This window comes from Neobacillus sp. Soil_C_43, from assembly GCF_057656715.1.
The window spans coordinates 1-43,520 of record NZ_JBDGJV010000029.1 but is presented as its reverse complement, the minus strand read 5'-3'; the positions used below and the strand labels follow the sequence as shown (position 1 = coordinate 43,520).

Here is a 43,520-nt window from a genome sequence, read left to right as displayed (position 1 = left end):
GCGGAAGTAGTTCAGTGGTAGAACACCACCTTGCCAAGGTGGGGGTCGCGGGTTCGAATCCCGTCTTCCGCTCCATAGATGGGGCCTTAGCTCAGCTGGGAGAGCGCCTGCTTTGCACGCAGGAGGTCAGCGGTTCGATCCCGCTAGGCTCCACCATCACACTACATACTTTGCCTTAAATCAGACGATGATTTAAGGCTTTTTTTTATGACCTGTTTATATTTTTTATGAGCTTGAATTCTAGCTTATAATAATAGAAAGGTCGCATAGAGGAGTGCAATGAGCGCTTTATCATGACTTTTAAGAAAGAAAAGTCGCGTAGAGAGGTGCTATGAGCCCTAAATCTAGAATATTAAGAAAAAAGGTCGCGTAGAGAGGTTCTATGAGCCCTTAATCATGACTTTTAAGAAAGAAAGGTCGCGTAGAGAGATTCTATGAGCCCTTAATCATGACTTTAAAGAAAAAAAGGTCGCATAGAGGGGTCCTATGAGCCCTTAATCATGACTTTAAAGAAAAAAAGGTCGCGTAGAGAGATTCTATGAGTCCTTAATCATGCCTTTAAAGAAAAAAAGGTCGCGTAGAGAGGTGCTATGAGCCCTTAATCATGACTTTAAAGAAAAAAAGGTCGCGTAGAGAGGTGCTATGAGCCCTTAATCATGACTTTAAAGAAAAAAAGGTCGCATAGAGGGGTCCTATGAGCCCTTAATCATGACTTTTAAGAAAAAAAGGTCGCGTAGAGAGGTGCTATGAGCCCTTAATCATGACTTTTAAGAAAAAAAGGTCGCGTAGAGAGGTGCTATGAGCCCTTAATCATGACTTTTAAGAAAGAAAGGTCGCGTAGAGAGGTGCTATGAGCCCTTGATCATGACTTTAAAGAAAAAAAGGTCGCATAGAGGGATGCTACGAGCCCGTAATCAGGATTAATAAGAAAAAAAGTCGCGTAGAGTAGAGAAGTCCTATGAACTTTTTAAGTGAAAAACCGTCCTCAGCCTCACATAAGAGCTTCTTCTCATCGATATCAGAACCTGCAAAGTCGTATAGAGTACCATATTCCCAAACCCACACCTTTCCACCGCATATATATACAAAATTCTGTCGAGTTGAGTCATATGGATGAAAGCGGTTAAAATAGTATTGATAAAGGGCTAGGGAGGAATTGTTTTGACTAAGAAACTATCGATTATTGGGATGCCTATGGACTTAGGCCAAATGCGGCGTGGAGTGGATATGGGACCTAGTGCCATCCGCTATGCAGGAATATACGAGCGGTTAAAACCGCTGTTCGACGAAATTCACGATTTGGGTGATATCCCAGTTGGAAGACCTGAAGTTGTCGTAGATAAAGAGTCAAACTTACGAAATCTAGACCTAGTGGCAGAAAAAAGTACGCTGCTAGCTGAAAAAGTAGACGAAGTCATTCAATCAGGAGCATTTCCACTTGTATTGGGTGGAGATCATAGCATTGCAATTGGTACATTAGCTGGCGTTTCCAAGCATTATAAAAACCTAGGTGTCATTTGGTATGATGCACATGGTGATTTGAATACAGCGGAGACAAGCCCTACAGGAAACATCCATGGGATGCCTTTAGCAGTCAGCCTTGGATGGGGGCACTCTTTATTAACCCAAATCTTAAACTACTCTCCAAAAGTAAAGCCTGAGAATGTTGTCATCATAGGAGCAAGGGCACTAGATGACGGCGAAAAAGAATTAATAAAGGAAAAAGGTATAAAAGTCTATACTATGCATGAAATTGACCGCTTAGGTATGACGAAAGTAATGGAAGAAACGATTGGCTATCTAAAGGAAAAAACAGATGGCGTTCACTTATCACTAGATTTAGATGGTCTAGATCCTAGTGATGCACCAGGGGTAGGTACACCAGTTATGGGTGGAATAAGCTACCGAGAAAGTCATCTTGCTATGGAAATGCTAGAAGAAGCAAAAATTATTACTTCTGTAGAATTTGTAGAAGTGAACCCAATTCTAGATGAAAAAAATAAAACTGCGGTATGCGCAGTTGAGTTAATGGGTTCATTATTTGGTGAAAAACTTTTATAAATAACGAAGGCAGCTGGGAAAAACACAGCTGCTTTTTGTATTTATGGCCATGTTAAACTTCCTGTTGATTTCCGCTCCAATCAACAGGGTGAAAAAATCAACAATGTTCTTTAACAAGCTTATTTATAAGTCATCTAATGTATGATACTGATAGAGCAACACATCAAGCTGTTTACTCACTGCAATGACATGGGGATGTAATAAAGAAGTCTCAGATGCAAGTCGTACCATTTCATCTCGGCATATTTCTATTTCCTTTATTAACTTAGGACGTTGAAGACCCACTTTGCACATGACCTCTCTTCTTTTCAATTGTTAATATCTTTTTACCCCCAAGGAAAAAACTTTAAACTATTTTCTTAACGGTATTAGTAAATTTTTGTTAATATTATAGGTATTGAAAGTTATTTCGTTTTAAAGCGAAACTTTTTTGCTAGCGATTCGTATTATCGTATAGCAGCATTGGAGCTGAGGTAATTTAATGGAAGCTATAATTAAAAAAAGAATAAAACAAGTCATTAAAGGCGACCAGGATGCCTTTGGTGAAATCGTCGAGATATATAAAAATAGTGTCTACCAGCTTTGTTTTAGAATGCTGGGGAACCGACATGAAGCGGAAGACGTGGCACAGGAAGCTTTTATCCGAGCATATGTAAATATTAAATCGTTTAATCAAGACTTAAAGTTCTCTACCTGGTTGTTTCGGATAGCCACTAATTTATGTATTGACCGCATGAGGAAAAAGAAACCTGATTATTATTTAGATGCGGAAGTGGCAGGAACAGAAGGATTAACTATGTATGCACAGGTCCCATCTAATACTCCACTGCCTGAAAATGAGGTCGAAAGTTTGGAGCTGCATGAGACCGTTCAACAGGAAATCTTAAAACTACCTGAAAAATATCGTTCTGCAATTGTACTAAAATACATTGAAGAGCTGTCATTAAATGAAATTAGTGAAATTCTTGATTTGCCGCTTGGAACGGTTAAAACAAGAATTCACCGAGGTCGAGAAGCGTTAAGACAACAATTAAGATATGTGTGATAAGAGGTGAAACGTTAAATGTGTCCAGAACATATCATTGAACTAATGCACGAATATTTAGATGAAGAAATAGAACCAGAAAAAGAACAAGTACTACGAGAGCATCTCAAAAGCTGTTCAGAATGTGATGCTATTTTTAATGAATTGAAAAGGACTATTGCTTTTGTACAAAGCATTTCACATATGCAAGCTCCGGACGATTTTACAGCAAATGTGTTAGCTCGTCTTCCTAAAGAAAAGAAAAAGATAGGAATGCAACGGTGGTTGAAAAATCATCCTATCCTTGCTGCAGCATCCGTATTCGTTGTTTTAATGTTGGGAAGCTTATTTTCCACGTGGAATCAGGACAAGGAATTTGCCGTAACCAAGCAAAAGAACTTAGTGGTGAAAAATAATACCGTCATCGTTCCAGAAGGAGAAGTGGTAAAGGGCGATGTGGTGGTTCGTAACGGAAAACTTAAAATAGAAGGTGAAGTTCAAGGAAACGTTACTGTTATTCATGGGGAGCAGTACTTGGCTTCAGCGGGACATGTAACCGGACAAATTGAAGAGGTTAATGAGGTCTTTGACTGGATATGGTATCATATGAAAAAAGCAGGACAAGATGCTGTCCAACTTTTTGAGCAACCTGAAACCGAATAAAAACAAATCACTCTATGCATGAGTGATTTGTTTTTTTAACCAAGAAGATTTTACTTGAAATATCCTTGAAGTCCATGGTTGAAGGGAGTTATCGCATAAAGATATACATATAATAAGTGTATGTTGAATTTATGGTATAATAATTAAGTTGTGATGAATAAGGTCTTTATAAAATTACGGAGGAAAAACAATGCAGTTTGCTGATTTCACTGTATGGAAGTATTTAGCTAGTATTGTTGATATTGTCCTCGTATGGTATGTCATTTATAAACTGATTAATGTGATAAAAGGAACAAAAGCCGTTCAGTTATTAAAAGGGATATTGGTTATCCTTCTAGTCAGAGTTGTCAGTGAGTACCTTGGCTTAGTCACATTAAGCTGGATGATGCAACAGGCCATAAATTGGGGATTTCTTGCTATAATCATTATCTTTCAGCCTGAACTCAGAAGAGCACTTGAGCAATTAGGGAGAGGGCGCTTCTTTTCAAGAAGCAGTAACTCAGATGATGATGATCAAGAAAAAACAGTTGAAGCGATTATTAAGGCCACAGACTATATGGCGAAACGCCGTATCGGTGCTTTGATATCGATTGAGAAAGAAACGGGTATGGGTGATTACATAGAAACAGGTATTCCTTTAAATTCCACGATTTCTTCGGAATTGCTCATTAATATTTTTATTCCAAACACCCCACTCCATGATGGGGCTGTAATTATTCAAAAGAATACTGTTGCAGCGGCTGCCTGCTATCTTCCTTTGTCTGAGAGTCCATTTATTTCAAAGGAACTAGGCACAAGGCATAGGGCTGCACTAGGAATTAGTGAAGTTACGGATAGTATTACCGTCGTTGTTTCGGAAGAGACGGGTAGTATCTCTCTTACAAGGAATGGAGAACTACATCGTGATTTAAAAGCAGATGGCTTAAAGGAATTACTTACGAGTGAATTAATCATTCATAATAAAGCAAAACAAGCTTCTTCCGCTCGTTGGAACTGGAGGGGGAAGAATAATGGATAAATTGATGGATAACCCATGGTTTATAAAAATTCTTGCGTTATTATTGGCTGTTCTATTGTATTCCTCCATCCCAAACTCAGGTGATGTGAATGTTCCAGGAAAGCAATCGTCAGTTACCATTAAGGATTTTCCTGTAAAAGTGTATTATGATACAGAAAATTTAGTGGTGTCTGGTATCCCAGAGACAGTGGATATTACCTTAAAAGGTCCAATGACACATGTTCAGTCTGCCAATACTTTAAGAAATTTTGAAGTATTCGTGGATTTAACGAATGCAAAAATTGGGAAACAAAAAGTGAAACTAGAGGTAAAAGACCTTTCCGATAAACTAAAGGCAACCTTGAAACCAGATACGGTAACAGTATCTGTGCAAGAAAAAATCACCAAGGAATTTAAAGTCGAAGCAGAATTTAACAAGGGACAAATTGAGGATGGCTATTCTGCCGGACAACCTATTGTAGAACCAAATAAAGTAAAAATCACAGGTGCAAAGAGTGCCATTGATCAAATCACTTATGTAAAAGCGACTGTAGAGGCAAAAGAGAAATGGAAGGAAACCGTTACGAAAGAAGCCACGGTTCAAGTTTTAGATAAGGATTTAAATAAGTTGGATGTAACGGTGGAGCCAGGTACAGTAAAAGTCACCATTCCAATTAAAGATAATAGTAAGACGGTCCCGATTACGGTGCAAAAGAAGGGAACACCGCCAACGGGAGTAACAATAGAATCCATAGATTTAGATGTAAAAGAGGCGACCATTATCGGTCCGGAGGATATTCTCAAGGATACCGAAAGTGTACGTGTAGAAGTTGACATTAGCAAAATTACGGAGAATACCACGCTCGACTTACCTGTCATCATTTCGAATGGAATTACGAAGGTTACACCGCAGATGGTAAAGGCAACAGTTGTCGTTAAAAAGATGGAAGAAAAAACAGTTTCGGAAATCCCTTTAAAAATTCGAGGATTATCCGAAAATTATGATGCGGAGATTAATGACCCGGTGAATCAGATGATCAGTTTATTGGTTACTGGTCCTAGTGCTGCTGTAATTGGGTTAAAGCCTGAGGATTTTTCCGTGTATGTTGACCTCTCCAGCCTTTCTGAAGGGGATTACGATGTGAATATCCGTATAGAAGGCCCTAAAGATCTCAACTGGAAACCGGATAAAGCAAAGGCGAAAATCAAAATTACAAATAACAATGCATAAGATCCAGCTTATATATTGAAGGAGCGATTTTTGAAATGGGAAAATATTTTGGTACCGATGGGGTACGCGGAGTAGCAAATAGTGAATTAACACCTGAATTAGCTTTTAAATTAGGCCGATTTGGCGGGTATGTTTTAACGAAGGATAAAGATCGTCCAAAGGTACTAATTGGGCGTGATACACGTATATCTGGTCATATGCTTGAAGGTGCCCTCGTAGCAGGATTATTGTCTACTGGTGCTGAGGTTATGCGTTTAGGTGTCATTTCTACACCAGGTGTATCTTATTTAACAAAAGCATTAGGAGCTCAGGCGGGTGTAATGATTTCTGCCTCACATAACCCTGTAGCGGATAACGGAATTAAATTTTTCGGTCCAGACGGTTTTAAACTTTCGGATGAGCAGGAAAATGAAATTGAAGAATTAATGGACTTATCTGAAGATCAACTACCGCGTCCAACGGGTGGTGACCTTGGACAGGTCATGGATTATTTTGAAGGCGGACAAAAGTATCTGCAATACTTAAAAAATAGTGTAGATGAAGATTTCGCCGGTATCCATATTGCGTTGGATTGCGCGCATGGGGCAACGTCTTCATTGGCATCTCACCTATTTGCTGATTTGGATGCAGACCTTTCAACCATGGGGGCATCTCCTAATGGATTAAATATCAATGCGGGAGTGGGTTCTACTCACCCCGAAGCCCTTGCTGCTTTAGTAAAAGAAAAAGGTGCCGATGTTGGTTTGTCGTTTGATGGGGATGGCGACCGTTTAATTGCGATTGATGAAAAAGGGAATATTGTCGATGGCGATCAAATTCTCTATATTTGTGGAAAGTATATGAAGGAACATGGACGCTTAAAGCATGGAACGATTGTGTCTACAGTCATGAGTAACCTTGGTTTTTATAAGGCCTTAGAGAGCCACGGAATTAACAGCGTACCGACTGCTGTTGGTGACCGCTACGTGGTAGAAGAAATGAAGAAAAATGGATTTAATCTAGGTGGAGAACAATCCGGTCATATTATTTTCTTGGATTACAACACAACAGGTGACGGTCTATTAACAGGATTACAATTAGTAAACATTATGAAGGCAACACAAAAGCCATTATCTGAGCTTGCAAGCGAAATGAAAAAATTCCCTCAAAAGCTCGTGAATGTTCGCGTAACGGATAAGCACCATGTAACAGATAATGTGAGAGTGAAGGAAGTTATTGATCAGGTAGAAGCAGAAATGGCTGGGGACGGAAGAATCCTTGTTCGTCCATCAGGAACAGAGCCGCTAGTTCGCGTAATGGCAGAAGCGCCAACACAGGAACTATGTGATGCTTATGTAGATCGTATTGTTGCCGTTGTGAAAGAAGAAATGGAATTAAAAGAATAAATGAATGAAGCTCCGGCACAAGTGGCTGGAGCTTTTCCAATTTAAAGGAACGGGTAGAATCTCCGATGCATACTTTATTATGTATTATCGGTTAAATTTGGAAAATATTAATAATTTTAGGTTATTAGTTGACGGACTCTGCCAATCATAGTAGTATTAACATGCTTTGTTTTTTAAAGCAAGTTGACCATTCTAATATAGAAAGGTGGATAGGTGTTAAGAGTGAACAATAAAAGCGCCTGAACTAATCTTCAGTGGATAGATTAGTTGACGAGGAGGAGGTTTATCGAATGATCGGCGGATACCTCCCGGTTGGGACGCACAACCGAAAAAATTCTTCTTTAAAACATAGGGGCAACTCTGTGCACAAAGAGAAGAATATGCGCATACTAATTGTAATGTTTAAAACGGTATAGACAGATACCTAAAACAGAGATAAGGGGGCAAGTACGCCTCCAAAGAGCCTTGCCCCCTGTATCAGGGAGGAAATAGAAAATGTGTGGAATTGTTGGATATATTGGAAATAACGACTCGAAAGAAATTTTATTAAAAGGGTTAGAAAAACTTGAATATAGAGGATACGACTCAGCAGGTATTGCTGTTAAGAACGCAAATGGCATTCACGTGTTCAAAGAAAAGGGCCGCATTGCTGATTTACGTAACATTGTAGACCAGGACGTTTCGGCTAACATCGGGATTGGTCATACTCGCTGGGCAACACATGGTGTTCCAAGCAAAGTGAACTCTCACCCACACCAAAGTGCATCTAGTCGTTTTACGTTAGTTCATAATGGTGTCATTGAAAACTATGACCTGTTAAAGAGCGAATACCTAACAGACGTAACCTTTGTTAGTGAAACAGACACAGAAGTTATCGTTCAGATGATTGAACTTTTTGTTAACGAAGGCTTAGACGTTTTAGAAGCTTTCCGTAAAACACTAACATTGTTACACGGTTCTTATGCGCTTGCGCTTTTAGATGCTGAGGACAATGATACCATCTATGTTGCGAAAAACAAAAGTCCGCTTCTTGTCGGTCTTGGGAATGGCTTTAATGTAGTAGCAAGTGACGCCATGGCTATGCTTCAAGTAACTGATCAGTACGTAGAATTAATGGACAAAGAAATTGTCATCGTAACGAAGGATGAAGTGACAATTCAAAATCTTAACGGTGAAATCATCAACCGTGCTCCATACAAAGCAGAACTTGATGCAAGTGATATTGAAAAGGGTACGTACCCACACTATATGCTTAAAGAAATTGATGAACAGCCGCTAGTGATGCGTCGTATCATCCAAATGTACCAGAATGAGCAAGGTGAATTAGCGATTGATCGTGAAATCGTCAATGCTGTCAATGCAGCGGATCGTATCTACATCATTGCTGCTGGTACTTCTTATCACGCAGGTCTAGTTGGAAAGCAATTCATTGAAAAAATGGCGAAAATTCCAGTTGAGGTTCATATCTCAAGTGAATTCGGCTATAACATGCCGTTGCTTTCTGAAAAGCCGTTGTTTATCTTCATTTCACAAAGTGGAGAAACAGCAGACAGCCGTGCCGTTCTTGTCAATGTGAAAGAAATGGGTCACCCTGCCTTAACGATTACGAACGTTCCAGGTTCTACCCTTTCTCGTGAAGCAGACTATACGCTTTTATTACATGCGGGTCCTGAAATTGCTGTTGCTTCTACAAAGGCTTACACTGCACAATTAGCTGTTCTTGTTATTTTAGCGGAAGTTGCAGCGAAGAGCCGTAACCTAAGCGTTGATTTTGATCTTGTAAAAGAGCTAGGTATTGTGGCAAACGCAATGGAAGTTCTTTGTGATTCAAAAGAGATCATTGAACAGATCGCAAGAGAATTTTTATCCGTTACACGCAATTGTTTCTTCATCGGCCGCGGAATCGACTTCTATGTTGGTTTAGAAGGTGCGTTAAAGCTGAAAGAGATTTCGTATATTCAAGCAGAAGGCTTTGCTGGCGGTGAATTAAAGCACGGTACTATCGCTTTAATTGAAGAGGGTACACCAGTAATCGCTCTTGCAACGCAAGAAAGTGTCAACCTAAGTATTCGTGGAAATGTAAAGGAAGTTGTAGCCCGCGGTGCAAACCCATGTATCATATCAATGAAGGGTCTAAACCGTGACGAAGACAGCTTCGTGATTCCAGAAGTAAATGATTTATTAACACCACTTATCTCTGTCATTCCATTACAATTACTTTCTTACTATGCAGCTCTACACCGCGATTGCGACGTAGACAAACCGCGTAACCTTGCTAAATCAGTAACGGTGGAGTAATTGTTATAGGAGAATTTAAAGTCTTGTTCACCAACAATAATGTTTGTAACTAGAACATTATTGTTGGTTACTTTTAATTTTAGTTGGTAACTGAACAATATTGTATGTAACTTCAAAGAGTTATTTTATGATTTGAATAAATTAGATTGAAATTGGAAATATTGTTTTTGTAATAGATAATTTAGGGCAAAGCATTACCAAGGGGCTAAATTGTTGCATTTGGTTTAAATCTTAAACTAGAAGCACCAATTAACAAAAAACTTTAAGAAAAGGCAAAAATTAAATAGCATTAGGAATTTTTAGTTTAAAACTAATGCTTTTTTAATTTGGCCTTTTTTAAAAGTTAATGTTAATTGGTGCTTTTTGTTTTGCCCTTTTTAATCATTTTTTTGAGAGGAAGTCAAACCATGTCTAAAGGGAAGAAGATTCAGAAGTTACAACAAAATCAAATTAGGGACGGAAGAGGTCAGGGAACTGGAAAGGATTATAAACCATTTATCCAAGCACATGACAACAAAGTAGCCTCTGAGGGTTGGATATCTAGACACTTAGGGTGGAAAACCCAAAGAATTCATAACACTCTGTCTAGCCATGAAAGGAGATTTTTATACTACTTAGAATGGATTGATGAAGTAGTTGATATAAGAGAGCAGTTTCCGTTACTTCCACAAAGCAGGACAGAGGAAATTGCAAAACAGCTTGGTATTAAACATGCAAATGTTGAAGGGGTCCCTGTGGTAATGACTACTGATTTTATGATCACGATACAAACTTCAAAAGGGTTAGTTGATATAGTACGAACAGTGAAACCTGCTTCGAAATTGAGTAAGCGCACATTGGAGTTGTTTGAAATAGAAAGGAGGTATTTTCTAGAACAAGGGATTGATTGGGGCATTATTACCGAAAAAAGAATGCCAGATATACTAATATCAAATATTGAGTGGTTTTATGAAGCGCGATACTTAAGTACTAGACCAACAGTGGATGAAGAGTTAGTTTCACTAATCAAACATGATCTTTTTAATATTATATTTCGGGATGAAGGTAGTACTCCTATAAGTAAGTTATGTATTAGATGCGACAAAATCTTTGGAATAGAATCTGGAACAAGTATGTTTATCCTGAAACATATGCTTGCCACTAAGAAGTGGAGCACCGATATGAATCTAAAATTAAGAAATTCAAATCCATTAAAAATAACGAACTTGGAAGAAACTCAATCTGTAAGCATTGATAACGTTGGTTAGAAAGGGGTTAATGTGATGCAAATTTATCAAAATACTGTTATTGAGTTATTAGACTTAGAATTGAAAACTAACCAAATTATTCGAGTTTTATGGATATCTCCGAATAAAGAAACGACTTATATAGTGAATATAACTGACCATAAAAATTTGTGCTTTCCCTACAGTATAAACTATCACGACCTTTTAAACGATCTTGAAGAAGATAGAGCGAAAATATTAGAGGTGGATCCAGATATAAGGCTTATATCACCAGAAGAAGAATACTTACAAAAGTACAAAGGAAATCGAGATGCTAATTGGGAAGTAATAAAGGACATTGTCAGCCAAGAACCAGAAATATATTTATCAAAACACCGGGGACTGTTAATTGAAGAAACCAAAGAAAGAACAGGGAGATCAAAGAAGGAAATATATAGGCTTTTAAAAAGGTATTGGTTTTATGGAAAAACAAAAAATGCCCTCTTAAATAACTATTTTGAATGTGGTCTTACAACAAAACCAAAACAGTTTAAGAAAAACCCCGGACCTAAATCAAAGGATGGGAATGGATGGATTGTTACAGACAAGGATAGGGAAATCTTTAAAAAGGCAGTAAGAAAGTTTCACATTGAACAAAAAATGAATCTTACAGCAACCCATCAACATATGCGTGAAGAATGGTATCATACTGGTTTTTATAGGGAACATGGTGTTATGGTTCCGATAGTAGAGGCGGATAAAGCTCCTTCTTTAAGACAGTTTATGTACTGGTATAATAAAGAGTTTTCATATGTTCAAAAATATTCCAATAGAAAAGGTAAAAGAAAGGCAGAAATGGATATCAGGCCATTGGACGGAGATGCAGCAGAAAGGGCATTAGGTATTGGTTATGTATACGAAATTGATTCAACTCCTGCAGACATCATTTTAGTAGCAGAAGATAGAAAAACCATAATTGGCACCCCTACATTATATATTGTAAAAGACGTATATAGTCGAATGATAGCAGGGTTTCATGCAAGTCTATCTCCTGCTTCAAAAATTGAGCTTATGGTTGCAATGATTAATGCGGCATCCGATAAAGTTGAATTCTGTAAGCAATATGGGATTAACATAGATGAAAGTGATTGGCCGTGTAAAAATTTACCTGTATATCTAGCGGGTGACCGTGGTGAATTAAAAGGAAAATGGGCAGAAAACCTTGTCAATATTAAAGTTGATGTGGATAATGCTCCCTCGTATCGAGGAGACTTAAAACCTTTTGTAGAACAGCATTTTAGGTTAACCAATGATGAAATTCGTGAATTATTATATAGGACTGGAGCAAAACCACCTAAAATGATTGAGCGTGGAGATGAAGACCCTACTCGAAAAGCGGCATTGACTATTTATGAGTTTATTCAATTTATGATTGTTCAAATTCTTACATTTAATAAATGTGCACTTCCCCAAACTTTCCTAGTAACTAAAGAAATGTTTGATGAAAAAGTAGAATTAACACCAAAAGGAATTTGGGAATGGGGAGAAAATAATTCTCTTTTACATGAGGAACCACGTGATGTACTTATATATAATTTATTGCCTAAAGGAGAGGCAACTGTGACGAGAAGAGGAATTAAGTTTTCTGATATGTGTTATACAAGTGATAAAGGCTTAAAACATGGCTGGTTTGTAGAGTGTGAAATTGATGGAAAGAAGGATATTAAAGTAAGTTATGATCCAAGAAATGTTAGTAGCGTATTTATCCGTTTAAAAAGCGGGAAAATAGAGCAATGTTTTCTTACAAGTAAGTATAACGAATATGAAGGATTACATTTAGAGGACGTTAAGGCAATTATGAAATACAAAAAAGAGGAAATTAAAAGATTGGAGAGAGAAGAAAAGCAACATAAAGCGGTTTTGCATGCTTTCGCTAAAAATCTGGTTAAGGATGCTATTACAAAAACTAGTGATGCTACTGAAGGAATGAGCATTGCAGAGAGGCAACAAAGCAAGAGAGAAACAAAAAAATCTGAAAGTAGAAAGGTTGGTAGCGAGTATGCTATAACTGCTGCTACAACAAAAAGTAAAGAAATTACTACAGCAGAGGTAATTTCCTTTCCATTAGAAAGTCAGACAACTATCTTTAGCAATGTGAATCAAATTCAAAAAGTGTTCGAAGAAAAAAGCAAGAAAGGAAGAAGAGGTCGTGGAAAATTGGAGTGAGGATCTAAAAGATTTAAAAGGTATACATTGTAAAGCAGAATATAAAGAACAAATAATAGAAGAGCATAAAGGAAATCCTTTCATCGAGGCAATTCCACGAAAAGTCAAAGTTGAAGATTTTTTTGAACGACTGTATTCTGTACCTTCTTTTAAAGATGAATACTTGGACTTAGATGCTGAAGAAAGATTGACATTAGTACAACAAATCAAGCCTAGTTTCTGGTTACCTTTTCCTAGCCACTATGATAAGTACAGAGCTCTATATAACATGATTAAAATAGGATATCAATCAAGAAATCCGTTGCTTCCAATGTATAACCGTCAATTCGCAATTGGTTGGGATAAGATTTTTGAGAAGGGCTTAGATAAAAATGGTGCTAATTTTGCTGGAAATATTCAGACTGCACAGAGTTTAGCTGAAATTGGGTTAAGTGGAATGGGGAAGAGTAAAATATATGAACGTATTCTAAAGTCTCTATTTCCTCAGGTTATACACCATACCGAGTATAAAAATAAACAATTAATAATGAAACAGGTACTTTGGCTACATATTGAATGCCCAAGTGGCAAATCAGTGGGGGCATTAACTAGAAATTTTTATGCCAAGGTTGATGAATTATTAGGTACTAATTATTACGAAAAAATTGGTGAAAAAGGAGGGACAATAGATAATTTAGCAAAGAGGATGGTTAAAGTTGCGGCTCTAATAAATCTTGGCGTTTTGGTTATTGATGAAATACAAAACGTTCATAAGGCTCATTCGGGCGGTGATGAACGAATGATTAATTTTATTACAGAATTGGTAAATACAATTGGTATACCTGTAATCATAATAGGTACATTCAAAGCGATGTACCTTTTTGAAAAATCTCTAGCAAACTCTCGTCGAGCAGTTTCGGATATGTATGTGGAGAATGTAACAAGTTTTTTTTTACAGGAAAGCTGGGAGTGGAAAGAATTTATAGAGAATCTTTGGGATCAACAGTATACAAAAACATATACTCCGTTAACTGCTGATATTAAACACACTATGTACCATCAAACTCTAGGAATTCCGGATGTAGCAGTTAAGTTATTCATACATGTACAAGCAAAAGCAATATTAAATGGAACAGACGAGAAAATTACAGTATCACTTATTAATGAAGTAGCTTCAAAAAGTTTACGTATTCTGCAACCTGTTTTTAATAAGATTTTAAGAGGAAATACTTCAGAGGTTGATAAGTTAGACGACATACAACCTGATTGGAAATCGTTTAATGAGTATATTAAAGAAGCTTCACATCGAATGAATTTTTATGGAAAAACAGCTATAGATCATTCCAGGGCCATTCAACAAAGAAATAAAGAAAATCTTCTCGAAGAATTAATAATGTTTGCCTCTAATCTTATATCTGAACCGGACCTGGCGAAATCTATTGCTAAATCTGTTTACGAAGCGAGCAATGGAATGGGAGTAAAGGAGACGATGTGTGCACAAATTGCCAAAACCGCAATTGCAATAAAAGAAAGTGCCCAAGCAGTAAAGTCGGACGAAAAAGATAGTATTATCTTTAAAACCAAAAAGTCTACAAAGATAGCACCTATGTTAGAAGAAGGAGATATCAGATTCGTTGTAAAGCAAGGTCAGGCAAGAAAATTCACAGCAGAAGAGTCATTATATGAAGCTGGGATAGTAAAAGACTGTAAAGAATTGCTAAGTCATATTCATTAATTTAGGGGTAACATAATGTTCATTTATTTTCCTTATCCATATCCGAATGAAGACTACAGAAGTGTAATATTTCGTTATCACAATCGAGTTGGAAATATAGATATGATTGAGACTAAAAAAGAGTTATTTGATATTAGTTCATCAAAGTTGGGACATTTTCCAAGAAACATTTCCTATCTGATAAAAAAACTATCTCAGGAAGCTGAGGTATTAAAAGAAGGAATTCTTCGGTGTACTTGGTATTCTTTATTTAACCCCTTCATAGAAGCTGATAGATTAACAAAAGTAGAAGAAGATATATTATTTGGGAGATGTTCACAAAAGAATTATGTAGGTAGAATAGCTATTCAAAGACATACACCGGTATTGTCAAAAACTATAAACTATTGTATTGAGTGCATGCTAGAAGATTATGAAAGAAACGGGGAAGTATTTGCACATTTAGATCACCAAGTTTATTTTCTAGATTTTTGCCCAATCCATCTAATTAAGTTAAATGAAAAATGCCCTGAATGTAATATGCCTTTCTCTAATACTTTGAGTGGAACCTTATCTATAAAGCCATGTTGTTCTAGCTCGAATTCTCAAAAGGTAGAAGTAAGCAAAATAAATAAGTTAAAGTTAAGGCTATTTAGTGAACTAAAATATTTTAAAAAACACGCAGGTAATATGGAATCCCATTTTTTATTTTCAAGAATTATCGCTATGATTGGAAAAAATGGTTATATAGATATAAGAGGATTTATTGATAGGAAAAGGTTAATTGATGATTTAACTAAATACTTTGGAAAAGAAACTCTTGAATCAGTAAGTATATATTCGGAATCTTTAACAAAGGAACATCTAGCTTATTTTATAAATCAGAAATATATGTCAAAATTCATTATTCTTTACCTCCTTGTAATATTATTTTTAGAAGGAACAGTAAAGAAATGGCTAGAGGAAGATGAGTATTTTTCGATACCTATACCATTTGGAAACGGACCCTGGCCGTGTTACAACACCTTTTGTCCTTCATATCAGTTAAATTCAATAACTAAATGCAAACGAACTATTACAGGGAAAATTAATATTGGGAGGTTTACCTGCGAGTTCTGTGGGTTTGTATATACGCGTAAACAACTTTTGGAAGGTAGTTTACCTGAACGGTTTCAATTAGAACGGTGGGGGTTTTTATTAAAAGAGAAAGTTAAAGAATTATACGATTCTGGAAATAAAATAAATGATATTGCTGCCCTTACAGGAACTCCTATACCTACAATAAAAAATTTCCTAAAGCTGTATAAAGAAAATGGAAAGTTTAAAGGAATTGACATAGAAAGTAACGATACAGTAGATGAACTGTTAAGTGGGTTTAATGAGGTTGCAGCTTCTTTTGATCAAATTCAAAAAGAATCATATAAAGAAAAAATAAGCATTCTAGTTACGTCTCAGAAAGACCTAACAAGGAGCAAATTAAAAAAAACTGCTCCAACCGAATATGCGTGGATATTAAAAAATGATAGGAAATGGTTAGATGAAATCCTTCCACCATTCAAAATACAAACACTAGACTACTGTTCAATGGATGTCGATTTAAGGTTGCAAGTTAGAAAGGCCGCAAAGATGTTAATAGCTTCTAATCCGCCAACACGAATTAAACAATATTCAATTTTAAATAAATTAAACGTTAAGGATAAACATCGGATACTAAGCCATAAAGAGAAACTTCCGTTAACCGTAGCGGAATTAAACTCTCACATTGAAAGTATAGAAGACTATCAAGTTAGACATATACCGTCACTTTTCTCTCAACTTAAAGCAAGCGGATATGTTAATGTTACGGTGGAAAGCATTCTTGCATTTCGGAGATCATATAGAAGTTGTACTGAAGAAACTAAACACAGAATAGAGAAGGTACTTAGTGAATTACAAGGTGAAGAATAAAATAATGAGGTTCTTAAAACCATAAAAATAGGGAAGGATATCAATACTTACTCTAGGAGTGATAATAATATGATATCCTTTCCTTTTCTTTATGAAGATGAATTATTATATAGTGCGTTTGCGAGATATCATCAATGCTCAGGTAATGAAAATCCAAAGCATTCGGTTGAGGATATATATGGTGTAAAAACTGTTTGTGCATCAACAACCATCCCAGCAAACTTACAAATGTTGTGTCAAAGGCTACCTCAAACAAAAATAAATAATCCAAGTTTTTTTATTGATAAACATACAATGCTGCCTTACTACGCCCCATTTCTCCAAAAAGATAGGTATCGAGAGCTGGAAAGGGTGATGAGTGAAGATAATGGAATATCCATTTTTATGAAGTTAGGAAGGGTTGCTAGTAATATCAAGAGTAATGAGTATCTTAAATATTGTTATAAGTGTGTTACCGAAGAAATAAAAACTAACGGAGAGGCTTTTTGGCATAGGACACATCAAGGTGAAGGCGTGAAAATATGCCCCAAACATAAAACATGGTTAATAGATTCCGTTGTTAGGTATTCTGAAAGAAAACATAAACAGGAGTTCGTCCCAATTGAATTAGGATTGAATGTGAGGGAATCCATTAAAGATGTCATTACAAATAATGCATATGAACATTATTTATTTATTGCTGAACAGACATATTACCTACTAAATAACAAAATTGAACCTTTGGAATTAAAGAAATTACAGAAATATTATGTAGCAAAAGTGCAGGAAATGGGGATGACGTCTGTACAAGGAAGGATTAGATGGAAGGAGTTAATCAGTTCGTTCAGCAAATACTATGGAGAAGAGTTACTTCAAAGTTTAAGCTGTTATGTTGAATCGGGAGAAGATACGTGGCTACATAAGTTATTAAGAAAACCTGAAATATGTTGTCATCCTTTAAGACATATTTTATTCTTGGGCTTCTTAGGGGAAACAGTTCCTAAAATCGTTAACCAAATAGAGACTGTCTCCTACAGCTCGTTTGGAGATGGACCTTGGATTTGCTTAAATAAAGCAGCGGAACATTTTCAAAAACCTGTCGTAACTTCATGTGACATTACCAGGGATTATAAAACAGGCCATCCTATCGGCACATTTTCTTGTTCGTGTGGATTTGTTTTTTCTAGAAAAGGGCCAGATAAAACAAATGAGGACAGATATAAAATTGGTCGGATAAAAGAATTTGGTAGAGTATGGGAAGATAAGTTAGCTGAGTTGGCACAAAAAAAATTATCTTTGCGGAAGATGGCAAAACTGTTAGGCGTGGATCCAAAGACAATAAAAAGAAATTTAAACAGACGAGTTGATGAACAAATAAATATAACCCTAAATGATAATACCATAAAATTTAAAAACTATAGAAGTGAATGGGCGATACTCCTGAAAAACAACGTTGGTAAAACTATTACAGAATTAAGAGCAATAAGTCCAAGACTATTCATCTGGTTATACCGTAATGATAGAGAGTGGTTAAAAGACAATTATCCATTGAGTGAACAAAGGAATATTCCATTAAATGGCCTACTAAGAGTGAATTGGAAAAAACGAGATGAAGAAATAGCAATGAAGGTAGAAACAATTGTTTATACCATCCTCTCTGAAAAAGATAATTTAACCAGAGTAACAAGGAATGAAATAGGTCGAAGACTAGGTAAGTTGGCGTGGTTTCTAAAATATTTAGATCGGCTCCCTAAAACACTGGTAATTGTCAATAAAAGTATAGAAACGGTGGAAAAATTTCAGATAAGAAGAATCAAGAATGTAGTCAGGGAGCTAAGAAAAACTAATGCATCGATTAAAGAATGGCAAGTAATTCGTGCAGCAGGATTAAAAAAAGAGTTCGCAGAGAGTTTAAAAGAGGTAATTACCAATGAAATCCATAGTTACCCAACGAAAGAAGAGCATACGTATGTAGAGGATATTAGTGTATAATATCCTCTGTTTTTTTATGGACTTGTGCAATTCCTTTTGATCCTAACTTAAGCATAAAGGCAGTGGAATATCCGTTGCTTTTTGCCATTCTTCCCTAAAAATATTTTCTATAAAATTCTCTTCTAATGCTTCCACTTAATTGAGCATAAACCCTAGTGGTCTCGCTTTTTTCGTGTCCAAGTAAACTTTGAATCACATCAATAGGAGCTCCGTTGTTCAATAGATGCGTGGCATAGCTATGGCGTAGTTGGTGTGGATGAATTTCTTTGTTGATCCCTGCCTGACTTGATATACGTTTTATGATGTATCTCTGTTGTCCGATGCTCATTCTATGTGGTTGCCGTTCAGTAAAAAAAATAGAAGGGTCTTTATCCTACCGGAAGTCTAAGTTCGCTTGAGCCAGATTTCACATCTTATATTAAAGTATACCTCTCTCTCCTTGTCTCCTTTTCCAAGGACAATGGCTGAAAGATTTGACCAATTAATACAATTCTTATCTAGAGTAACAATTTCACCTATTCTACAACCTGTTGAAACATAAATTCAAATAATGCTTTTCCATTGGAGTAAAACATGCTTCCCTCAAATGTTCAATCTCTCTCTCCGTTAAAAATTTTGGTATCCGTTTCCCTTGTTTAGGTTCTTTGATTTTCACAGCTGGATTTTTGGATATATACCCCTCCTCGTGGGACCAACGAAATATTGATTTAATAAACCGTATCTGATGAGAAAAACTGATGGCTTGAGGTATTCATTGGATATTGATAAGTATCCTTTTAGCTGTTCAGTCGTCATTGATCCAATATTCATATCCTTAAAGTATTCGATTTGTAGCTTTGATTGAAGCCTATATGCTTTTAAAGTTTGGGGGGAGAATCCTTCAATCCTTTTATCCGATTCATATAATTCCCAGGCTTTTGATAGTAACAAAATAATTTCCTCTTTTTCAGTTGTATTGGAGGAATTATTGCCTTATTTATAGAAATGGAAACTTTAGATATGAACCTTGGGGAAGAATAGGAAAAGATGGAACTTAAAGGATTTTGTTGAGGAGGTGTTACAACAAAGACAGTGCAGTTGGAGTTCCAAGATGTATTGTAATCAATTTTTGATTGTATTGAGAAGTCAATCCTTTTGGGTTAAAAAATAAATAGGAGATTACGCCAAAATGAAAAATACCTTTGAAATATCCTGGGTAGCTTTATGTAGAATATTCGGTACACTTGACAAGGATGAATACGACGAGAAGCTAAATAGTACACTTTTGTCTTTATATAATCAATGCTCGAATGAACAAAAAAATAAACTAGAGGAGTTATATCCTGAATTAATCAAACGAATTAGTGAAGCAATGATTAATACAAGTTATGGCAGTGAAAATTCTGGCAGCTAGTATATAGAGGAGTAGCTGTCAATGATTTAAATTCATTTATCATATAGAATACATCTAAACTATCATGTTGCAATTAAAAATACGAAGTAATACCAACTATATCACTTGATATTTTGCTATATACTCATCAAGCTGTTGGCTTATTGCAATTGTTTTTTCACTTGCAAGTCCCTCTTTTAACCCAGCTTGAATCATTTCTTTTCGTAAGGACTTGATTATTAATAGTAAGGTACCTTTTTTATCAGAAATTGGCATTGAAAGCATAAGAATAACTCCCGTTTACAAATATTTACCAAAAAAGTATAACGAAAAAATGAAGTACGGATATCCCATTTAAGAAAAAAGACACAATTTGTTCAAATTTAAATCAATGTCATAATTAGACTAAGATGTGCAAAAAAAGAAATGGAGCTTCATAAGTTATCAGGGTTCAAGGGTTTAAGATAGTATGGCTGCTGCGAGCCCGTTTTCTTCTTGAGCTAACGAAGCAGTTTAGCTCGGGGTTGTCAGTTGCCGAAAACTTTATTCCATTCCCGACAAAGAAAAAACCCAATGCAATTGCATTGGGTTTAAACATTGGTACAACCGCGTTCGCCAAGTAACGGAGTCCATGTAGCCCCATCTGGACAGCAAACTTTGGTTGACCAATAGAGCTTAGAGGGCGACTAGCTCTGCGAGCTTGGCAGCTACGTCTGCCATTGGCTCTTCAGCAGTGTCCAGGCCGCTTCGCGATCCGAGCAAGGGACTGACTTCGCGGAGAGCTTCATACGTTGTCCCATGCACAATCGGAACGAGCCGATCACGTGCGAGGAGTGCTGAAAGTTCTTTGTCAGCGATGCCCTCTTTTGGGAGGCGGCGTAGTAACTCAGGGGTAACCAGCACAATCCCAACTCGCGAGTTCGCCAAGCCTTTGTCGATGGTGCGCATCAACGGCTGACCGAGGCCAACATCTTTCTCGCTGAACCAGACGGAAACACCAAGTGACTGAAGCAAATCGTGCAGCTCCTTGGCTGCCCCCTTCCGGTCGTCCCACGCATGGCAGAGGAAGACGTCTCGAAGGTCAGGCAGTTTTTCTGCCAGGTCTTCAACGCTTTTGCGGACCGGTGTGAGTGCCTGAACTTCTGCAGGCGTGTACAATATGGACGAACCTGCTCCTGACCAGCGCGGTTTTACACTGCGGACCGAACCTCCGCTGCTGCTACGACCGCCCCCACTTGTCTGGGACGGGGAATAAGATGAATGCGAGTACGAGGGTGAATACGAGTACGAAGTGTAGCCGCGAGAACGCCCTCTGCATGCTGGACAGTTTTCTGCGGCACTCGCGGAGCTATGTCCCCTTACTGGAGCTGTGCATCTAACCATGTTTCTACCTCCCTAATTGAATATATAATACTGACAAATTATACCACATTTCTCCAAAAAATACAGATGATATAGGAGGTTCTACCTTTCATCATGGAGAGTATGTAACTGTTGTCTTAAAAGTCTATGGGGTATACCTTTCCTGTAAAATTTGAACTCAAGACATTAGATGTTTAGCAATAAGAACTAATATGCATAATTCTTTTATTTTTATCCATACCACGCTAACGGGAAACGTTAGTTTAACGAGCAAAAGGCTGTAGTCACTATCTTGATCTTCCATTATCGGGCGCTATCCTTGAACAAGGTAGGTAATGCGCTCATTTTTATTAAATGGCCATATTGTGTAGCAACACAGTTATTGTATTATGCTAAATAAGGAAGATATTGTGAAGAAAAGTACTTAAAGTAACGGGCAGTTTAGTGCAAGAAGGAATTCAACTATGGGTAGCGAATATTCAATAGATTCAAGGTGATGGTAATATAGGCGAATTGATTCAATTTAAATGTATAGGGGGGAAAAGATTATTAAAAAATTTAAAGCTAGTCTAGCAGTTTTAACTATTTTTCTATTGGTAGCTTGCAATACAACTACTTCTAAATCAAAGGACAAAATAGAACATTTCTCTTCTAAAGAAAAGGCTTTTCAACATTACATAAAAATTGAAAATGTTGCAGGCAGTATTGATTTAATTACTACTTTACAAGGAGACAAGTTATTAGTAACCCAAGAGAGTACCAATATTTATTTTGTTGGAGAATTAAAAAAGGAAGCCAATGGGTTTTTTGCTGAGAAAATTACACCAGGTTTTCAGTTGACCGCAGAAACAGTTTTTGAACTAAACACAATGAATGGCAATAAATACACAATTTATTTTAAAAAGACTAAAGATGAACCTAATTACGTTTCAGTATCTAACGGTGAATATTTTGTCTCTATTCTAGAAGGGCATACCTTAAGTGAAGACAAATTGACTGCAAAAAATGTAATAAATGATGTTGAAAATGTGAAAAAGTAAATTGGCTAAAACGTGTAAAAGAAGTTGAATTAGCTGCATTAAGGCAGCTTTTCTTTTGCACTAACGAAGCAGGTTAGCACAATTAGAAATTGAATATTTGCCATTCAAAATGCGAATTATTGGAGTTGGTGTTATGGAAGATAACAGGAAGAATGCTTATAAGACTTTGATTTATCAAGCATTTTTAGATATCAAAAATAGTAATGATTTAAAAGAAGCATTCCATATTGCTCATTCTTTCCACAATCTCTCCGAATTTCTTATTAAAGATTTCGACGGAATGGATGAAGATAATTTTTGGAGTCGAATTAAATACTTGGAAGATAATTATAGTCTAAACCATTACAGAAGTTTATTTGAAGAAACAATCATCGAAGGTAGTTCTTAAACTAAAGTGGTCGATGCTTCAATAATGAAGGATCGCTTTTTCTTATTGTAGTAACGGACAGGTTAGTGCAAGAAGGTTTCTTTTTTTTATATGAAGAATATATATACTAAATGGAATTAGCTAGGTGAAAAGTGTATGAAAAATAACGATAGAAAGAAAAGGTTAGAAATACTTTTAGAACGGCAAAAACGAAAACAAGACAAAATAAATAGTAACAATTATGGAGTTTTATTTAATGAATATATTGAAGTTCTCGGAAGTGAAGTGACTATTTTTTCTAATGAGAAGAGTAATGAACTCTATGAATCCTTTGAAAATCAAGTACCATTTACAACATTTAGCCGAATCGATTGGCACAAAATAGAAAACCATCACCTGATTTCTGATTTATCTGAGGTTGCTGACCTACTCAAAAATGAGTATGTTGAAGTGTACTGGAGTTCCGAGAACTTTCCTGTAATAAAAACCAAATTTCAAAAGGTTATAAATGCATTTGATGATTTGATTGCAATTTCTTCAGTTTCAGTTACTTATTTATATATACCAATGAAATATGTTATTGAGGTTTATCACGAAGGAGATATAACAATCGGTTATTTATAGACTATCCTGTTTAAAAAACAGGGGCATGAGTTGAAGATCCAGCTGCCAATTAAGGTGGCTTTTTTCTTTATTGAAGTAACAGGGCAGCTTAGTGTAAGAAGAAGGTGTTTATTCACTTTTGGAGAATACATTAAATGCTTTGTGAAATGGAGTATCTGGGGGAAAGAATATGAATCAAAAAGAGTTTGAATCGGTAATTAAACAACCATCCAATATAAGATACGAGTATTTTATTAAAAAAGTAGCTGATTATGAAGTGGTCTGGGGTTTATATGACGATGATTGGGCAACAGCACAGGATGATGATAGAAATATGTTGATTCCTTTCTTTCCTAAAAAAGAGTTTGCAGAATTATGTGCCGTTAATGAGTGGGAAAAGTTCAAAGCTGAACCAATTGACTTATACGAGTTTATTGACGAATGGCTTGTTGGAATGAAGAAAGATCGAGTTAAACCATCCATTTTCCCAACAAATAAAGATTCAGTAATGGTTCAGATAGATGTATTATTAAGGGACTTAAATAATGAGTTAGAGAATTATTGAGGTTTAAATAGTAGTAGAGATTGCTTACTATGAACAAAATTGTGAAGAAATGTACTTAACCTAACGGGTGCAAGAGTTCAACAAGGGGATGCGGTGGCGGCTCTTTTTCTTGTTCCGCTAACGGGGCAGGTTAGCTGAAAAAGAAGAATGAGTATTCCTTTCATTATGTGGATGAATTAGGTGGTTCCTGATGGTTTATGATGACCATTAATGAAATTATTAAAAAAAGAGATGATAAATTCATCTCCTTAAAAGCCCAACTTTTTAGCTGTCCATTCTGCAATTGCTTTCTCTTGCATTTCTTGCCAAGAGGAGAAGTTGGTATTGGTACTAACATAAGCATCCCATTCATCGTCTGGAATAGCAGCGAAGTCTTCAGGTGTTTCAACTTTAAATGGAGATTTATCAAGCATTTCTTGAAAACTAGCGAAGTTAGAGAACCTCACTATGAATTGATCGTTTAGTAATTCATCTAACGGAACGGAATGTTGCCCATCCAACTCCCTAGCATTTCTTTCAATCTTTTTTAATTCCTTTTGTAACTTATCGAAGCCTTTTATTCTAAAACTCATATTATCACCTCCTAATTATAGGATAAGATAATTGGTTGGATATGGAAAGGATAAACTCCTGATGAGGTGGATTAGTGCCTTTTTTTGTGGAATTTATCTTTAAGCTAAAGAAGCAGGTTACTTGAAGAGGAAAAATGTCCTGTGGGTTAGTGAAAGAAGGAAAAGGCGAAATAGGGTCGAATTAATTATTAACTTTAATATGGATAAATAGGAGGTCAAAACTTGAAACGTGCTAGATTATTGGCAACGATATCTTGTTTAATTATTTTGATTATTGGTATCATCGGTATTTATGTTTATGCTGAACGTAGTGAAAGACCAATATTAATTTTAATGTTTGGTGGAATTATAATCTTATTACAACAATTAGTGTTACGATTAATTAAAAATAAAACAGTAAACCCACACTAAGCAAAACGGGTGCTAAACAGCTGCCATTATTGGCGGCTTTTTTTATTGATGTAACGAAGCAGTTTAGCATTCCTGTAGATCGTTAATTATCAGGTTTGAAAAAAATAAAGCCCCTCAGTAAGATATGAGTATAGACACCACTCTAACTCAACTCTTAAGGAGGAAGCCCTACTATGAATTTTAAAATGCAAGACAAACAAAATCAACTAATAGAAAGAATTTCCGATACACATCTTATTGTTGGTGTAGACATTGCTCAACAATTTCACGTTGCTCGAGCTGTAAACTTCCGTGGAATTGTAGTCGGAGATCCCCTTACATTTGTAAATAATGAAGAGGGGTTTGTTAAACTGCAAAATTGGATTGAAAAGTTAAAAAGACTAAAAAATCTAGATTCCACAATAGTAGGTATGGAACCTACTGGCCACTACTGGAAAAACCTATCTAAATGGCCTGTTAAACAAAAAATGATGTAGTAACAGTCAATCCCCACCTAGTAAAGAGAAACAAGGAAAATCGAGATAACACTCAGTCAAAGAGTGATAAAAAAGATGCACTCGTTATCGCTGATATGGTGAAAAACGGCTATTATTCCTTTGTTCGCCCTTCATCTGAATCCTTTGAGAAACTTAGAGTTTTAATTTCTAATCGTGACGTGATTGTTAAACGTCTCGTAAGCTCCACCAATCAGATCCATAGATGGGTAGATATTGTGTTTCCAGAACTTAGACAAGTATTTAAAGATGTTACTTGTAAAGGGTCAATCGCAACCCTCCGATTGTTTCCTACTCCTAATGAAATAGCTTCCCTTGAGCCTCTAGATGTCATGAGGGGATGGAAGTCTATAATGCAGCGACAACCAGGACCCAAAAAGGCTCAGTTACTAATCAATCTAGCAAAATCCTCGATTGGAACTGGACAAGCACTGGACGCTTATAAGTTCCATTTAGAACAATTACTGGAGGAGTATGACCTCGCCATAAAACAACTCGAAAGAGTTGAACAACAAGTTAAAGAAGTTCTTAATAAAATACCATTTGCAAGGAAGCTGCTAATGATTAAAGGTATAAGTGAAATTTCATTAGCTGGCATTTTGGGAGAGGCTGGAGATCTAAGTGGGTTTTCTCATGGGAATTCTCTATTACGCCATGCAGGACTCCATTTAGCCGAAGCAAGTTCAGGAAAATGGAAAGGGCAGATTGTCCTCTCAAAACGGGGAAGGTCTAGACTACGGCGTTTCCTCTACCTAGCAACCATGAGCCTTGTGATGAATAACCCTGAGTTTAAAGCTATCCATGCATATAATGTGAAGGTCAAGAAGATGAAGAAAATGAAGTCTATCATGAAGTTGGTCGGTAAATTAGCAAGAATTTTTGTAGGTATAGCTAAGCGAAACGAATCTTACTGTGCAAATAAATTAAAAGAAACAATCCCATTAGCAGCATAGAAGCAGTATGACTAAAAGTCTAATAGTTAAATAGTTATCTTAAATTTTGAATGTTGTCTTATTCGTAGGATTTCAAATATGCACGGAGTACCAGGTTTCTTCAACAAAAGGGCACTGTGACCCATCAGTTTAGCATAACTGGCCTCCACCCCTTGGATAGGCATGACGAAGGAATGAGAGGGCAATTGACTCGTTGAGACATGGGAGGGAAAGCCTCCAGGGGCGGCGTGGAGATGTGCATTATATGGTAAAATATGGAGTGGTAGCTGACTCCTTTATTTAACTATGCCTTCACGAAGCCAAATGATCTGAAATCATTTCAATTATCCGTAAATCCAATTACAAGGGTTATGAAATCCTGCGAATAAGTGAGCATTCAGGAGATATTCGTATCAAACTGAGGGAGTTAAAGAAGGAAATATATTGGGTACTATTGAATTTATTCAATGACTGATAAATTACTCAAATACTTAAGAGGTTGTGATTAATATTATTCCTTCTGAATTAGACGGTGCAATGGTTGTTAAATATACTAAAAATGATTCCAAAAAAGAAATAAGTAAAATGATTTTTGAAGAAGAAGACGGTTCAACAATCGAAGTACCTATAACAGCAATGGCAATTGCAAAATACACCAATGACGAAAGATATTATTTATTTCTGTGTGATAAGAATTGGGAAGTGCAAAATGACTACCTTCTTGACACTATTGACGAATCAATGGAATTTGCCGAAACAAACTTTGGAATATACAAGAAGGACTGGTTAGATTCATAAATTTAGTTTCGAAATAAGATTGCTACTTAACTAACGGGGGCAAGAGTGAAATATGCAACGCATTCAAGATGCGTTGCTTTATTTATATTTAAAAATACTTCGTATATAATTGTTGCCTGATACTTCCACTTAACTGAGCATATATCCGGGTAGTTCACTTTTCTCATGACCTAAACGTATAAAAAACACTAGTCTCTACTAGTGCTTTTATGGTTTAATTTTAGCTTCGATTCTGTTCACAGTTTCTTTGATCTCTTGAATATTGGTATTTACTTCTTTTATATCCTTTTGTAATTCTAATAAGATTTCTAAGATTTGTTTATCCATTCCGTTCACCATCCATTTGATATTTTTTTAAGGTATTATATTACTCCTTGCTAATTTTTTTACGAATTACTTCATATCTGCCACCCATACTTTTTGCTACAATCACCACTAAAAACAAAGTGTGCAACAGCTATTGTACACCGATAATTTTATTCTAAAGTATTCGGTTTATTATTTAGAATTTTGTTCATCATTAGATCGAATTTCAATTATCTCTCTAATATCTGTTATGTTTAAAGCTGCTGATAACCGTTTGATATGTTCAAAATCAATTCTCTGTCTCTTGTTGTTTGCAAGATTACATAAGGCAGAGTGACTAATTTTAGATATACGACCTAACTCACGAATGGATATATTATTCTTTTTAGCAAGTTCTTTGATTTTGATAACGATTTCCATTTAATTCGCCTTCTTACAACTTTTATTTGTGAGACTGATTTAACAATATCATGATTCAAAGAAGAAGGTGGAACGCCCATGAGTACTATTTGTGAATTTTATTTGGCATATTTGTGATAGTTATTAAGCTAGTAAGACTGAGAGATAAGCGAAAATAGTGTAGTTTGTGAAGAAACGTTCTTAAACTAATGGAGCAGTTTAGTTCAAGAAGGAAACCGAAATCTCCTAGTTGAATATTAAATACAGTATGTATATACGAGGAGTGAGAATATGGGCAATGAGATAATATTTAATTTTTTTAAACAGCTTAACAAGCGTAATTTATTACCTGAAAAGGCACTTAGGAGAAACTCAATATATTATCGTTTTGTTTCATACATTAATAATTCTATTGCCTGTTTTATGAGTGAAAATTATGATGGGACAATCCTATTTATCAATAGGGCATATAAAGAAATGAAAGAACTTAAAAAAGAAAATTTCATTAAGGATGATAATATAAAATATTTCTCTCTTTGCCAAAAATATATAAAAACTACATCTGAATATTTATTTGATAATAATCTAGTTGATGAATTTTTTATAGAAAAAGTAAACGAAATGAATTTTGATTTTTTATTGAATTAACGGGTGCTTTAACAAAAATCTAAGCTATAAGACTGATTAGCTACCAGTCGTGATAAATTTGATTATTGAAATTGACGGTTATTCTATTCAAGTTCTACTTACTGGACAAAAGTGTTCCAAACAACAGTTAAAGAAAAAATATCACCAAGCAAAAGAATTATCCTACGAGATTAAAGACCTTCCAAATGTGTTTTGCAGGCTTCACAATTTTGAACAAATTCCTTATGACTTAGATATTAAGGTTGAGTTCGTTATTGATACTGATACGGATAGAATTTATCCTCCCTCTTATTAAGCTAACGGGTGCAAGAGTTAAAGATCCAGCCGACATTCCTCGGCGCTTTTCTTGTTGAGCTAACGGAGCAGGAGTTGAAGAAGGTTAATTAAAAACAAGCAGAGAACTATAATGTATATCAATATACAGGGAATGATTTTGATGAAGCAGCACATCTCTATTGAAGTTGATTTAGAAACTTTAGAAAACAGACAAAACGTTATTGGGAATATATATTTCGTTATTGACTACCATCGTTGTTTTCCCGAAGAAGGATGGTCTGATTTTGTTGTTATTATATTATCCTGGTGGATTAATTCAATTAAGGGGTTAATGGTTTCTGATTTCGGAAGAACTTTTGAGTTTGATTTTATGGACGGCACCCCACTTGTCTTAGCTAAGAAGTTAGATAAAGAACATTTAGAATTACGCTTTTGCATGGATGAGGCAGTAAAACGCCAAGTCATTCTAACGGCAAATTGTTCAATTAAGGAAGTTAGAGATTCAATCCTGTCTGTTTCAAAAAGAGTAATAAGGTTATTTGAAAGAGAAAATTGGAACAGGAAAGATATTGATGAACTTAAGGGCCTAGTTTTATCTTTAGAACGATACCCCTTTCCTTATTAAGCTACAGGGTGCTTATTCAAAATGCACACCTTTTTTTTAGGGGGAGGAAAAGTGATTAATGGGGATATACTGGACTATTCAGACCTTTGATGCTTGGGAAAATGCTAAACAACTTGGTTTTCTTAGTGGTGACCCGAATAAAATTTGGCCAGATTTTATTGATGCTTATAATTGGATGATGCAACAAATGAAGAAGAAAATTCCTAAATACACAGGTGAATATCCCATCTGGCTCTGGACAGAAAAACCAGACTTACGAAGAAATGGGCATCTTAATAAAGGAGAACGAGGAGTGCTTCTGAAAGTTGAAATAGAGGATAGCAGATTATTATTGTCAGATTTTATGGCATGGCACTCCGTTATTTATAATACTTATTTCATCATAGATGAAGACGAGGATCACTTGTTTTATACTTCCAATAGAACGGCCATTGAGGAGAGTTGGCAAAGAATTTTTGATTTGGAATTTTTAGAACAAAACTCAAACTGGGGTGACGTACGTATTCAAGGGGTCACAGGAAAATTAATATTAGATGAAATTTCTATTGTAAGGGAATTTATTGCTCGTTAATCTATTAAGAATTCATAAACAGACTTTAGCTACTTAGGCCAAACAGATTTGTGAAAAATTGTACTTAAACTATAGGGTGCTTTACTAAAACAAGGAATAAACTAAAAAGAGCATTAATTATGCAAGTTTTTAAACACTACTTGTATATTAAGGCTCTTTTTATATTCATAAAACATAGTGCTGTTTTATTTGCCATATACAGTTTGACTTAGTTTTATAAGAGAATCATGTTCGTAGAGTTTCATGTCAAAGGACATTGGTTTAATCTAATTTCCAATTAAGTGTGTCATTTAACTAGACGGTCACACCAATACGGGTCCTTTTTGTATTTACATATAAAACTGAGTTGAATATTTCACAAAAAATTCACTAAAATTTTTTAGGTAAATATAGGAAAATGGTGAAATTTGTCGAATTATACTCTTATGTAAATTTACTTAAGGAGAAACGGTGTGGAAAAGATTGAAGAAATGATAAGGCATGGCTATGAATGTGAATATCTAGACTTTAAAGAAAAACAATATTCGAAAGACAAGCATATGGACCTAATTGCTGACATTATGGCCATGGCCAATTCCCGCCATGAAGGCGACAAATTCATCATTATTGGGGTTAAGGATAGACCGGAAGGAAAAGAAATTAAGGGCATTACTTTTGAGGATTTTGTTGATTCATCAAACTATACCCAGGTTATTTTGAGTAACATTGAACCCGATATCCAGTTTGAATATTTCAAATATGAATATGAAGGGACTCTTATTGGAGTTTTTAGAATTTATAATACAAATAGTAAACCTTATATGCTTAAACGAAAATACAACAAATTAAATGAAGGTCTATGCTTAATTCGTAAAGGAAGTTCAAACTCTTTAGCAAAACGGAGTGATTTTGATTTTATGTATCGAAATAAAGGGGTATTTGAAGTCAAATTACTTGAACAAACCCTATATGGCGTACATGACTTGGAGGGTTGTGCATCGATAGACGTACTATTAGCAAATACTACCGAGAACCCAATTACAATCACTGCAGGTTATATGAACATACACAATAAGGAAGGTAAGAAATTATCTCACCATCCTATATTTGGTATAGATAAAGTGATTGGGGCTGATTTTAAAATAGGAATACAGCCCAAATCAGAAATAGTTGGTCAATTATTTGTTGGTTTCAGTTCATCTGATCCTTTACGATTGGATATTGATGAATACGGTGTTGGAAACAAGGACTACCGATTTGAACTTTTATTATTTGATGCACGTGGGAACCAATACGCCACAATATTAGAGCAAGGAAATGTGCTTGTAAATGGTGATTTTCTTTGGAAAGTGAAAAAACAAAAAGGGATTCCTCATAAGTTTCGAACGCATAAAATTTAATCATAATTTCTTAATATAAGGTTCAAGAAATTGTAACTATTATCTAAAAATACTAATATTGCATATTAATCCTTTGGTAAGAAAAAGGGGATAAGAGATGTATCTAAAGGGTTAAAAATTATGGAACTGTTATTAAGGCTAAGGATATGCAACAAGAATGATAGATTTGGATCCAGTGGTCAACCATTCTAGAATAAAAGTTTCTAGTTTTTATGAGCATGCTGTTAAGCAAACAATCACAGGGGGTGTTAAATAATTCGTGTTTTTATAGAGGGAAATGCTTCTTTTATCGAAATTAATTAAATTGAGGAAGAAAATAAATAAACAAAGATAGTTTATAAAAATTGAATTCCACTTTTTTTAAAATACTAAAGGAAGTGTTTAGAAAATAATAGGCGTCAAATAAAATTATTAGACATAATTAATTTTATAGGAAGTGAACTTTTACATGTGGAAAGATAGTGAAACGGAATTAGATTATTTAGATTTCGACCATATTATAGGCTTAATCGAAGAACTCATTTCTGATGAATCTCTTTTACCCTCAAGTATAGGAGTATATGGTGATTGGGGGAGCGGTAAATCTAGCTTAATTAGAATGAGTATGAAAAAAGCTGAAGAAGTAGAGGGGACAGTTTGTTTAATTTTTAATGGTTGGTTATTTGAGGGCTATGAAGATGCAAAAACGGCTTTAATGGGAACCATTCTAGATACCATACGAGAAAATCAAACGCTTACTGATAAAGCTAAAAAGTGTATTAGCGGGTTATATAAAAGTATAGACAAATTTAAGCTCGTAAAGAATGGAATCAAATATACTGGAGATTTGCTTTTAACTGGAGGAGTAGGGACAATAATTGATTTAACTGTTAAAAATGTATTAGCAAATACTAAAGAAAAAGCTCCTAGTTTGTTTGAGGGAATTTCTGGAATGGATTTAGAAAAGCTAGTGACTTCGATTAAGGATGAACTTAATAACAAAGAAATTCGGCAAGATATAAAAGCATTTCAATCGAACTTTGCCGAGTTATTGGAAGAATCTAAAATAAACAGGTTAGTAGTTTTTATAGATGAATTAGACCGATGTAGCCCCGATACTATATTGGACACATTAGAAGCTTTAAGGCTCTTTTTATTTACAGGTAGAACTGTATTTATAATAGGGGCTGACGAACGTCACATTTCTTATGCTGTCCAAAAGAAATTTATTGAGATTGAAGGGCAACAAATTAACATAGGTAAGGAATATTTAGAGAAAATAATCCAATACCCTATAAGAATTCCAAGAATGAGTGATAGAGAGATGGAATTTTATATCAATTGTTTACTCTTTGAAAAAGAATTAACAAAAGATGAATTCGAACAAGTAATTGAACTATTGCAAGTTAAAAAGAGTGAAAACTTCTTGGAGTTTGAGTTGACATACGAGTTAATTAGCGAAAAATATCCATCTATCGCTGAAAAACTCAAAGATAGTATAGTTGTTGCAAGACAGTTATCTGATGTATTGGCACAAGGATTAAATGGAAATCCAAGACATTGTAAACGTTTCCTGAACTCTTTGGTAATGCGTGAGAATATGTCAAAGAACAAAAAAGTTAATTTAGATAGAAAAGTATTAGCAAAGATAATGTTATTGGAGTACTTTAAACCCTCCTTATTTAAAAAGCTTGCAGAATTACAAAGTTTAGAAAATGGGAAGCCTAATGATTTAATGTTACTAGAACGTAAGGAATTAGGAGATGATAGTCCTTTAAAAGTATGGAAAGACGATATATGGGTTCAAAGATGGTGTGAACTTAATCCAACTTTAAAAGATGTTGATTTAAGAGCCTATTTTTATTTTTCTAGGGATTCACTAACTGAAAAAATTAATACAATAAATAAGAAATTGAGCCCTCTAGCTCAAGATATATATGAGAAATTGATTAGTAAGTCGGATGTTCAGAGAAATAGAGCAATTGAACTTGCCATAGAATTAAATGATTATGAAGCCACTGAAATTTCACAAAGAATCTTTACTATTATGATTAGTGAAACTAATATTGATAAAAATCTATTAAAGTCGTTCTTAGAATTTGGAAACTCAAGAGCAATTCTACATACACAAGTGCTAAATGATCTGGAGTCTTTACCAGGACAAAAAATATCACTTGTATTAGTACCTATTATCTCTGGTTTTATTAAGATAACAAAGCAACAAAATGCATTTCATTCAATTAAACAAAAGTGGGTTGAAGATAATCCTGCAATTCAAACAGCAATTGAAGTAAATTTACGAGAGGGGTAATGGGGTAGATGGGGACTTCAAGTATATATAATGGACCTAAAGACAAAAATCCTTTATTACCTGAAGGATTTGAAGAAGAATATGACCCAAATCAGCAAGAGAATGCTGATAATCAAGAACCATCAGAAACATCATTGGATTTTCCGTGGCAAGCTACAAAAAAATCAATGTCACAATTCATAAATGGTAGATCACAAAATAGAGGAAGAATTGCTAGAAACTATGTAAGGGCTCTTGGTGGTGCGACTAACGCAGCTAAGAGTGCAAAAGCTGCTAAAAGTTCAACCATTCAATTAGGTAAATTTTTATCAGACATAATAACTGAGGGGATTGAAAAGACTCTCAGTAAATTAGAAATTGAATTTCATGGAAAGAGTGTTGAGTCTTTATTTTCTGAACTTGTCAATGTAGTTGCTGGCAATTCAAATTCTAAAGAAGATATAGCCGCAAAAAATGCATCTATGGAAGCTCTCTCGGAACTTTATGAATTTCTTGTAGAAAATGCGATGGACATACGCCATTTAGAAAAAATGGATGCAAATCTTATTAATAAAGTGATGAAGACTTTTGTAAATAGTTATTTAATTGAACGGTTATTAAAAGATTTACAGAGTAGATTTGAGAAATATGCAGATGATCTTTCTATTGCTGTAGTAAAAGAAAATGAGGTGAAAGAATACATTACTGAGTCAGTAGCGGTGAAATTAGATCAAGTACGTTTTAATAATTTAGATTATAGAAGTAAAAACATTGATCAGATTGTTGAGGGTATCTATAGAGATTGTTACGAAGTATTGGAGGCCTATATATGAGTAAAATTAATATAGTAGCTAGGATTGACAAAGACGATGATTTTACCGTTGATAGAACAGATATTCACTATAATCTTTATGATAATAACATGTTTACTTATACATTTTGGAATAACGACTACTGCAATTTTCCAAGTTTTTTCTCTCCAAGGGGCTTAGATATATTTTACATATCATTGATTATCTATGGCATGGATAGAATTATATCAAGAGAAAAAGGTGACGATTGTTGGTCTAGAGATTTAAAAGTTTATATACCGGTTCTTGATATTGAAAAATGGAACGAAAATAAAAATCATTTAGAAGAAATGTTGAATTTCCTGAGTGGGGACACTTGGGAATTCGAATTTAGAAAAAGAGATTTTACAGAATTTGAACTAAAGGTGAAGAACAAAATAGAAAGCTCTACAACTGAAAAATTAGACATAAATATGATTTGTATGTTTTCTGGGGGGTTAGACTCTTTTATAGGTGCAATTGACTTACTTGAGCAGAAACAGACATCTGACATCTTATTTGTAAGTCATTATGGAGGAGGCAAGGGAGTAATTGAATATCAAAAAGCACTATCTACAAGTTTAATTTCTAAATATAATTTGAGCCCCAAAAATTTTAAATCATTTTATGCAAGTGCTAAGCATGGTGTTGAAGATACTACTAGAACACGATCATTTATGTTCTTTGCACATGCAATTGTTTTAGCTACTGCTATGAATAAGAAAACAAAATTAATAATACCCGAAAATGGATTGATTTCTTTAAATATTCCATTGACCAATTCTAGATTAGGAAGTAGCAGTACTAGAACCACTCACCCCTATTATATTAAACTATTAAAACAATTGATAAATAATCTTAATTTAGAAGTTGATATAGAGAATCCCTACCAATATATTACAAAAGGTGAGATGATCCTAGAATGTCTGAATTTAGAATTTTTAAAAGAAAATATTGGTGAAACAATGTCGTGTTCACATCCTGATCAGGGCAGAATGAAAGGTGATACAGCCACATCCCATTGCGGGAATTGTTTACCTTGTGTAATTAGAAGAGCATCGATTCTAAAAGCAAAAATTACAGATACGAGCATTTATAGAGATTTAGATTTTACAAGCGGTCCAACCGCTAAAACTAACCTTCTATCATACAAAATCGGTGTGGAAAAGTTCAATGAAAAACTATCCTTTTTAAAAATCCAAAATTCAGGGCCTATTACTTCGAATATAGAAGACTTTATAGGAGTATACAATAGAGGAATGAATGAACTCGCAAATTTATTGGGGGAATTTAATGAATCAGTTTTATCATGATAGTCATGTTCATCTCGACCTTTATAAAAATGCAGCTGAAATTATACGTCAAATTGATATTAATAAATCATATACAATAGCTGTTACAAATTTGCCAGTCCTATATGAGAATGCAATTAAAGGATATCCTAATAGTAAATATGTTAGATTTGCTGCGGGTCTTCATCCAGAATTGGTTGGCGAATTTCCTGAACAAATCCCTAAATTTTATGAATTAATTAAAGATTGCAGGTTTATCGGGGAGATTGGTTTAGACTTTTCAAAAGAAAATGTTGTTTATAAGGAATTACAATTGGAAGTTTTTAAACGGACAATAGATATCTGCAATAGTATTGGAAATAAAATAGTCAGTATTCACTCAAGAGGGGCTGCTAAAAAGGTTATAGAAATAGTTGGTTCGGAGTTTAATGGGCAAGTTATTTTACATTGGTTCACCGGAAATAATACAGATTTAAAAAAGGCAATTAATAATGGTTACTTTTTTTCGGTTAATATTAATATGTTAAGAACGGAAAAAGGTCAAAAAATAATAAATACCATTCCATTAGAAAGAATTCTTATAGAAAGTGATGGGCCATTTACTAAATCATTTAAAGATAATTACAGCATTGCTTCTATTAAAGAAACTATTTATTTGCTATCCAAAGTTAAGTCCATAAATTTAGAAGAGTTAAACACCAAATTAAGGAATAATTTTAAAAATCTCCTTAACTAAAGTATTTGAAAAGTCACTAAAAGTTAAAATTAACATGGAGGAAATAGAAGGATATTAGACATCCGTTTAAGATAGGTGGTATTTTGATGAGTCTTGTAACAGCCAATATTCAGTGAAACGTTTATTTGTTTAGGAGGATATAAAAAGTTTAATAATGACTTTGGAGAACAACACCTATTGATCAGGTTTTGAGTTGGTAATGAGACCTGAGTTATTTAATTTGCTATTAATAAAATATGACAAGATTATTTATCGAATTTTAAAGAAATACAATGTATGAGATAGTAATATATTATATAAAATTTTTTCTATTTTTTGTAAATGTTGTAATTAATACCCCTTTAAGATACTGTTTTATCTTAGAGGGGCTTTCAATTTATTTTTATTTAATATATTTGCTAAGGAAATTCTATATGCAAATTAAAATAGAGAATTAATATGTCCCTAATTTATAACGAAGTGGAATTTAAGAAAATAAAGGAGGAAAATAATGAATGATTTAAAAGAATTTATTGTATCAATATTTGAGTATATATGGGCTTATATTGATGAAAATAAAGAATGGATGTTTTCTGGAGTCGGAAACATCCTTGTTTTCACCATTTTTGGTTCTATAGTATTTTTTGTTGTAAAAAAATCATATGTGTTTATTAAGAATAGAATTAATATGAAGAAAATAAAGAAAGGAACATTTGATGATATTCTTAGCTTCACTAAGAAAGATAGAAGCGGGAAATTTATTAACTCTGAGCTTTCTAAGGTATTAAATATAAAAAAATTAATTAAAGAGAATTATTCTGAATATAATGATTTCCTTATAATTCAATATGGGTCCTCTTTAAAACATCAATCTCAACCAGCTAATGATTATGATTTTATTGTACTTTTACTAGGGCATCCTACCACTGAAAGAAAGGAAATAAGAAGTGTAGGAGATAATCCCGAATATCAACTTGAAAAAAAGATTAAAGTTGATATAGTTTTCAGAGATTATAAGTCATTCTTATTTGCAGCATGTTCTGGTATGCCATATGAAAATAGTGTTATTTTTAACAGTAAACTAGTACATGGACATATAGGTTATTATGAATGGTTAAAGCGAATTACTAAAAATATATTAATGGATAAAGATTTTCTAATAAGAAGATATAATGATAAATTACTTTTAGAAAAAGAAGTGTATGAGAAAGCGAAAAATTATGGCGAATTTTATGATCTGGTTAGAGCAGGATACTTTTATGTTACGTCGTTATTGCAAGATATTCATTTAAAGAAAATGCAAAAAATATTAGCACAAAAAGATGTAATTACATTAGCTAACATAAACGATATTGGCGAAATTATTAATGATGAAAAGCAAAAAGAAGTATACATAAGATTAATAAGATATCTAAAGAGATTAGAGATAGCTACTAGTAAGGAAATTTTAAGTAGAGATTTAGAAAGATTAATAGAGTACATATTTGAAAATTTATACACTTGAGGTGAGTAAATGGGGATTATAGATAAGTTTTATGAAAAAAAGAATGTTAACTATTTTATAAATCAACCTTTATTTAGTGAACAAATTATAATGACCAATTGTTACGAAGATCTTCAGAAAAACGGTTGGTGTGATTTGATAAATGATTCGCCTGATAATTTAATAGATGAATTTTTAGGTCTGAAACGCTGATTATCAATAACATATTAAAATGAAATGAACTATGGTAGGTTTTGTGAGTTATTCAGAGTATAAAAGAATTGACCAGCTAGGGTACGGCGGGTACGGATGGGTTTATCTCATGAGATATTAACTCATTTTTTGTATGTATCTTAGTAACTAATTATTGAAGTTCCTTTTAATTATTTTAGTTCTTCAATAATCGCCCTTTAATGGAATACCGCAAGGAGAAAACATATTATACTATGTCTAATATGTTTTCTCCTTTATTTTTTAGGGATTTCTATAATTTAGGTCTTGATAACATAACATGTCTTTTTTCGCTTTCAAGGGAAGTTGTTCAAATTGATCATTAGTTCGATACTTTTTAAGTATAGTTTTCAGTTATCAACATTAATGTTACTATAGGTCCTCATATCAATTTTTAGTTACCAACATTAATGTAAATTTAAAAATTAGGTAAAATTGGAAGGATACTTGATAATAAAAGGTTTCTTAGTTACCAACATTAATGTCTGTGAACAGTCTCGTTCCAGTATTGGAGCGGGGCTTTTATTTTTTAACTATGTTATAAAGCAGAAAACTTCCCCTATATTAAAAAATAGTAAATGAATACCGACATTTCATATAAATATTGGAATATATAAATAAAGGTACTGTTTCTAATTTTAATAGATTAGTTGGTTAATAATGGGGAGGTTGTTTATGAAAAGAGTCATGAGTTTGTTTACGATTTTTATCTTAGTTTTCGGGGTGTATCAATCCGCTTATGCTGCAAGGGGAACCACCACAACACCAACTGTTGATCCCGTTATTTTTGTCCATGGGTATACTGGTTCCACATCGAGCTTCGATAAGATGAAGCAGTGGCTGATTAGTGCTGGCTGGCCGGAGAGTCGTTTATTTGCCATTCAATTTTCGAATACAACAGGAAGTAATGTACAAAATGCGAATGAGTTATCACAATTTGTTAGCCAAGTATTGAAAAAAACGAAGGCTACTAAGGTGGATATTATTGCACACAGTATGGGCGGCCTGAGCACCCGATATTATATTAAAAATTTAGATGGAGCCAGCAAGGTTAACGATGTGATTACACTTGGTTCACCACATCATGGCACAAACAGCGCCTACTACGGCTTCTTTACCACAGGTGCAAGAGAAATGATGCCAGATAGCCAGTTCTTACAGGACCTAAATAGTGGGGATGAGACTCCAGGTGCTTTTGTTAAATATACCTCTATTTATAGTACAACTGATGAAGTCATAAGTCCTTATACCAGTTCGATATTGAATGGGGCTAAAAATGTTGAGGTTAGCGGTGTCAGCCATAGCGGATTACTTAGTAGCGAGGCGCCAAAACCAGCAATATTGGATGGCTTAAATGGTAAGGGTGATAATAGCAACTAGCTCTAAGGCAGGAGTTTAGATTCCTGCCTTTTTAATAAAGGAAATTTGTATATTATTGGAGAATTATGTAAGTGGGAGGCGAATGGATGAATATTTCATATAATTTTTCAGTTAATCTAATAGAGTTCATTTTTGAACTTATATCGTGGGCCATAATCGGGCTAATTGCCTATCGGCTTTACAGACGTATACCTGAGAAATCAAAGGTCTTGAAGATTCTTGTTTGTACATATATTGGACTCTTCTCATTTTCTATCAATTGGAATGTAGTGGATACCCCGGTAAAGCTAGCCATTTTACCATTAGGTGTTTGGATTTTGTATTTGATTTTAAGAAGAAAGGAAGGAAGATGGGAGAGATACCGATCATTTGCCTGGCTGGGCTTTTTTGCTAATTACATCTTTTTAGCAAATACGTTACTTTCTATACCAGTTCATCAATTTTTTTACTCGGAAGATGAACTTTCGACCTATATCTCTCATGTGGAGGATGCTTCCATAATCGCAACATATCCTTCTGCAAATAAGCAAACTTTAGATAAGGAAAGTTTACAAAAACAAATACATAATATGAAGCCGGCAGCTAACCATGGAATCGAGTGGTATAACGAAATGGAAATGGAATCTACTAAAAAAAGTGAAAAATTTCCTTATCAACTTATAGATTTTTCACCTAAATGGGGAAGTAATCTTAATGCCGTTATTTACATAGAAGCTGATGGAAAAGGTTTGTTAGTATCTACGCCGAAAAAGCAGCTCTATTACCGATCTAAAGAGTCACTGTTAATGGGAGGGAACTAGCATTGAATAAAAGATTATTTATTTTCCCTTTATTAGCTGTAGTCATTGTCGCATCTAGTATATTGGCTTATTGGTATTATTTTTCGAAACCAACTGGGTTTCCCAAAAGTGACCAATTACTTGAGAAGATTCATCGTGTTTTCCCAGAGGCTTCACCAAAAGTCATTCAGGATTCCATTGCTATAGATGAGCGGCATCGATTTGTCCCCTTTATTTCGAAGGAGGGTAAGTATGGAGTGAGTTATTGGCAATGGGAATATCATAAGTGGAAAGTTGTTTCCATTGAAACTACAGGGAGGTGCATGTTTGGAAAATAGACAATAATGACCCATCTACGTTTTACTTTTTATGGAACTTTCATCCGGATGACCAGGTGAATCAATTGAAATTTTATATGATAAGGGATAGAGGCTATCATGGTGCTAATAGGCAACTATGGTATGAACCGAGGATTCAAATGGAAAAGAAAGTTGAACAAAAAAAGTCTTATGGGGTGTTGAAAATGCCTGCTGAATGGGCTTCGTCTATGAGTTCATTCTCACAAGCTGGTCCTATGGAACAAACTGGACTGTTCTCTAACGGAATCCTATTTAATGCGGGTATGTATTTCGGCTATATTCCTTACGAGCAGTCGGGGAAAGTTGCGAGAACGATGAATTCTGCAAATGGGAGCGGCTTTCAAAATGGTAATTTTAATCAAGAGTATGTCAGGCAGTTAAGTGAACCAGAAATTGAAAATCAATAAAAATTATTGACAAAATAATTTATTTATGCTATAATTTAACGTTATTGTAAATAACTATAATGTGTCATATAATAAACTCCTGGCAGAATCCTGCTGGGAGTTTTTTTGTTTCTATAGGAAGGGGGAATTTCTTTGGAGAAAAACAAGGAAAGCTTAACTGCAATAGTCAGCTGCTATGCTAGGGGGTATCATGCCTTACAAAGCAATCAACCCATTTTTAATGATTTTGTAGCCAGTACGCTGTTAAAAGAGGAAGAAAAGCAGTTGATCAGCACGAATTGGGCAAATGCAATTGTATTTTTTGCTCCGGCAAAAAGTGAAACGTTGAAGACATTTGAGGAAAAATTGCAATGGGTTATGAACAATCAGACCGTGCCGCAATTAGTCAGCCGTTCTCGCTGCGCTGAGGATGGACTTTTATCAGCGATTGAACGAGGTGTCAGACAGTATGTGATTTTGGGTGCAGGCTTTGATACATTTGCATTAAGACAACAAGAAAACCTCCCAGATGATTTTATAATCTATGAAGTTGATCACCCTGCAACCCAAGTTTTTAAAATCAACCGTCTCAAAGAAATGGGTCTTGATATTCCGAAAAACTTAAAATTTGTTCCAGTTGATTTTAAAGTGAACTCGCTTCGGGATGAGTTAATGAAGGTCGGCTACAATGAACAAACATTAACATATTTCAGCTTACTGGGTGTGGTGATGTACCTGGAGAAAAAAGATTTCTATCAACTTCTTTCTACTGTTTCTGATCTGTCTGTGAATGGTAGTTCTTTCATCTTTGATTACCTCGACGATACTGCATTTAATGACGAACTAGCCTCTAAGAAATTAATCCAATTGCGACAAATTACGGCTCATACTGGTGAGCCGATGGTTACGGGCTTTGACCCGTTCACGCTAGACCTGGAACTCCAGGATTGCAATATGTTAGTCTATGAAAATCTGTCCCCGGCTAATATTGAAGAATGGTACTTCGCGGATAGAGAGGATGATCTGCACGCCTTCGATCATTTTCACTTTGCGCATTTAGTGGTTCAGAAATAGAACTGAAAGCACCGTTCAAATTACTTGAACGGTGTATTTTTTTTAAGGGAATGTATGGTAAAATTTGCAAGAGAAGGCGGATGTTTAGGAGGGGAAAGGTTGAGTAAGTATTCGATTAATGAATTTATTACTAAAACAGAGCAGGTAGATAAGGGTGAGGGGTTCTTTGAATTGGAGACTCCTAGAATGCTAGAGGTGAACCTTGACGGTCAGGTTTGGGCGAAGGCTGGGTCTATGGTTGCCTATCATGGAAAAATCAAGTTTGAACGCGAAGGGATTTTGGAGCATGGTCTAGGTACGGCTTTCAAGAAGGCGATCACCGGTGAAGGTGCCTCGTTGATGAAAGCCGGCGGCCAAGGAAAATTGTATTTGGCGGATGAGGGCAAAAAGATTATTATTCTACATTTGAATAATGAATCCATCTATGTGAACGGCAATGATCTGCTCGCATTTGAACCGAGCATTAAGTGGGAGATCAAGCTAATGAAAAAAATCGCTGGGCTAATGGCTGGCGGTTTGTTTAATGTTCGTTGTGAAGGAACAGGGATGATTGCCATTACGACTCACTATGAGCCGCTTACGCTAAGGGTTACACCAGGACAGCCTGTTATTACGGATCCCAATGCAACGGTTGCATGGTCAGGTAATCTTCGTCCGGAATTTCAGACGGATATCAGTTTGAAGACATTCTTTGGAAGAGGAAGCGGCGAGTCCATCCAAATGAAGTTCGAGGGGGATGGATTTGTTGTAGTGCAGCCTTACGAAGAGGTTCGGAGGGTTGAGAAGAGCTAGATACTAGAGAATTACTCGGGATGACGCTGTTTAGGGAATAAGCTAAAACGGCGTTTTTTCTTTGAGTGGGGAGGCTATTTAACTGTGTGGAGTGCAAAAGAAGAGGATGGTTCCGCAGAGAGGTGATTCTATGCGGCCGAAGCCAAAGGGGGAAAAAGCAAAAGGTCGTGTAGAGGTGTTCTATGCTATCGAAGCCAGAGGGGGAAATGGCAAAAGGTCTCGTAGAGAGGTTCTATGCGACTGAAGCCGGAGGAAAAAGAAGCAAAAGGGTTCGTAGAGAGGTTCTATGTGACCGAAGCCAAAGGAAAAAGAAGCAAAAGGTGCGTAGAGGGGTTCTATGCGACCGAAGCCAAAGGAAAAAGAAGCAAAAGGGTTCATAGAGAGGTTCTATGCGACCGAAGTCAAAGGAAAAAGAAGCAAAAGGTAGCGTAGAGGAGTCAAGTCCATTTAATTGTGTAAAAGTGTCAACAATGTTTTCGCTTGTAAAAAAAGAATGAGTATAGTGAACT

41 protein-coding genes, 2 tRNA genes and 3 pseudogenes are annotated in these 43,520 nt (G+C 35.1%); 39 read left to right on the top strand and 7 right to left on the bottom strand.

The genetic code is table 11. The features are described from left to right. From AC3A54_RS24595 to rocF, 3 genes are all read left to right on the top strand, one after another. A tRNA-Gly gene (locus AC3A54_RS24595) sits at window positions 1-75 on the top strand. 5 nt (window positions 76-80) lie between these two features. Beyond that, a tRNA-Ala gene (locus AC3A54_RS24590) sits at window positions 81-156 on the top strand. 1,005 nt (window positions 157-1,161) lie between these two features. Continuing rightward, on the top strand, window positions 1,162-2,061 hold the full coding sequence (gene rocF, locus AC3A54_RS24585) for an arginase (RefSeq protein WP_335545053.1): 900 nt from the start codon (window positions 1,162-1,164) through the stop codon (window positions 2,059-2,061). Between the two features lie 123 nt (window positions 2,062-2,184). On the opposite strand, the gene AC3A54_RS24580 is transcribed toward rocF, so the two are convergent. Beyond that, complete coding sequence (locus tag AC3A54_RS24580; protein WP_487656558.1) at window positions 2,185-2,355, bottom strand: aspartyl-phosphate phosphatase Spo0E family protein; 171 nt, start codon at window positions 2,353-2,355, stop codon at window positions 2,185-2,187. A 187-nt stretch (window positions 2,356-2,542) separates the two neighbouring features. Between AC3A54_RS24580 and sigW the strand changes: the two genes are divergently transcribed. From sigW to AC3A54_RS24525, 11 genes are all read left to right on the top strand, one after another. Then, window positions 2,543-3,106, top strand: a complete 564-nt coding sequence (gene sigW / locus AC3A54_RS24575; RefSeq protein WP_309856857.1) for an RNA polymerase sigma factor SigW — start codon at window positions 2,543-2,545, stop codon at window positions 3,104-3,106. Between the two features lie 18 nt (window positions 3,107-3,124). After that, a complete protein-coding gene (locus AC3A54_RS24570; protein WP_487656557.1) occupies window positions 3,125-3,748 on the top strand; it encodes an anti-sigma factor family protein in 624 nt (207 codons plus the stop codon). A 190-nt stretch (window positions 3,749-3,938) separates the two neighbouring features. After that, window positions 3,939-4,766 carry a diadenylate cyclase CdaA gene (cdaA, locus tag AC3A54_RS24565; protein ID WP_308081528.1) on the top strand — a complete coding sequence of 276 codons (828 nt, stop codon included), beginning with the start codon at window positions 3,939-3,941 and terminating at the stop codon, window positions 4,764-4,766. Beyond that, entirely contained in the window at window positions 4,759-5,976 is a 1,218-nt protein-coding gene (locus AC3A54_RS24560) for a CdaR family protein (protein ID WP_487656556.1), read from the top strand. The genes cdaA and AC3A54_RS24560 overlap by 8 nt, the downstream gene beginning before the upstream one ends. A 35-nt stretch (window positions 5,977-6,011) precedes the next feature. Next, window positions 6,012-7,361, top strand: a complete 1,350-nt coding sequence (gene glmM / locus AC3A54_RS24555; RefSeq protein WP_308081526.1) for a phosphoglucosamine mutase — start codon at window positions 6,012-6,014, stop codon at window positions 7,359-7,361. A 495-nt stretch (window positions 7,362-7,856) separates the two neighbouring features. Next, a complete protein-coding gene (gene glmS / locus AC3A54_RS24550; RefSeq protein ID WP_335545058.1) occupies window positions 7,857-9,659 on the top strand; it encodes a glutamine--fructose-6-phosphate transaminase (isomerizing) in 1,803 nt (600 codons plus the stop codon). A gap of 407 nt (window positions 9,660-10,066) precedes the next feature. Beyond that, on the top strand, window positions 10,067-10,906 hold the full coding sequence (locus AC3A54_RS24545) for a TnsA endonuclease N-terminal domain-containing protein (RefSeq protein WP_335545059.1): 840 nt from the start codon (window positions 10,067-10,069) through the stop codon (window positions 10,904-10,906). A 15-nt stretch (window positions 10,907-10,921) separates the two neighbouring features. Further along, a complete protein-coding gene (locus tag AC3A54_RS24540) occupies window positions 10,922-13,090 on the top strand; it encodes a Mu transposase C-terminal domain-containing protein (protein WP_487656555.1) in 2,169 nt (722 codons plus the stop codon). After that, the gene (locus tag AC3A54_RS24535) at window positions 13,074-14,804 is read left to right on the top strand and encodes an ATP-binding protein (protein ID WP_335545061.1); all 1,731 of its coding nucleotides are present in this window, start codon (window positions 13,074-13,076) and stop codon (window positions 14,802-14,804) included. Before AC3A54_RS24540 ends, AC3A54_RS24535 begins: the two co-directional genes overlap by 17 nt. A 15-nt stretch (window positions 14,805-14,819) precedes the next feature. Then, window positions 14,820-16,730 carry a TnsD family Tn7-like transposition protein gene (locus AC3A54_RS24530; protein ID WP_335545062.1) on the top strand — a complete coding sequence of 637 codons (1,911 nt, stop codon included), beginning with the start codon at window positions 14,820-14,822 and terminating at the stop codon, window positions 16,728-16,730. A 69-nt stretch (window positions 16,731-16,799) separates the two neighbouring features. After that, window positions 16,800-18,701, top strand: coding sequence for a TnsD family Tn7-like transposition protein (locus AC3A54_RS24525; RefSeq protein ID WP_335545063.1), 1,902 nt, complete (start codon window positions 16,800-16,802; stop codon window positions 18,699-18,701). Window positions 18,702-18,795: 94 nt separating this feature from the next. Here AC3A54_RS24525 and AC3A54_RS24520 read toward each other — a convergent pair. Beyond that, window positions 18,796-19,631 (bottom strand): annotated as a pseudogene (locus tag AC3A54_RS24520) (tyrosine-type recombinase/integrase). Between the two features lie 238 nt (window positions 19,632-19,869). Here AC3A54_RS24520 and AC3A54_RS24515 point away from each other — a divergent pair. After that, window positions 19,870-20,094 (top strand): hypothetical protein, encoded by a 225-nt coding sequence (locus tag AC3A54_RS24515; protein WP_335545066.1) that lies wholly within the window; start codon window positions 19,870-19,872, stop codon window positions 20,092-20,094. A gap of 96 nt (window positions 20,095-20,190) precedes the next feature. On the opposite strand, the gene AC3A54_RS24510 is transcribed toward AC3A54_RS24515, so the two are convergent. Both AC3A54_RS24510 and AC3A54_RS24505 read right to left on the bottom strand, forming a co-directional pair. Further along, entirely contained in the window at window positions 20,191-20,358 is a 168-nt protein-coding gene (locus AC3A54_RS24510) for an aspartyl-phosphate phosphatase Spo0E family protein (RefSeq protein ID WP_335545067.1), read from the bottom strand. Window positions 20,359-20,748: 390 nt separating this feature from the next. Continuing rightward, window positions 20,749-21,231, bottom strand: coding sequence for a toll/interleukin-1 receptor domain-containing protein (locus AC3A54_RS24505; protein WP_438825647.1), 483 nt, complete (start codon window positions 21,229-21,231; stop codon window positions 20,749-20,751). A 731-nt stretch (window positions 21,232-21,962) separates the two neighbouring features. Between AC3A54_RS24505 and AC3A54_RS24500 the strand changes: the two genes are divergently transcribed. The 4 genes from AC3A54_RS24500 to AC3A54_RS24485 all read left to right on the top strand — a co-directional run bounded on the left by AC3A54_RS24500 (window position 21,963) and on the right by AC3A54_RS24485 (window position 24,010). After that, on the top strand, window positions 21,963-22,475 hold the full coding sequence (locus AC3A54_RS24500; protein ID WP_487656554.1) for a hypothetical protein: 513 nt from the start codon (window positions 21,963-21,965) through the stop codon (window positions 22,473-22,475). Window positions 22,476-22,608: 133 nt separating this feature from the next. Beyond that, window positions 22,609-22,863, top strand: coding sequence for a hypothetical protein (locus AC3A54_RS24495; protein ID WP_487656553.1), 255 nt, complete (start codon window positions 22,609-22,611; stop codon window positions 22,861-22,863). A 135-nt stretch (window positions 22,864-22,998) separates the two neighbouring features. Beyond that, window positions 22,999-23,466, top strand: a complete 468-nt coding sequence (locus tag AC3A54_RS24490; protein WP_487656552.1) for a CDI toxin immunity protein — start codon at window positions 22,999-23,001, stop codon at window positions 23,464-23,466. 169 nt (window positions 23,467-23,635) lie between these two features. Then, complete coding sequence (locus AC3A54_RS24485; protein ID WP_487656551.1) at window positions 23,636-24,010, top strand: DUF2750 domain-containing protein; 375 nt, start codon at window positions 23,636-23,638, stop codon at window positions 24,008-24,010. Window positions 24,011-24,258: 248 nt separating this feature from the next. Here the strand turns inward: AC3A54_RS24485 and AC3A54_RS24480 are convergent, their stop codons facing one another. Next, complete coding sequence (locus AC3A54_RS24480; RefSeq protein ID WP_487656550.1) at window positions 24,259-24,582, bottom strand: hypothetical protein; 324 nt, start codon at window positions 24,580-24,582, stop codon at window positions 24,259-24,261. A 222-nt stretch (window positions 24,583-24,804) separates the two neighbouring features. Between AC3A54_RS24480 and AC3A54_RS24475 the strand changes: the two genes are divergently transcribed. The 3 genes and pseudogenes from AC3A54_RS24475 (at window position 24,805) to AC3A54_RS24465 (ending at window position 27,217) form a co-directional block, all read left to right on the top strand. Then, window positions 24,805-24,993, top strand: a complete 189-nt coding sequence (locus AC3A54_RS24475; RefSeq protein ID WP_487656549.1) for a hypothetical protein — start codon at window positions 24,805-24,807, stop codon at window positions 24,991-24,993. 173 nt (window positions 24,994-25,166) lie between these two features. Further along, window positions 25,167-26,440: pseudogene (locus AC3A54_RS24470) on the top strand (IS110 family RNA-guided transposase). Between the two features lie 480 nt (window positions 26,441-26,920). After that, window positions 26,921-27,217 carry a hypothetical protein gene (locus AC3A54_RS24465; RefSeq protein ID WP_487656548.1) on the top strand — a complete coding sequence of 99 codons (297 nt, stop codon included), beginning with the start codon at window positions 26,921-26,923 and terminating at the stop codon, window positions 27,215-27,217. An 88-nt stretch (window positions 27,218-27,305) separates the two neighbouring features. Here AC3A54_RS24465 and AC3A54_RS24460 read toward each other — a convergent pair. Both AC3A54_RS24460 and AC3A54_RS24455 read right to left on the bottom strand, forming a co-directional pair. Then, window positions 27,306-27,391 (bottom strand): annotated as a pseudogene (locus AC3A54_RS24460) (integrase); the annotation flags it as partial. Between the two features lie 324 nt (window positions 27,392-27,715). After that, window positions 27,716-27,943: a helix-turn-helix domain-containing protein gene (locus AC3A54_RS24455; protein ID WP_487656547.1), complete on the bottom strand. Its 228-nt coding sequence runs from the start codon at window positions 27,941-27,943 to the stop codon at window positions 27,716-27,718. Between the two features lie 270 nt (window positions 27,944-28,213). Here AC3A54_RS24455 and AC3A54_RS24450 point away from each other — a divergent pair, with 270 nt between their 5' ends. From AC3A54_RS24450 to AC3A54_RS24370, 17 genes are all read left to right on the top strand, one after another. Next, the gene (locus tag AC3A54_RS24450) at window positions 28,214-28,570 is read left to right on the top strand and encodes a hypothetical protein (protein ID WP_487656546.1); all 357 of its coding nucleotides are present in this window, start codon (window positions 28,214-28,216) and stop codon (window positions 28,568-28,570) included. Between the two features lie 49 nt (window positions 28,571-28,619). Beyond that, a complete protein-coding gene (locus tag AC3A54_RS24445; RefSeq protein WP_487656545.1) occupies window positions 28,620-28,865 on the top strand; it encodes a hypothetical protein in 246 nt (81 codons plus the stop codon). 111 nt (window positions 28,866-28,976) lie between these two features. Next, entirely contained in the window at window positions 28,977-29,471 is a 495-nt protein-coding gene (locus AC3A54_RS24440) for a hypothetical protein (RefSeq protein WP_335545072.1), read from the top strand. Between the two features lie 58 nt (window positions 29,472-29,529). Then, window positions 29,530-30,042 carry a DUF3841 domain-containing protein gene (locus tag AC3A54_RS24435; RefSeq protein ID WP_487656544.1) on the top strand — a complete coding sequence of 171 codons (513 nt, stop codon included), beginning with the start codon at window positions 29,530-29,532 and terminating at the stop codon, window positions 30,040-30,042. Between the two features lie 452 nt (window positions 30,043-30,494). Further along, complete coding sequence (locus AC3A54_RS24430) at window positions 30,495-31,421, top strand: AlbA family DNA-binding domain-containing protein (RefSeq protein WP_487656543.1); 927 nt, start codon at window positions 30,495-30,497, stop codon at window positions 31,419-31,421. Window positions 31,422-31,869: 448 nt separating this feature from the next. Further along, window positions 31,870-33,711, top strand: a complete 1,842-nt coding sequence (locus tag AC3A54_RS24425) for a KAP family P-loop NTPase fold protein (RefSeq protein WP_335548834.1) — start codon at window positions 31,870-31,872, stop codon at window positions 33,709-33,711. A gap of 8 nt (window positions 33,712-33,719) precedes the next feature. Further along, window positions 33,720-34,523 (top strand): Qat anti-phage system associated protein QatB, encoded by an 804-nt coding sequence (gene qatB, locus AC3A54_RS24420; protein ID WP_487656542.1) that lies wholly within the window; start codon window positions 33,720-33,722, stop codon window positions 34,521-34,523. After that, on the top strand, window positions 34,520-35,833 hold the full coding sequence (gene qatC / locus AC3A54_RS24415) for a Qat anti-phage system QueC-like protein QatC (RefSeq protein WP_335548836.1): 1,314 nt from the start codon (window positions 34,520-34,522) through the stop codon (window positions 35,831-35,833). Before qatB ends, qatC begins: the two co-directional genes overlap by 4 nt. Further along, the gene (gene qatD, locus AC3A54_RS24410; RefSeq protein WP_487656541.1) at window positions 35,814-36,548 is read left to right on the top strand and encodes a Qat anti-phage system TatD family nuclease QatD; all 735 of its coding nucleotides are present in this window, start codon (window positions 35,814-35,816) and stop codon (window positions 36,546-36,548) included. Before qatC ends, qatD begins: the two co-directional genes overlap by 20 nt. Window positions 36,549-37,038: 490 nt before the next feature. Continuing rightward, on the top strand, window positions 37,039-38,031 hold the full coding sequence (locus AC3A54_RS24405; RefSeq protein WP_487656540.1) for a hypothetical protein: 993 nt from the start codon (window positions 37,039-37,041) through the stop codon (window positions 38,029-38,031). A 9-nt stretch (window positions 38,032-38,040) separates the two neighbouring features. After that, window positions 38,041-38,223: a hypothetical protein gene (locus AC3A54_RS24400; protein WP_335544746.1), complete on the top strand. Its 183-nt coding sequence runs from the start codon at window positions 38,041-38,043 to the stop codon at window positions 38,221-38,223. Between the two features lie 693 nt (window positions 38,224-38,916). After that, entirely contained in the window at window positions 38,917-39,621 is a 705-nt protein-coding gene (locus AC3A54_RS24395) for an esterase/lipase family protein (RefSeq protein WP_487656539.1), read from the top strand. 86 nt (window positions 39,622-39,707) lie between these two features. Beyond that, complete coding sequence (locus tag AC3A54_RS24390; protein ID WP_487656538.1) at window positions 39,708-40,421, top strand: hypothetical protein; 714 nt, start codon at window positions 39,708-39,710, stop codon at window positions 40,419-40,421. Between the two features lie 2 nt (window positions 40,422-40,423). Continuing rightward, on the top strand, window positions 40,424-40,738 hold the full coding sequence (locus AC3A54_RS24385; RefSeq protein WP_487656537.1) for a hypothetical protein: 315 nt from the start codon (window positions 40,424-40,426) through the stop codon (window positions 40,736-40,738). Between the two features lie 65 nt (window positions 40,739-40,803). Next, window positions 40,804-41,166 (top strand): hypothetical protein, encoded by a 363-nt coding sequence (locus AC3A54_RS24380; protein ID WP_487656536.1) that lies wholly within the window; start codon window positions 40,804-40,806, stop codon window positions 41,164-41,166. Between the two features lie 132 nt (window positions 41,167-41,298). Then, on the top strand, window positions 41,299-42,219 hold the full coding sequence (locus AC3A54_RS24375; RefSeq protein WP_487656535.1) for a class I SAM-dependent methyltransferase: 921 nt from the start codon (window positions 41,299-41,301) through the stop codon (window positions 42,217-42,219). A gap of 99 nt (window positions 42,220-42,318) precedes the next feature. Further along, window positions 42,319-43,011 carry an AIM24 family protein gene (locus tag AC3A54_RS24370; protein WP_487656534.1) on the top strand — a complete coding sequence of 231 codons (693 nt, stop codon included), beginning with the start codon at window positions 42,319-42,321 and terminating at the stop codon, window positions 43,009-43,011. Window positions 43,012-43,520 lie beyond the last annotated feature (509 nt).

Coding starts and splice junctions, on each gene's coding strand:
- AC3A54_RS24500 (WP_487656554.1), top strand. CDS start 21,963: ATGTATAGGGGGGAAAAGATTATTAAAAAATTTAAAGCTAGTCTAGCA.
- qatD (WP_487656541.1), top strand. CDS start 35,814: ATGAATCAGTTTTATCATGATAGTCATGTTCATCTCGACCTTTATAAA.
- AC3A54_RS24485 (WP_487656551.1), top strand. CDS start 23,636: ATGAATCAAAAAGAGTTTGAATCGGTAATTAAACAACCATCCAATATA.
- AC3A54_RS24405 (WP_487656540.1), top strand. CDS start 37,039: ATGAATGATTTAAAAGAATTTATTGTATCAATATTTGAGTATATATGG.
- AC3A54_RS24510 (WP_335545067.1), bottom strand. CDS start 20,358: ATGCTTTCAATGCCAATTTCTGATAAAAAAGGTACCTTACTATTAATA.
- sigW (WP_309856857.1), top strand. CDS start 2,543: ATGGAAGCTATAATTAAAAAAAGAATAAAACAAGTCATTAAAGGCGAC.
- AC3A54_RS24455 (WP_487656547.1), bottom strand. CDS start 27,943: ATGGAAATCGTTATCAAAATCAAAGAACTTGCTAAAAAGAATAATATA.
- AC3A54_RS24395 (WP_487656539.1), top strand. CDS start 38,917: ATGAAAAGAGTCATGAGTTTGTTTACGATTTTTATCTTAGTTTTCGGG.
- AC3A54_RS24495 (WP_487656553.1), top strand. CDS start 22,609: ATGGAAGATAACAGGAAGAATGCTTATAAGACTTTGATTTATCAAGCA.
- cdaA (WP_308081528.1), top strand. CDS start 3,939: ATGCAGTTTGCTGATTTCACTGTATGGAAGTATTTAGCTAGTATTGTT.
- qatB (WP_487656542.1), top strand. CDS start 33,720: ATGGGGACTTCAAGTATATATAATGGACCTAAAGACAAAAATCCTTTA.
- AC3A54_RS24560 (WP_487656556.1), top strand. CDS start 4,759: ATGGATAAATTGATGGATAACCCATGGTTTATAAAAATTCTTGCGTTA.
- AC3A54_RS24540 (WP_487656555.1), top strand. CDS start 10,922: ATGCAAATTTATCAAAATACTGTTATTGAGTTATTAGACTTAGAATTG.
- AC3A54_RS24525 (WP_335545063.1), top strand. CDS start 16,800: ATGATATCCTTTCCTTTTCTTTATGAAGATGAATTATTATATAGTGCG.
- qatC (WP_335548836.1), top strand. CDS start 34,520: ATGAGTAAAATTAATATAGTAGCTAGGATTGACAAAGACGATGATTTT.
- AC3A54_RS24530 (WP_335545062.1), top strand. CDS start 14,820: ATGTTCATTTATTTTCCTTATCCATATCCGAATGAAGACTACAGAAGT.
- AC3A54_RS24515 (WP_335545066.1), top strand. CDS start 19,870: ATGAAAAATACCTTTGAAATATCCTGGGTAGCTTTATGTAGAATATTC.
- AC3A54_RS24570 (WP_487656557.1), top strand. CDS start 3,125: ATGTGTCCAGAACATATCATTGAACTAATGCACGAATATTTAGATGAA.
- AC3A54_RS24425 (WP_335548834.1), top strand. CDS start 31,870: ATGTGGAAAGATAGTGAAACGGAATTAGATTATTTAGATTTCGACCAT.
- glmM (WP_308081526.1), top strand. CDS start 6,012: ATGGGAAAATATTTTGGTACCGATGGGGTACGCGGAGTAGCAAATAGT.
- AC3A54_RS24440 (WP_335545072.1), top strand. CDS start 28,977: ATGTATATCAATATACAGGGAATGATTTTGATGAAGCAGCACATCTCT.
- glmS (WP_335545058.1), top strand. CDS start 7,857: ATGTGTGGAATTGTTGGATATATTGGAAATAACGACTCGAAAGAAATT.
- AC3A54_RS24580 (WP_487656558.1), bottom strand. CDS start 2,355: ATGTGCAAAGTGGGTCTTCAACGTCCTAAGTTAATAAAGGAAATAGAA.
- AC3A54_RS24490 (WP_487656552.1), top strand. CDS start 22,999: ATGAAAAATAACGATAGAAAGAAAAGGTTAGAAATACTTTTAGAACGG.
- AC3A54_RS24435 (WP_487656544.1), top strand. CDS start 29,530: ATGGGGATATACTGGACTATTCAGACCTTTGATGCTTGGGAAAATGCT.
- AC3A54_RS24545 (WP_335545059.1), top strand. CDS start 10,067: ATGTCTAAAGGGAAGAAGATTCAGAAGTTACAACAAAATCAAATTAGG.
- AC3A54_RS24450 (WP_487656546.1), top strand. CDS start 28,214: ATGGGCAATGAGATAATATTTAATTTTTTTAAACAGCTTAACAAGCGT.
- AC3A54_RS24400 (WP_335544746.1), top strand. CDS start 38,041: ATGGGGATTATAGATAAGTTTTATGAAAAAAAGAATGTTAACTATTTT.
- AC3A54_RS24390 (WP_487656538.1), top strand. CDS start 39,708: ATGAATATTTCATATAATTTTTCAGTTAATCTAATAGAGTTCATTTTT.
- AC3A54_RS24480 (WP_487656550.1), bottom strand. CDS start 24,582: ATGAGTTTTAGAATAAAAGGCTTCGATAAGTTACAAAAGGAATTAAAA.